The organism is Corallococcus sicarius (genome assembly GCF_003611735.1).
Classification (GTDB): domain Bacteria; phylum Myxococcota; class Myxococcia; order Myxococcales; family Myxococcaceae; genus Corallococcus; species Corallococcus sicarius.
In genome coordinates, this window is the sequence record NZ_RAWG01000038.1 from 1 (window position 1) to 45,965 (window position 45,965).

Consider the following 45,965-nt stretch of genomic DNA (forward strand, 5'->3'; position numbering starts at 1 on the left):
GCCGAGGCCCCTCCGCCCCCGCCGCAGAAGGTGGCGCCGGAGGTCTTCGACAACGCCCTCAAGGCCTACTTCGACGGCAAGCCGCGCGACGCCGCGGGCCCGCTGTACGCGTGGCTCCAGGCGACGCCGCGCACGGACGACAACTACGCGTGGGGGCAGTACTTCCTCGCGAAGAGCCTCATCGACCTGGGGCTCACGCACGCGGGCGCCACGTACCTGGCGCGCATCGCGCGCGAGCGCACCAACCCCAACGTGCTGCCGCGCGCGCTGGACGCGCTGAAGGACCTGACGGACCGGCCGCACGACGAGGTGATGATCGACGAGCAGGTGTTCGGCGCGCTCGACCTGGGCTTCCTCCCGGAGGAGACGGGCGCGTACGCGCACTACCAGCAGGGGCTGGTGGACCTGCGCGTGGGCAACGAGCGCTGGGCGGGCACGCACTTCTCCAAGCTGCCGGAGACGAGCGCCGAGGCCAGCCGCGCGAAGTTCGCCCTGCTCGTCACCCGCCTCAAGCAGGTGAAGGATCCGCCGGATGAGATGGTGAAGGACTTCCTCACCCTGTCCGAGGACGAGAAGCTCACGCGCGAGTCGCGCAACGAGGCCGCGCTCGCCGTGGCCCGCCTGCGCTACGAGCGCAAGGACTACCCGGGCGCGCTGGACGCGTACGGCAAGGTGAAGCTGCCGGACCTGGACCCCGGCCGCGCGAGCCTCTACCTGGAAGAGGCGTGGACCCGCTACAAGCTGGGCGAACTGAGGGCGTCGCTGGGCATCCTCACCACGCTGGACGCGCCGTCCTTCCGCGACGAGTTCCTGCCGGACAAGTACCTGCTGCGCGCGCTCATCTTCCGCGACCTGTGCCACTACCTGCCCGCCAAGCGCGCCGCGAAGGAGCTGACGCGAAGGTACGCGGACTCGCTGGAGTCCGTGCGCAGCCGCGAGGACCTGAGCCAGGACGTGCGCCTGCGCCGCGCCGCCAACGCGCACGGCGGCACCAAGCGCGCCTCCCGGTTCGTGTCCCTGCTGGACCTGGAGGGTGAGCGCCTGGGCCGCTACGCCGGCAGCTTCGGCGACCGGCTCTTCGGGCACCTGACGCGGCTGTATGACCTGTCCCACGCGGAGGCCGTGCGGGTGTACGACGCGCGGCTCGCGGAGGCCGTGCGCCAGGAGGCGGACACGCTGCTGCGCGCCGCCGAACAGGTGCGCCTGATGGAGTACGAGGTCGGGCTCAAGCTGTACGAGCGCGTGAAGAAGGGCGCCCAGGTCGTGGCCGCCGAGGAAGAGGAAATGCTGTCCCCCGCGCAGGTCGCCTTCCGCTTCGACAACGAATACTGGAACGACGAGCTCAAGTCCTACCGGGTCCGCATCGAGAGCCGTTGCATCGAGGAAACCCCATGACCGGCCCGTTCACCGGCCTCATCACCGCCGCGATGCTCGCGGCCGCTGCTCCTGGCGCCGCCGGCCGCGCCGGGCCCAACCTCAACCCCATCGTCTCCAAGGCGAAGGAGCGCGACGAGCTCATCACCAAGCTCAAGCGCGACATCTTCAAGGTGGACCGCGCCATCGGCGAGACGGAGCGGCTCATCTCCAAGAGCCGCAACGCGCCGTACCTGCCGGACTTGCAGTTCCGGCTGGCGGAGCTCTTCGTGGAGAAGAGCCGCTACGTCTACTACCTCCAGGCCGAACAGCGGCCGGAGGGCGCGTCGGGCGCCATCGTCTCCCCGGAGACGCGCCTGATGAAGCAGAAGGCGGTGCAGATGTACTACCGCCTCTTGCGCGAGTACCCGGACTTCAAGGACGGCGATCAGGTGACGTTCTACCTGGCGCACGAGCAGCGCGAACTGGGCCAGTTCGACGAGATGCTCAAGACGCTGGGGGACCTGACGCGCAAGTACCCCAACAGCCCGCTGCGGCTGGAAGCCGAGCAGATTCTCGGTGACCACTTCTTCGACAAGGCGGACCTCGTCGAGGCGGAGAAGCACTACCAGGCCATCCTGGAGCTGCCGCCCTCGCCGGTGCACGACCTGGCCCGCTACAAGATGGGCTGGATCCGCGTGAACCAGGCCAAGCACGCGGAGGCCGTCACGTTCTTCGAGGCGGCGGCCGCCAGCGCGCCCCTGCCCGGCGTGGACGTGAAGAAGGCGCTCAACGTCAAGCGCGAGGCGCTGCTGGACCTCGTGTACAGCTACACCGAGGCCAAGCCCCCCAAGGGCGCGCTCAACTACTTCGAGAAGCTCAGCGACAGCCGCGCCACGTACTCGCTCGCGCTGGACAAGCTGAGCAACCGCTACTTCATCAAGCAGCAGTACGAGTGGGCCATCCCCGCGCTGCGCAAGCTGATGGAAGTGCAGCCGGACCCGGAGATGGACCTGGAGCGCGGTCAGAAGCTGTACGACTCGCTCAAGGCCTCCAAGGGCAAGGTGATGCCGGAGCCGGATGACATCCGCTTCCTCGTGCGCGCCGCCGTGCAGAGCAAGACGGATCCGGAGCTTGGGGACACGGACCGCAAGAAGCAGCTGGCGGAGCTGGAGGAGATGGCGCGCGACCTGTCCACCCAGGTGCACCTGGCCGCGCAGAAGAGCGACCAGCGCGACCTGTACGTGAAGGCCGCGCAGGCCTACCGCGAGTACCTGGGGCTGTTCCGGCCCGAGCAGTACGTGCGGCCCATCATGAAGAACCGCGCGGACGCCCTCTTCGCGGCGAAGGAGTTCCCGGACGCCGCGCGCCAGTTCGAGGAGCTGGCCCGCTACGAGGACAAGGCGAAGGACAACAAGGCGGTGGACGCGGCGATGTACGGCGCGCTCCTGGCGCACTTCTCCACGCTCAAGCCGGAGGAGGCCCTCAAGCGCAACGCCTTCGAGGTCGCCGACGCGCGGCAGGCGCTGAAGCTGCTGGGCGCAAGCTACGTGTCGCGCTACCCGCAGAGCCCGCACGTGCTGGACGTGAAGTTCAACATCGCGCGCGCCTACTACGAGGACGGCGACTACCCGAAGGCATCGGAGCTGTTCACCGCGTTCGCGCTGGCGCACCCGGCGTACAAGGACGCGCCGGTGGCCGGCAACCTGGCCCTGGACAGCCTGCGGCAGGTGAACGACTTCAAGAAGCTGGACGAGACGGGCCGCAAGTTCCTCGCGTCCTCGCTGCCGGCCAACTTCCGCGGGGAGGTGCAGAAGATCCTCACCCAGAGCAAGGCGGAGGCGCTGGATGAGATGGCCCTGCGGAGCGCGCAGGAGACGGGCGACGTCATCGAAGGCCTGATGAAGGTCGCGGACGAGAACAAGAACACCGACATCGGCGAGAAGGCGCTCTACGGCGCGTTCACCGCGGCGCGCGAGAAGCGCGACCTGCCCCGCGAGCGCGAGCTGGGCACGAAGCTGGTGCAGTCCTACCCGAAGAGCCAGTACCTGTCGGACGTGCTCCTGACGCTGGGGCGGCACTCGGCGGAAGCGGCGGCCTTCAACGAGGCGGCCAGCTGGTTTGAACAGGTGGGCCAGAAGCTGGGCGGCGACCTGGCGGCGGTGGACGGCTGGATGGCCGGCGCGCGGCTGCGGCTCGCGCTGGGCGAGTACAAGGAAGCGTCCCGCAACCTGGAGACGGCGGCGGAGGCGGCCGGGGCTCGCAAGGGCGAGGTGCTGGCGCTGCTCGCCGAGACGCGCCTGAAGCAGAAGGACTACGCGCGGGCGAAGACGACGGCGGAGACCGCGCTGCGGCTGGACAAGAACAACGTGGCGGCCGCCGCGGTGCTCGCGGAGGTGCAGGCGACGACGGCGCCCACGGCCAACGCGGACGCGCTCATCGCCACCCTCACCGCCGCGGTGCAGGGCCCCAACGGCCAGTCGGAAGAGGCGGCCAAGGGGCTGTGGTACCTGGGAGAGATCCTCTACCGCGGCTACAAGGACCTGCCCGCCGACAAGGTGGAGGAGAAGGTCGCCGCGCTCCAGTCCATGGAGGGCGTGTACACGCAGGCCGCGTCGCTCGGGTATCCGGAGTGGGCGGTGGCGTCGCTGTGGAAGATTGCCCTGGCGTACGGCCACATCGCGGACGTGGTGGACCAGACGCCGGTTCCGGGCGGGCTGTCCGCCGCGGAGACGAAGCAGTTCCAGGACGCGGTGAAGCAGCAGGTGGGACCGCTCAAGGCCCGCTCGGATGACGCCTTCAAGGCGTGCCTGTCCCGCGCGGAGTCGCTGGAGGTCTTCAACGCGGCGGTGCTGGGCTGCCGCAACCGCACGGACGTGGCCGCGCTGCCGGTGCCGCAGCCGGCCGCGCCCACGCAGCCCACGGCGTTGGACGAGCTGCGCAAGAAGGCGGAGAAGGTGCTGTCCGCCGAGGCGCTGGAGGCGCTGGGCATGGGCCTGCTGGACGCGCGTCAGTACGGCATGGCGCAGCTCACCTTCGGCCGCGTGACGGAGCTGCAGGACACGCGCGCCTCCGCGCACGCCGCGCTGGGCTGGGCCATGCTCAACCTGGGCGACGCGATGGGCGCCCGGGCGGCCTACGCCAAGGCGCTGGAGGCGGACCCCACCTACGACAAGGCCCGCCTCAACCTGGCCGCGCTGCGCTGCCGCTTCGGCGACACGGACGGCGCGCGTCGCGAGCTGGCCGTGCTCAAGGACATGGGCACGCTCAACGGCCCGGACGTGGACTCGGGCTGGAAGGCGTGCAAGTGAGCGCGCGCCTTCGCTTCATCGCTCCAGCGATTGTCGCGCTCGCCACCGCGTGTGGTGGCGAGGGCGGCGCGCTGGAGGGCAGCGTGACGCCGCTGCTGGACCTGAAATACCAGCGGGCCGACGCGCAGCTGGCGGAGGGCACGCTGGCGGTGAGCTTCATCAACGTGCAGGGCACCGGGCAGAACGTGGTGCTGAAGGTGAGCGCGCGCGTGACGGACATGCTTCCGGACGCGGAGTACACGGGCTCGCTGGACATCGACCTGGCCCAGGCGCTGGAGGATGGCTCGCAGCGGGGCAGCGTGGACCGCAGCGTGCTGGACGAACCCGTGCGCCCCTTCCCGCTCCTGCAGCGGGGAAACCTCTTCGTGAAGTCCCTTCCGAAAACCACCGGTGACCGCGTGTCGGGCGAGTTCAACGTGACCTTCGTCAACGGCACCGACGTCTACTCCGGCCGCACCATCTTCGGCCGCTTCGAGGCGACCGCTCCATGAAGCGCACCCTGCTGCTCAGCCTGACCCTCCTGGCCTCCGCCTGTGGCCCGCGCTACGGCATGCGCGTGCCGGACTCGCTGGTGAAGAAGCTGCCGTACGAGACCCGCATCGAGCTGCTGGAGGCGGAGAACGACCTGGCGCTCGCCATCGACCGGGTGGACGAGACGGACAACGAGGTCAACCGCGCGCGGGAGAACATCCGCCGGGCGAAGTCCCGCCAGGAGGCCGCCGAGGACGAGGAGGACCGCGCCCCGGACGCGTCGTCGCGCGAGGTGGCGCAGCTGGCCATCGCGGAGTCCGAGGCCCGCGTGGAGTACCTGCGCGCGCACCAGCGCCTCAACGTGGGCCTGCGCGACGTGGAGAAGCTGTCGTTGCGCTGCGCCTTCTCGAAGTTCGAGCTGGCGCGGCTGACCGCGGCGCGCAAGGCCAAGGTCGAGGGCAGTGAGCGCCTGGACCCCAAGGACTACGAGGAGCAGGTGTCCGAGTGCGAGGCGGCGGTCAAGGAAGAGCGTGCCGAGCTCGCCGAGGACACGAAGGAAGCGCAGACCGCCAAGGAGGCGTGGGAGGCGAAGAAGGCCGCCCTCGCCAAGAAGACCTTCGACGCGCGCGCCAGCCCGTACGTGGAGAACCTGTGATGACGAAAGCCGGCGTCCTCCTCCTCCAGTTGCTCGCTGCCCAGGCCCCTGCTCCGTCCGCTCCGGAGACCCCTCCGGCGGACAAGCCGGCCGTGGTCGCCCCGCGCGCGGACAAGCTGCCCGACGACCCGGACGCGCTCTACAAGCTGGGCACGGCCTTCCTGTCGCAGAACCAGCCGCGCCGCGCGGTGGCGCCGCTGACGAAGCTCGTGGGCCTGACTCCGGACGGCGTGCCGGCGAAGGTGGCCCTGGCGCGCGCGCTGCGGCTGTCGGGTGACGTGGACAAGGCGAAGGCCGTGCTGGACGCGGCGCTGGCGGGCTTCCCGGAGGAGGCCACGCTGCGCTCGGAGCGCGGCCTGCTGGCGCGCATCCAGGACGACACGGACGAGGCCATCACCCAGTACTCGGTGGCGACGGAGCTGGCGCCCAAGGACGCGGAGCTGCGCTTCAACCTGGGCGAGGTGCTCCAGCGCGCGAACCGCACGGAGGACGCCATCGAGGCGTACCGCGAGGCGCTGAAGCTGGACGGCGCGCTGCACGTGGCGCGGGTGAACCTGGGCAAGGCGCTGGCGGAGAAGGGGCTCAACGCGGAGGCCAAGGAGACGCTGCGCGAGGCGCTGCGCCAGAAGGACGGCGACGCGGAGGCGCACTACAACCTGGGCGTCATCCTGATGCGGGAGAACGACGCCGCGGGCGCGTTCGCGGAGTACCAGGCCGCCATCAAGGCGGACCCGAAGCACGCGCGCGCGCAGAACAACCTGGGCGTGGTGCTGGACGGCCAGGGCAACGCGCGCAAGGCGGCGGAGGCCTTCAGCCGCGCCATCGCGTTGGATCCGAAGTACGCGGAGGCGCACTTCAACCTGGGGCTCGTGTGCTTCGAGCTGGGGGAGAACTCCCGCGCGACGCGTGCCTTCGAGAAGGCGCTGATGCTGGAGCCCCGTCGCGCGAGCGGCCCGTACACGCAGCTGGGCCAGCTGTACCTCGCGCAGGGCAAGAAGACGCAGGCGGTGGCCGCGTTCCAGAAGGCCATCGAGAAGAGCGCCGACGACGGCAAGAAGACGACGGAGGCGTACCAGGGGCTCGCGCGCGCGTACCTGGGGTTGGGCAAGGTGGACGAGGCGGTGGCCACGCTGAAGACGGCGGTGGAGACCTTCCCGGACGAGCCCGGCACCCGCGCGGGCTACGGCGACGCGCTCAAGGCCAAGGGCGACCTGGACGGCGCCATCGCGCAGTACACGGTGGGCCTGAAGCTCCAGCCCACGACGGAGAACCGGCTGGTGCTCGCGGAGGCGTACGCGAAGAAGCACGTGGGCGCGCAGGCGAAGCCGCTCTACGAGGCGGTGCTGGCGGAGGATCCGAACCACCGCGGGGCGAAGCTGGGCCTGGCGGACCTGCTGCTGGCCATGGGCGACTACGCGGCGGCGGAGAAGCTGCTGACGCCCGCGGCGGGCGAGGAGCAGGACACGGGCGCGCTGGCGCGGCTGGGCATCCTGCACTCGCGGCGCGGCCGGCCGGACCTGGCGGTGCCGGAGCTGGAGGCGGTGGTGGCGAAGGACCCCGCGCAGCTGGAGGCCCGCGCGGAGCTGGGCTTTCTGTACCTGCGCGGCGGTGACGAGTCCAAGGCGGTGCAGGTGCTGAGCGACCTGCTGGCCGTGGAGCCGCGCAACTCGCTGGGCCTCCTGTACCTGGGCCACACGCTGTACCGGCAGGGCAAGGCGAAGGAGGCGGAGAAGTCCTTCCGGGGTGCGTCGCAGGTGGACCCCATCGCCGGAGAGCCGCACTTCGCGCTGGCGCAGCTGCTGGAGTCCACGGGCCGCAAGGACGAGGCGAAGAAGGAATACGAGGCTGCGGTGCGCCTGCAGCCGGACCACGCGGACGCGAAGACGGCGCTCCAGAAGCTCGTCGCCGCTGGCGGCACGCCTTGAGGGTGGGCATGCGGAACACTTCGATGCGCGCGGGGCTGACGGCGGTGCTGATGCTGGGCCCGCTGACGGCGACGGGGGTGGTGAGCCAGAAGCTGCGCTACCGCTTCGAGGCGGTGTCCAACCCGGTGACCACCGTGGTGGACGACAGCGGCAAGGGCCACACGGGCACCGCGCAGGGCAGCAACGGCGGCACCGTCGTCATCGAGACGCCGGGCTACGAGGGCCAGGGCGTGCGCTTCCCCGCGGTCTGCGTGGGGACGACGTGTCCCAAGGCGGCCATCACCGCGGCGGACTCCGCGGCGCTCAACCCGGGCACGGCGCTGTTCTCCTTCGGGGCGCGCGTGCGCGTCACGCTCGCGGAGCTGAGCGCGGACCACGGCTCCAACCTGGTGCAGAAGGGGCTCTCCACCACGCCGCAGTGGAAGCTGCAGCTCGATGACGCGGTGACGGGCAAGCCCAGCTGCGTGGTGCGCACCACGGGCGGCGCGAGCGCCGTCATCGTCAAGTCGTCGGTGGGCATCGCGGACGGCACCTGGCACAAGGTGACGTGTCAGCGCACCAGCACCACGCTGACCATCCTCATCGACAACGTGGCCCGGGGCAGCGCGGTGCTCGCCAGCACCTACGACATCAACCCGGCGGGCCAGCCCCTCACCATCGGGGCCAAGAGCGTGGGCAGCAACAACGACCAGTTCCACGGCGCCCTCGACGACGTGTACTTCAACCTGGACTGAGTCGCGGCCTCACTCGCGGGGCCGCATGAAGCCTTCGGGCAGCTGCGGGCCCGTGGGCGCGGGAGGCGTTGCTTCCGCGACTTCGCGGCCGAAGCGGTAGCGGGCCTCCGCGTGGACGCCGAAGGACTCGCCTTCGGCGCTCGCCAGCAGCACCAGGTCCTCGTCGGGGCGCGTGCCTTCCGGAAGGTGCAGCGTCCAGGGGACCTCCTGGGTGTCTCCCTCCAGCACGATGGGCGACGTGGGCCCTTCCTGGAGCTGCGTGCGGGACGGCACGCGCAGGGAGACCTCGATGGGCGCGGTGAAGCCGGGGCTTCGCTCCAGCCGCGCGATGAGCCGCACGGTGTCCCCGCGCGACTCCACCACCCGCCAGGAGACGTGCAGGGGCGCGGGGACGCGGGCGGTGGTGGTGAGCACCGTCGGCGGTGGCATCGCGTCGTCGTCCGCTTCCTGCGTGTCCTCTGGCGCGGCCTGCGTGAGCACCGCGTGGGTGGCGACAGGGACGGGGCCGTTCGGCTTCACCGTGAGGGCCTGGGGCTTCGGGCCTTCGGCGCGTGACGGCGCGTTCCGAGACGTCTGCGTGGGAGCGGCCACCGTCACCGGTTGCGCCGAAGCATGCGGCGTCTGGACCGTGCGAAGGGGCACCTCCTCGGACTGCGGTGGCAGCTCCGACTCACGGGGCAGCTTCTTGCGCCGCGCCCGGTCCACGCCGGACGCCATGCTGGCCGACAGCGCGCCCACGAGGGCCAGCGCGAGCACGGCCCCGGCCATCCTCCTTCGCAGCTTCGAGCTCTCCGGCGACATGAGCCCAGGCACGCGGATCCGAAGCTTCAAGCGTGGCAGCTTCATGGGCACAGGGGCTCGTGGCTGGGGTACGGGAACGCGGTGGCGGGCTCGGTGGCCGCGTCCACCCGGGCGCGGGGGAAGCCCTGGCACACCAGCGCGTCCAGGAAGTCCGCGAGGCACGGTGACGGCTTGCCCGTGTCCACCACGTCCTTGAGCGCGCCCTTCTCATCCCGGCTCCAGGTGTGCCGGGTGTAGCCGCGCGCCCAGGGGGCCCGGTTCATCGCGGACGAGGAGAGCGCGTCGTAGAGGGGCTGGCTCGACGGGGTGCTGGTGGCGGTGCGGTAGAGGATTGCGGCGACCTCGTTCTCATCCATGTGCTGGAGCAGGCCGTCCTCCGCGTGGGGCCGCGCCCAGGCGCTCACCGACGAGGCGCGCGCGGACAGGTCCACCCAGAACATCGTCCCGCCCTGCCGGTCGTAGTAGCGCGGGCTGCGCCGGGCATCGGTGCTGAACCACGTGGCCCAGCCTTCGCTCCATGCCTGGCCCGGGAAGGTGGGCACGCCCACGTAATGCGTGCCGCCTTCGTCGGGGGAGGTGCCCCGACTGGCCATCACCCAGTGCCCCAGCTCGTGCATCACCATCGCATCCGACCACCACGCCGCATCCGAGTCCCCGGGCAGCCACACCTGCGAGTCCCACTTGCGGCCCACCGCCGTCACCGGCCAGCGCGCGAAGCACGCACCGCAGGACCACGTCGTCCCGAAGCCCAGCCACGCCACCACGGGCAAGCCGTCCCGCCCACCGTAGCGCTCGCGCATCCGGCGCCACGCCGTGCCCAGCGAGTCGAACACCGCCGCCGCGCCGGAGCCCTCGGCTTCGGTGAGGGTGAACGCCGGTTGCTCCCGCACCTCGCGCGTCGAGTGCGCCCAGCTCCAGATGCGCGCCCCTTCGCCCGGCACCGTGGCCACCCGCTGTTCCCCCGGGAGGCCGGGATCCGCCACCGCGTAGGCCACCGCGCCGTCGCGCCCCTGCCCCGCCGCGTACACGACGATGCGGTCGTCCTCGCGCAGGTTCGCGGGCACCTTCAACGTGAAGCGGCCGCCGCTGTCCGTCACCTGCGAGTCCAGCGGCGTGTTGCCCTGGAAGGAGACGATGAGGAAACCTCGCGCCGGGATGAGGCCCACCTCCGGTGTCCACCCCCGGAACCCGGCGTCCGGGAAGCGGCGGGCGTAGCGCACCGTGCCGCTCACCGTGGGCCCTGGCGCGCCGCAGAAGCCCCGGCCCGGCGCGGGCTCACAGCCGGACTCGCAGGCGCGCGCGAGCCACTGGCCGTTCGTGCACACCTCCCACGACCGGGCCTCCGTACACCGGGAGGAACCGTCCACACACGCCGCGCCCGCGACGCAGGCGACCTCCGGGGTCTCCACACAGGCCGAGTCCACGCCGCAGTCCTCGCGGTGCACGACGCCGCCTTCACAGCGCTCCAGCACGCGGGGCCCCAGGCACCGTCCCTGCGCGGGGAGCTGGTCACACGTCAGCGCGGGCCGCAGCGCCTCCTCGGGCAGCGTGGAGACACAGGCCGCGCAGGCCGCGCCTTCACAGTCGGGCGCGCAGGGCGTCAGCTCCTCGCCCGAGTCGCATCCCAGGCCCAGGAGGACCATGCAGAACAGCGCCCAGGTCCGCCACCGCGCCGATGCTCCGCGTCCCACCAGGAGGAGACCTCTTTCGTGCCGGCGCCTTCGCCGGGGCTGAATGCGCGAAGAAGACAACACGCGCTCCACCCGGGCAGGCAGAGGCGGGCGGACGACGGCCCCCCTGCCCGCCCGCTCATCCCTCCGCGCGGGCCAGGAACGCGGCCAGCAGGGCCTGTCGCTCCGCTTCGCCCAGCACCCCGTCCAGCGCGGGGAACAGGTACGTCTCCTCGCGCAGCGAGTGGTGGTGCTCCAGGTGCTTGAACGTGCCCTCCATGTCGAACACGCGCAGCACCGCGCGGCGGTAGTCCGGCGCGGCGGGGTCCAGGGCGTCCACCGCGTCCTGACACTTCGCCAGCAGCTCGCGCATGCGCTGGTGCTCGCCGGTGAAGAGCTCCGGCGCGGCGCCGCGGATCCGTCCGGCGCGGGGCAGCTCCGGCAGCAGCAGCGCCTCCTCCGCCTCCAGGTGCCGCGTGAGCGCCTCGCGGTAGCGCGTCAGCCGCTCGCGGGCGACGGGCAGGTCCAGGCCCATCAGCGCCTCCTGGTGCTGGAGGAACAGCTCCTCCAGGTCGCGGTGGAGCGCGCCAAGGCTGACGAAGTCGGAGGGCACGGACATCGCGGCGACGCGCCTTCAGTGCACCTTGTCGTCGCGGGCACCCGCCTCGCGGACCACGCGGGGACGCGGTGTCACCATGCGGGCGACGCCGGAGAAGAGCTGCTCCTCCGTGTAGACCTTGCGCACGCGGCGGCGCGCCATGCGCGGGTCGTACGCCGGGCCCGGCCGCTCCAGCCATTGCAGCACGCGCACCTCGCCGGAGTGGGCCAGGGCGGAGAGCAGCGCCTTCGGGCACAGCTTCAGATAGCGCCGCACGAGCGGCCGCAGCCGGCGCCCGAAGTCCTCCCCCAGCTTCGCGTGGCGGCGGCCCGCGTGCAGGGTGCCGTCAAAGCGCAGCGAGATGTGGAAGAGCTCGTGCATCAGCGTCTCCAGCCGCGCCTTCGCGGTGGAGCCCCGGAAGAAGAGCGGCCGCAAGGTGATGCAGTACAGGATGCGCCGGTCCTGGATGCGCACCACCGGCTTGCGCCGGCCCGCCTTGTCGATGCTCTTGCCGCCCTTGAAGCACAGGGGCTTCACCGTGCCGCGCGAGGCGCGCCGGGCCTCGCCCGCGACCACCAGGATGCGACTGGCCTTCACGTGGCTGAACTCGGGCATGCGCGCGGCGATGTCCCGGATGAGGGAGCGCACGGTCCGGTTGAAGTTGGGACGTCGAGGGGCCACGGTTGGTGGACAGTCTAGCGGAAAACCCCTTGGGGCCAGCCCCCGACCTCCCCAGAATGTCCGCCGTGAATCGCTCGACCGTCCTGGCCTCCCTGGTGTCCGTGCTGTTCGCCCTCGTCTCCGGGTGTGCCTCTACCCCGGCCCGCTCCGGCGGCACTCCTGCCCTCACGGCGCAGGAGACGTCGGTGGTGTCCCAGGGACTCACCGATGCCACGGTGCGCTACACCGGCCAGGTGACGGGCACTTCCAACGGCGTGGTGGAGCGCGCCGACTACGAGCTGGTCGCCGACGGGCAGGTGCTGCGCAAGGGCTCGCAGAAGCTGGGCGTGCCGTTCGCGCCGGGCACGCCCGCCGACTTCTCCTTCGAGGAGAAGTCCGCCTACGTGAAGGGCCCCGACGACCTGGCGCGCCTGAGCGCCCAGGGCGGCACGGTGCTCATCGCGCTGCGCGGCACGCTGGTGGTGCGCTCGGGCGACACCGAGGAGACGCTGCCCTTCGCCGCGAGCCGCGCGGTGCGCGTGCCCCGGATGCCGGAGGTCGTCGTGGAGGAGCTGGACGGCGCGCGCTACTCGCCCGAGGAGGTGCAGATCAACCTGCGCCTGGGCGTGCGCAACCCGAACCCGTTCCCGCTGCGGCTCGACTCGCTGAGCTACCAGGTGGCGGTGGCGGACCGGCCGCTGGCGGAGGGCACGGTCGGACAGTCGGACACGGTGGATGCGTCCGCGACGGGCGTGTACCCGGTGGAGGTGTCGGTGACGGAGCAGACGTGGGGACCGGGCGTCAAGGCGCTCATCGCCAAGGGCGTGCTCCCCTACAGCGTGAAGGGGGAGGTGAAGGGCCCCATGCTGCAGCTGCCCTACACGCTGAAGGGTGACGTGAAGCTCAACGTGTCCCGCTAGACTGGGGCGCGACAGTGCCCATCTACCTGTTGAGCGATGACGAGCCGGAGCTGTTCCCGCCTCCGGCCAAGGCGGACAAGAGCGGCCTGCTGGCGGTGGGCGGCGACCTGCGCCCGGAGCGGCTGGTGGCGGCCTACTCGCAGGGCATCTTCCCCTGGTACAGCGAGGGGCAGCCCATCCTCTGGCACTCGCCGGACCCGCGCTTCGTGCTGGAGCCCGCGAAGGTCCACGTGGGCCGCTCGCTGCGCAAGGTGATGAACCGGGGCACGTACACCGTGCGCTACGACACCGTGTTCGCGAAGGTCATCGACGCGTGCTCGCGCGTGCACCGGCCGGGGCAGGACGGCACGTGGATTACCGACGCCATGAAGCAGGCGTACGTGACGCTGCACGAGCTGGGGCTCGCCCACTCGGTGGAGGCGTGGCAGGACGGCGTGCTGGTGGGCGGGCTGTACGGCGTGTCGCTGGGCGCGGCGTACTTCGGGGAGAGCATGTTCGCGCTCGCGCCGGACGCGTCGAAGGTGGCGTTCGCCACGGCGGTGGAGCGCTTCCGGGGCTGGGGCTTCCAGCTCATCGACTGCCAGGTGGAGACGGAGCACCTGGAGCGCTTTGGCGCGGAGCCGTGGCCTCGCAAGCGGTTCCTGGCGGCGCTCAAGGAGGCGCTGAAGGAGCCCACGCGGCAGGGGCCGTGGACGGAAACGGAAGCCGGAGCGACGTAGACTGCCCGGATGGATGTCCATTACACCTGGATTGGCCCCCCTCCGACGGACCGCAGCCGGGACATCGACGAGCCCAAGCGGCTGGCGGCGCGCGTGGGAACGGGCGTGAAGATCTACTTCTGGTGTCTCGACGCGCAGGTCGCGACGTACGAGCGGGACTTCGCCGCGCATGCGAATGTCACCGTGCGGGGCATGCAGGCGTTCCTGGCGAGGGCAGGAGGCCGGGCCTACCGCTGGTACTACTGGTACCAGGAGTCCGACGACTGGGCGGTCGCGGCAATGACAGACATCCTGAACTGGGGCCTGGCCCTGGCGACGCCTCCCTCGTACCGGGCCTTCGTGAAGGACGCCTGGTCGCTCTTCCTCATGTACACGTGGGGCGGCTACGTGTTGGACGCGGGCGTGGGGCCGCACGGCGGCGGCGCGTTCGCGCTCCCGGAGCCCAAGGCGTTCATGAGCCCGTCGCTGACCGAGGACGACGCGCTGTCGATGCGCCGCTTCAAGTTGTCGCGGCTCACGGGGTGGCAGGCGCAGGGGGACGTGACGCTCAACAACAACCTCGCGGACGCCGTCTGCGAAGCGATGAACTACGGCGCCGCCGACGAAGGGGACACGGAGACGTGTCCCCAGATTGAGGTCTGGATGCTGGCGAGCCCCCGGTATTCGAAGGGGGCCTGGGCGGCCCTGCGGCAGTACTGCGTCGCCTGGAAGGAGATGCAGCAGAACAACACCCTGGTGAGCGCCAGCGCGCCCCAGGTGTTCCGCTACCTCATCGCCGGCTCCGTCTACAACGGCCTGTCTCATGGCCAGAACGGCGCCGCGCCGCGCGGCTCCCTGTGGTTCTGTCAGAACGGGCAGAACGGCACGGTGGAAGTACCGACCCTGAAGCTGCGCAAGACGTACCACGGGTCCAGCGCGCACTGAGCGGGCCGGATGGAGGCAACCGCTTGATGGGCGCGCCTACCCCTGAGACGGCCTGTTGCGGAGACAAACCCAACTCTTGCGTGGCTGCCCCTGCACAAACGCAATGGGCGCCAAATGCTCATCAAAAATCTGGAGCATGCCGTAAGAATTCCACAAGAAGCGTCCCTGCTTCGCATCCGCGAACATCACGACCTTCAGCACAAACAGGTCTTCAGAGCGCTGAACAGCCTCGACCTGGAAGTCAGCTTGGGACATCGCCCGCCCGAGCCGCGCAAGGTCGTCAGCAGAGACGAGCTTCACCGGCCCAGCGGTCTTGAGCTCCCACTCTTCAATCCAGGTTCCGTCCGCTTGGGCCCTGGCCTGGGGGAAGACCACTTTCACGATATCCGCAAAAGCCTTCGAATAGTCATCGACCATCATTCAGTCCTGGAAGCTCACGTCACTTCACGATCCGCAACCGCGTGCGAAACCGATACAGCGAGGACCCGGGCAGTGGCTCAATGAGCCCTCGGTTCAGGAGCCTCTTGAGCGCTTCTTTAACTTCCTCGGGTGAGCGCTCTCCGCCCGATGAGGCGTTGTCCCTGGAGAACTCGTGGAGTCGCCAGGCGTCAAAGCCACTCATCTTCCCATCCGGCGTGAAGTCAAAGTCCACACTGGACTCTCCATCCGAGAACCGGCATCCAATTCCATGGAACGCGAATTCCAGACCGTCCGACGTAGTGCCCACTCTCGGTATTTCCTTGCTCCGCCGTCCGGACAGCAAATCTTCCTGCCCCATGGCACGGCATAAGCGCTCCGAGAAGGCGCGTACGCAACCCAGGTACTGCTCAATCAGATCTACAACCCATTCGCTGTCCTGCATGCCCACACCTCAGCAATTCACTTCCCGACTTGCAACGCGGAGACTGAATCGCTCCAGGCTCATGCCATTCAGCGATGATAGTCCTCGCGAAACTGGAACTCGTACATGAATACGATTTGAACGTCTTTGTCCGTAAAGACGAACCCCTCACCTTCGGCGCGGACACAGGGGCTTTCGGCAACCCACACCGTTGGCATCCGGATGTCCGAGCACCCAAGAAGAACCAGATACGCGGGTCGCTCGCCCTGAACATTCCATTCAATTGCCAGCCTGCTGTGCGTGGAACTGTAATCCCAAAGGCGACCCATCCCACCTCGACACCTTGCCAACCTATCATTCAGCTCAATGATTTCCATCCTGCACACCCTTTCTCTCTACAAACCAGGAGGCGCAACAACAACGCCGCCGGGCCCATAGAAAATGGTCTTCCGTAGGAGCGTCGAGTCATTCAAAATCTGATCAAGCTCCCAGTTCGTCACATTATGTTCGGCAAACGAAGGATCTTTCGCGAATCGCCCAAACCTTTCAAGATCGAACTGGTCCAGGTTGAAATGAATCCGTCGCGCATCATGCATATAGCCCGTCAACGTCTCCTGAAGCCTCTCCATGCTACCTGGCCACCAAGACCCTTGAAGCTGACCATACGTCCTGGCCTCCACATGACTTGCAAATCGATTAAGCAGCAGGGGACTTCCAGTCTTCCCATGCGTTGCCACTCCAAGAGCCAAATCAAACTCTTTTGCCAGACCAGCCCCGTCAGTCAAGCTTCCGGCGACGGCGACTACCGCCACCATGGCAATGGTTCCATTGAAACCCAGGCCTCTGTAGTTTCCCTGAGACCAAGCATCTGTCGCATTGGAGAAGGCGTTCCAGGTGCTGAATACAGGAACCACTGAATCTATCGAGCCCATCCCTGCGCCCAGAATTCCACCATGGGCGTAGCCCGACATCCCACCCTCGACTGGCGTGAGCAGTGTCTGCATTCCGGCGTACATCGATGGATAGGATGCGGACAGCGCTCGGTCACCCAAAGACCTGTTGGCCTCATGCTCCCAGGCGGAACTTGCCATCTTGGAGACGGCGTCACTGGCCCCATCTCCTACCGCATCCATCTTGTGCGCAGTGCCGTTCCAATCGGAGACACCCGTGAAGGTTTCGGCGACCGCGTGGACCGCACTGACGGCCATGTCGGCCACCCAGGTGACAATCCTCGCCCCAGGGTTGGTCAGATCCAGCCCCACTCCACCCCCTGAACCGCATTCACCGTAACATCCGGTGAGGCCTTCGGCGGTGAAGCCTGAGGGGTCCGTCATGGACAGGGGATTGTTGAAGACATAGCTGTAACGGTTGTATCCCTGGCTGGAGAACGGCGCGGAAACGAACGGGTCCGCCGACAGGAAGCGGCCAGCGCGCGGGTCGTAGAGCCGTCCTCCCATATTCACCAACGCGAACTCCGCGTCGTCTTCATGGCCCGTGAAGCCCCTACGGATGGAGCCCGTCGTCGGCAGCACCCGCTGCGTCGGATTGGAGGGGTTCGCCTGCGCGCCGAAGGGCTGATACTTCCGTTGCCGGAACACGCCTCCCGCCTGATTCGAGATGGTTTCAACCGAACCCAGGTGATCGCCGTGGAGATAGAGGGTCTCGATGTCGAAACCACCACTCCCCGCGGTCCACTGCACCTGAGCCACCGGCCCGTTCGCGCCGGGAATCCGGAAGGCATGCGAGACAACTCCCGCCGTCTGCCTCTTTTCGTAGAGCCCCGATACGTAGAGCGTGGAGTCCCCGTTATTGCGCAGCTTCGAGACCCGCTGCTGGAAGGCGTCGTAATTGAAATCCAGCTGCCCTGCCTGCGCTGACTCAAGGACCTTGGGCAGGCTGAACGACGTGTACGTCACCTGGCGGTAATCCCCGTTGGGCGCCGCCCAGGAGAGCTGATTGCCAGCGTCGTCATACCCGAACACCTCTCCGCCCAGCCCGGTCATCGCATTGGGCCCCGCCCCTGCCTCGCCGTACCGGTAGTCCTGCTGCTCGGTGAACGCGTCCGCTCCCTGTTGGACCACACTGCGATGCAGCAGATTACCGACGCTGTCGTACGCGAAGTCCGTCGTCGAGGTGTTGCAGGCCGTCTTGACGTCCCACTTCGTCAACCGGTTCAGCGTATCGTAGGAGAAGCCCTCCATGACGTTGCCCAGCAAGTCATTCCGCAGGCGGAGTTGGCCCCCCGCATGCCAGGCATAGGCGTTGCGTTGGAGCACGCCCTGGCCGCCCTGCGTCTCAATGAACCGGAGCTGGCCCTGATTGTCGTAACGGCGCAGGGACGAAACTCCGTTGCCGAAGAGCTCTCGCGTCAGTTGTCCCGCGGCGTTGCTCTCCAGGGCGCGCCAGTAGGGCTGCCCCGTGACGGTGTCGCGGATCCCGCTGAACCGCCCGTTGTGACTGTTGTACTCCAGGGTCATTCCCAGACGCAGTTGGGAATCGACCTGCGGGTAGATGAGCGAAGCCATGCGTCCGTAGGCGTCGTAGCCCCTGTCGATCCGGTACGTGCTGGCCCCCCCATCCACGCTCGTGGTTTCCCACAGTGAACGGCCCAGGGCGTCGTAGCCGTACGTCAGCACCACGTCCGCCGGGCTCGAGACAGCGGAAGGACCGGCCCTGCTCCAGGCCAGGGCTCCCACGCCGAACGGAGCGGTGTCCCATTCGAAGCGAGAGACGCCCTCCGGCGTATGCACCGACACGGGCCGTCCCAGGAAGTCACGCACGAAGGTGGTGACGTTCCCCAGGGAGTCGGTCTGTTCGCGGACGGCGCCCAGTGCATCGTAGCGGGTCTCGGAGGCACCTGCCTCCGGCGTCACGAGCAGCGTGCGGCGCCCGAGGACATCGTAGTTCATCGTGGTGAGGTTGCCATTGGCATCCACCACGGAATCCAGCACCCCGAAGGGGCCGTAGCCCAGGCGTGTGATGACGGCACCCTGGGGGTTGCCCACCGTCTTGAAGTCCTGGCTTTCCACCACCTGCCCACGGGCGTTGACCAGGAGCCGCCGCTCCGTCGCGCCACTCCGCTGCCGGACGTTGCGCCCTTCGTACGTGCGCACCGCCTTGATGAAGCCCCCGGCCTCCTGCTGGAGCAGCCGTCCTGCCTTGTCATAGGAGAAGACGGTGAACGAGGGCGTTTCCCAGGCGGAATAGGGGAAGGACTGCCGCCACAGACGCCCCAACGCGTCGTACTCCCGGGACACATGGCTCCAACTTCCGTCCGAAGCCCTCTCGCGCTCCTCGACGAGGCGCTCGAAGCCATCCAGGAGGCTGACGTGTTCCCCGCCTCCGTCCTGCTTCACGGTGACGGTCGTCCGGGACTGCTCCTTTCCGTAACTCACCGTCTTGTGCGCCGTGGACGCGACCGCCTGGCTTCCCACCCGGTACGGAGCGCTCTGCCTCCTCAGACGGCCCAACCCGTCGTAGCGCCATTCCTCGCGCACGCCATTGGCGTCCTGCTGGATGGCCAGCACGCCCAGGCCCGGGTGATACAGCCGCTCCATGCGGTGTGACGGAGCCGAGAGGTCGTCGGCCAGGAAGGTCTGGTCCACGACCGGGAAGATGCGTTCCGCAGGGTCGTACTCGCGAAGCGAGAAGGACTTGACGATGCCCTGACGGATCCGCTGCTTCTGGGACGTCACCTGTCCTGTCGCATCCCGTGCCACCGTCGTCGCCAGCCAGACGTCGGTGCCCGCCGTCCCCGTCGCATCCGGCTCGACGACGACCTTGTGCAGCAGGTTGGAGTACGGACACTGCTCCGTCTCCTCCTCCTGGTACTCATCCTGCGTGCAGTAGCTAAAGCGCACGGTGCGCGAGGCAAAGCCTCCCGCAGGGTGCTGCGCATCTTCGGGAATGTGGTCCGTTTCGGTCCTGGACATCGGCATGCCCAGCGTCCAGTTGGGCGTGTAGTTCGAGTAGCTCACCCCCACCCAATGGCGGCCGGGGTTCATGTCCTGGGCATCGTTCGCCACGAGCGTTTCTTCGCTCACGATGTTGGCGTAGGCATCACAGTCCCGGTGGGTGACGACGTCTCGGAACTGACCTTGCTGGCTGTCGGACTCGGAGGAGAACCCGAGGATCGGGCACAGGAACTTCGTCCGGTTTTCGGGCCCGTTCCGCAGCTCCCATTTCCGGGTGGCCTGCCGCGAAAGGGTCACACTGGCGGACGCGGGAATCGAGGACGTCTCCAGGTATGGCAGACGTGCCCAGGGATAGAGCGACCCGGCCTGCCGGGTGTTGTCCATCCGCACCGTGGATGTCTGCTGGGTGGTCGCGTCGTAGGTGGTCCTGGAGGCGAACCCCAACCAGCCCTGGCCTCGGAGCGCGTACCGGCTGTCCACGTAGCTGAAACTCGCGAAGCGGGTTCCCCCCCGGCCATCCGGGGCCTGCAGACTTCCGACCACTGGGAGCGCGGACGAACCACAGTATTGGGGATAGGTGCATGCTCCCGGCGTATAGAGGGAGGTGCCGTAACGGAAGTCCGTCAAAGCCTTGTAACCCACCGTCGTCCGATTGCCATTGGCATCCACCACGACCTTCATCAAGTCGGGTCGGACGTTCTGGCGGCGGTAGATTTGAAGTGAGAACTCGTTGAGGTTTCCCGTGGGCTCCGCCTGCACCAGGTCCGTCAGGCCATCGCCGTCGACATCCAACAGGCGCGACAGGCGGTAGCCAAAGCCCGTTCCCGGCTGCGACTGGGGCTGGAGGGAGCCGCCACTGCCCGTGCTGATTCCCGTGGGGATGGTTGTCAGGGGCCGGGGCACGAAGCCACTGCCTGTCGACTCGAGGACCGTCACCTTCGAGCGGCTCACGGAGTTTGGATAGACCCCGTCATTGAACGCGTCCATCAACAGGAGGTCCTGCTTGCCGTCCATGTTGAAGTCGAGGATGCGGACCCCGTTGTCAATGTAGCGCCCTTCGTTGACCTGGGCAGGGCTGGGCATCGCGCCCAACGGAATGTCGAGGTGCACGGGCGGCAGGTAGCCCACGCCTGTGTTCAGCGAGAGCAGGAGATCCCGGGGCGTGCGCACGCCGCCGATCTTCGCCTCCTTCGCCATGCTCACAACGTCCTGGAGGCCATCGCCGTTGACGTCCAGGAACCACCGCTGCAGGTGGTGATAGGGGCCCTGGGGCCGCTGGATGGAGTCCCAGGGCAGGGCCGACAGGGTGGCGCTCGTCTGCGCCGGACACGACGTCCCCGTGGGGCCACCGGGACACGGCATCGGGGCGACCTCTACCGCCGAATAGAACTGCTCGAAGCCGTCCACCGTCGTGGTGGCAGCAGGCTGCCGCAACAACACATCGACAGCGCCATCCCCGTCCATGTCCGTCGCATAGCCGGCGGGCGCCGCGGTCCGCGCGAAGTCCCCTCCGATGCGGGTGGGCGCCGCGAAGGTCACCCCGGCATCGCTGGTGGTATTGAGGCGGTAGCTCCAGTTCGCGACGCTCGCGGACGCGATCGGCTGACGCGAGCGCAGCAGGTCCGGCCTGCCATCACCGTCCAGGTCCGCGACGTGCATGATGGGGGCCGGCACGTCCTGCACGGAGTCGTAGCAGAGGTCGTAGAGCTCCTCGCCGCTGTTCCACTTCGCTTCGAAGCCATACCCCGTGGAGCGGTAGAGCTGGTAGTGCCCGTCACAGGGAGCCGTGGGATGAGCGGAGTTCACCCGGTTCAAGCCGATGATGTCGGTCTTCCCATCCATGTCCATGTCGACGGTGATCAGCTCATCCAGCGAATCCCCCACCACGGCCCTGGGGAGATTGTTGGCGGCCTGCGCGGGGCCAAAGCCCAGCCCGGTCGAGAGCCGGTACCTCCAGACGGGAGGCAGACGCACGCCATTGCTCATCACGCCGGTGTACCGGTAGAGGATGTCGTCCCGGCCGTCGCCGTTGATGTCCAGCGTCTGGAGCGTCCAGAAGTCGAGGCCCAGATAGTCAGCGCTCTGGAGGGGATCATTCGGGTAGACGACCCCGTTGGCGGCCACGTCCGTGATCCCCGTGTTGATCTTCTCGTAGTTGTTGTCGGGGTTCGGCTCGAGGCCCTTCTCCCACTCAAACTGGAGCGGGCTGCGGCAGACGTCCTTTCCATCGCACTCCTCGATGGTGGCCAGCAGGCTGCGCTTCGAAACGCTGTTGTTCTGATAGGTGAAGCGGTACTCGCGGAGCCGCTCGATGACCGCGCCCTGCGAGTCCACAGGAGCCACCATGGAGATATGGGTCAACCGCTGGGACGACTTCAGCTTCAAGCCCGCAACGTAGTGGACATCCGCGTCCGGCCGGCTTTCGTAATGGAAGGTGACGCGTCGGAGCGGCTGGAGTTGGGGAACAGTCGTCGAGCCCGTGTATTCGATGGCGGACGGCACCTGCTCGACGGCGGAGTCGCTCTCCGTGCGGGTGTAGCGCACCTGCATGAAGTTGCCGCTGCGATCCTCGACCTTCGAGACGGACCAGGCGTACCGGACGCGAGGCGCCCCGGTGTACGTCGCTGAAACCCATGACGGGGGAACAGCCGAGACGATCACCCGAGGGCCCTCCACCACGGAGCCTTCCGCGGTCCCACCGTAACCACCGTAGGTGAGGATCCGCCCGTCGCGGGTGCGGACCTCGAACTGCTTCGGGCTGTGTGCGTCCGCGTCGGTGACCGTCACCTGGGAGAAGGTGTCGATCTCCGTGCGGTACCGCGCGCCGATGGCGCCCGCGGTTCCGGTGATGAGCACCAGCCGCGCACCGTCCAGGCAGAGGTCATCCGCCTGGTTGAACTGAAGGGACAGGCGCTTCCCCGCCCCGTCTAGAGAGGGATTGCAGCGGGTGATGCGAGAGAAGCCGCTCACGGACCAGCCCATGCCCAGCAGGCCGTTGCCGCCACGGCTGTTGTAGGACAGCGTCGGCGACGGTTGGATGCCCGCCCGCCCTGGAGGAACCCACAGGGGCAGGGCGTAGGCCGCGGCGCCATCCGAGGAGACATCCAGACGGCCCAGGGTCAGTCCCGTGGCGACGCCGTTCACGGTCTCCGTGGGCAGGACCGTCGACGCGGGCAACGTCAGGCTTGTTTCTCCAGTCAGACGGGCCGAAGCCGCGGACATCGCCCGCGTGCCTTCCTCCGCGGGAATGGGACCACAACTTCCCATCAACTGGACGACGTAGAACGCAAGAACGAACGTGGCGAGGAACTGCTTCGAATGACGCGGCTCTGACTTCCTGAACTCAGTTCCCATTACAGCCCCCCGTCCGTTGAACGAAACCCACCTGGATTGCTCTTGCAAATGCCGAACTTGCACGTCGACCCAGACGTGCATGTTCCGCAATCCGCCAGCCCTCCACACGAATTGCGGACACTGCCGCACTCTCGATCCCCGCAGGCCTCATAGAGCGGGAGCGGCGTGCACCCACAGACGTAGGGGGTTCCTCCTCCACCACAACTCTTGGGACTCGTGCAGGCGGTGCCACAGGTATAGACCCCGCCACACCCGTTGCTGACCGTGCCGCAGCTCTTCCCTGCGCAGGCCGTGGCCTGGGGAATGGCGGTGCAACCACAGACATTCGCGGTTCCTCCACCGCCGCAGGTCTGCGGCGACGTACAACTTCCGCACGTGTAGGTCCCTCCGCAGCCATTGGGCACCGCGCCGCAGTTCTTCCCATTGCAGGCCACGTCCCAGGAGACTGGCGTGCAGCCACACACGTTGGGCGCACCGCCGCCACCACACGTCTGGGGACTGGCGCAGGTTTCCGGGCCACAGGCGTGGAAACCTGCACAGCCATCCGAAACCGTTCCACAATTCCTACCCGCACAGGCGGCGTCCCTGGAGACATAAGCGCAGGTTGCGCAGACGTTCGCCACGCCCCCTCCTCCACAGACCTGTCCCCCCTGGCAAGAGCCACACTCCAGGGTCCGCCCACAGAAGTCCGAAATGCTTCCGCAGTTCTTCCCCAACGAGGCGCAGGTCGCGGGGCAGCAGGAGCTGCTGCTCAGACCACACACCTCACCTTCCCAACCCTGCCCCCCTTCGTCGACCCGACCGTCACAATCGTCATCCAGGCCATTGCAGGCCTCCTGGACATTCGGATTGCCGTCTCCAGTTCCGTTCCGGTCGTCATCGCAGTCATTGCAGGACATTTCACGTGACGCCACCGGGGGCTGGCAGGGTCCGAACGCACCGTTTGGCAGACAGGCCAGGGTCCCACCTGCTCCGCAGGTGCTACAAGCCTTGCGGCTATCTGGTCCCAGGACGCACACGGCACCGGAAGCCGAACACGCCATGACTCCCGAGCACCCATTGGGCATTGTGCAAGGCGCGCCGGTGAGCCCTTCGTCCGCCTGACCATTGCCGTTGTCGTCACAACCGTTACAGAGTTCGCTTCGATAGGCCGTACAGGACTGCGGATTGACCGTGAAGTCCGTGCAGGTCCTGTATCCAGTGCGGCCACAGACATTGCAGGTCGAGCTCGACACACCCGTGGGCTCGCACTCTCCCAATGTGGTCCCGACGCAGGACGCGACGCCCCCGCAGGCGCCCTGCGAGCAGGTATGGGGAGTGGTATCACCCGCGCTGCACGGAGCGGCGGCGGCTGGGGTTCCCCCCGCCAGCACGACCGCGACGAACAACGCAAGCAAGACGAGCGCGGCCTCGCGGCACGCGCGGAACAGCTCAGACAGCACCATGAACACTCCCCTGACCAGCGCGCGGCTGGGCACACCCCTGACAGGGGTTGTGCGAAGCACTTCGGAATCCTTCGTGCGTCCGCCTGGGGGAGCTTTGGGCTTCAAGCGGACACAGCAAGAACGGCCCGCCCGCTTTTTATTGAGCAGTTCGTGCGAATCAGGTGCTTTTCCCAGCAAAAAGCCCCTGGCTGCCGGAGTCCGGCGTCCAGGGGCCCGTGGCTGGCCCTACCCGTGGGAGCCGCGCGTTACTTCTTGCAGGGCGACAGGCTGCGCTTCGCGTGGATGAGGTCCTCTTCCGTGGGGCTTCCGTAGCGCACGGCCTTCGGCGGGGCCTTCAGCTTCTGGTAGTCGTACGCGTAGAACACACCCATCTGCCGGCTCAGGATGTAGCGCAGGCCGTTGAAGTCCCAGAGGCCTCCGAAGAGCACGCCTCCCGGCTTCAGCTCCTGCAGCGCGGTGCTCTCCGGCGCCCTCACGAACAACTTCGACAGGTCCTCCGTCGCCCAGTTGCACGGGTTGCTGCCGTTGCGGTGCAGATAGGACACCGTCAAATCAAACGCGCCCGCGCTGTCCTCGCCCGTGACGCCGAAGTACTCCCACAGCCGCGAGCACTCCGGCGCCGAGCAGTCCTGCGGCGGGATGTGCTCCGCGTAGTCCGGAGGAATGCCGTCCGTCTCCTTGCCCGTCTGCTGGCGGTTGGGCCGGCGCAGCCTGCACCCCGTGGGCTCTTCCTTCTGCCGCAGCACCAGCGGCGTCCCCGACAGGCGCCCCGGCGGCAGCAGCTCGCAGTCCGTCTGCAGCTCCGCCATCAGGTACGTCTGCCGGTCCTCGTCCGTGCCCATCCGCACCGCCCACCACGTGATGGGCGTCGCCTTGCACGCCTTCGCGTCCGCCTTGCCGAACACCCAGAGCGGCACCTTCAAGTCGGGCGCCCCCAGCTTGCGCGCCATCTCCGCCGGCACCGGCTTCACGCCGGAACGGCTGCGCGCCCCCGCCTGGAAGAACTTGTCCTTCCCGGGCGGGATGATGGCCTGGTGCACCAGCCAGCCCAGCCGCTCGATGCCCACCAGGCCCATGGGCGTCACCGGCAGGAACTCCGGCTTCACCGGGCAGCCCCGGTCCGGATCCGGCATGTCCACCACCACCGCGTCGCCGTTGTCCTCATCCACCTGCGCCCGCGCGGCCTCGGGCCACGCCGTCAGCGCCAACACCAGCGCGAACCCCGCGCGCATCACTCCACCGGTCATCGTCGGACCTCCAGCTGAAGTCATACCGCAAGCGGACCCCGCGCGGAGCACGTCCAAGGGCACGTCCGCGGGACAGGCCTCAGCGCTGCTTCTTGCCCGGCACCGCGGGCTTCGCCTTGCCCTTCACCGGCCGAGTCCCCGCATCCGGCGTCCCCGCGTCCGGCGCCGGCACGTCCGACACCGTCGCGTCCTGGGCGGCCCGGTCCTCGGGCGACATCTCCGGCTTCGCAGGCGCCTCCACCTCCGTGCGGTCCTCCAGCGGCACGCGCCCCACCGCGCGGCGGAACAGCTCCCAGAGCGCCTTGCGGTGCCCGGCCCGGTCCGTCTTGCCCGACAGCACCAGCCCCGCGCCGCTGTAGCGCACCGACAGCCCCGGCGGCATCCCCGCCGCGAAGTCCTCCAGCTGCGCCTGGAGCTGGGTGACGTCGAACGTCACGTCCAGCTCCCGCGCCTGGAACGCCTGCGTGCGCAGCAGGTCGTGCAGCGACTTGCGACAGGCCGTCGTCCCCACCGTGACCGTCAGCGAACGCTCCACGCCCTGCGTCGCCTTCAGGCCCGGACACGCCTTCGTCGCCGCCGCGAGCAGGGGCTCCGTGTTCTGCAATTCGATGGGCCCCACCATGATGCGCCACACGGCGAAGCGCCCTTCCGCGTAGAGCAGCAGGTCCGTCACGCCGGCCCCCTGGGGCCCGGGCGTCAGCAGCAGCTCGCCGCTCCCCGGCAGCGCCTCCGCCGACACCACGGACGGATCCGCCACCTCCACCCAGTCCACGGCGGTCAGCTTGACGAAGCGCTCCTTGCCCGGCTCCAGCGTGAGCGCCTGGTCCACGGGCCAGCAGAGCGCCTCCGTGGGCGCCAGCAGGCCCAGCAGGCCGCCAATGACGTACATCCGACGTCCCCGCATGATGCCTCCCGTCACGGTGGTATGGCCCTCTAGCACGGGATAAGAACGACGCCCTATGCCTACCTGGACCCTCTGGGTCGCCTGCCTGGCCCTTGGCTTCATGAGGTCCCTGGTCGCCGCCGCGGAGTCCGCGCTCTACGGAACCTCGGACCTGCGCGCCCAGGAGCTCGCGGAGGAGAGCAAGACCACCGCCGCCCGCCGCGTGCTCCGTCACAAGACGCACCGTGAAGCCACCGCCACCGCCCTGCGCCTGGGCATGGTGCTCAGCGGCTTCCTCGCCGCCGCCATTGGCGCCTTCGTGCCCCCGCGCATGCTGGACTTCAGCCGCTACGGCGAGGCCGCGTGGGTGCCCGTCGCCACCGTGTGCGCGGGCGCCCTCTTCGTGGGCGTGCTCGCCACCCTGATGGAAGTCACGATGCGCGGGCTCGCCAACGGCAACCCGGAGCGCTGGGCCCTCAGGCTCGCGTTCCTCGTGTCCGTGCTGGTGCTGGTGCTCTACCCGCCCATGCGCATCATGCTGGGCCTGCTCAACCTGGGCGCCCGCACCTTCGGCCGCACCCTGCGCTTCGAGCCGCCGCCCCCGCCCCTGGAGGAGCTGGAGAAGCTGCTCGCCGCGCAGGCCGCCCGCAACGAGGTGGACAAGAGCGCCCCGCAGCTCATCCGCTCCATCTTCGAGCTGTCCGACAAGCGCTGCCGCGACGTGATGGTCAACCGCACGGACGTCATCTCCGTGGACGTCACCACGCCGCCGGATGAAGTGCTGCGCATCCTCGCGGAGGAGAACCACTCGCGCATCCCGGTGTTCCACGACGACGTGGACCACATCGTCGGCGTGCTGCACGCGCGCGACCTCATCCCGCTGCTCCAGCACCCGGAGCTCATCGTCCTGCAGGACGTCATCCGCCCCGCCCACTTCGTGCCGTGGATGAAGCCCGTGGGCGACCTGCTGCGGGACATGCAGAAGCGGAAGATCCACATGGCCATGGTCGTCGACGAGTACGGCGGCTTCATGGGCGTCGTCACCCTGGAGGACATCCTCCGCGAAATCGTGGGCGACATCGGCGACGAGTTCGAGGTGGAGGAGAAGCTCGTCGAGAAGATGGCCGACGGCAGCTCGCTCGTGGACGCCGCCATGGAGGTGGATCAGTTCACGAAGGTCTTCGGCTTCCCCCTGCCGGAAGGCGACTTCGACACGCTGGGCGGCTACCTGTCCTCGCTCGCGGGCCACCTGCCCGACGTGGGCGAGCGCTTCACCTACAACGGCTGGCAGTTCGTCGTGGCCACCAAGGAAGGGGCCCGCATCGACCGCGTGCGGATGATGCGCATCAAGAGCATCGTGCCCGGCCTCCCGGACGGCACGCCCCGCGACGGCACCGCGCCGAAGGAGGACGCGCAGGGCACTCCGCGCCGCGCCGACTCCGAGTCACACGCGGACTCCGGCTCCGCCCCGTCCTCCGAAGCAAAGCGCTGAGGCGCTGAAGGACGCGAGGGCCCTTCACGGAGCCGGGGAGGACTCCGCCGCGCCCGGCATCCACGGGACCTCCAGCGAGCGGGCGTCCCGGAAGGGCGCCCGCCGCTCGGAACCGCCGAAGCGCAGCACCACGCCGCCCTCCACCCGCACCGCGTGCGACGTGGGCTCCGGCCGCGCCGCCGAGCGGGCCACCGCCAGCGGGAAGCGGATCTCCAGGGGGATTTCACGCTGTCCATCCAGCGGCTCGCCCAGCACCTGCTCGCCCGTGGCCAGCCGCCGCCCATCCACCCGCAGGTCGAAGTCCACGCGGGTGACCGTGGCCGCGTCGGAGGACGGGTTGCGCACCTTGAGCGTCAGCGTGAGCGCCCCGGTGCCGTCGCGCGTGAAGGCCAGGTCCACCGCCTCCACCCGCACCGCCCCGTCGTAGGCGCGCGGCTGGAAGGGCACCACGCCCAGGCAGCCTGAACCGGCTCCGAGCAGGGCCCACCCCAGCGCGAGCCCCAGCACCGCCCGGCGCGAGCGCATCAGCCGCCCAGCAGAGGCTGCAGCGCCTCCACCGTGAGGGGCCAGCCCGCGCGGCGCGCCAGCACCTCCAGCGCCTTGATGAACTCCGCCGCGGACTGGAAGCGGCGGGCCCGGTCCGCGAACAGCGCCTTGCGCGCCACCTGCGCCGCGTAGTGCGGCAGGTCCGGCGACACCGTGGAGAGCAGCGGCACGCGCGCGTCGCGCACCTGGTGCATGAGCTGCGCTTCGTTCTCCCCGGTGAAGAGGCGACGGCCGCCCCACAGCTCCCAGAGCATCACGCCCACCGCGTACAGGTCCGTGCGCGCGTCCACCGCCTGCCCCAGCACCTGCTCCGGGCTCATGTACGGCAGCGTGCCGCGCAGCGCGCCGGAGTCGCCGCGCATCATCCCCTCCACCTCGGCCACGCCGAAGTCGGTGAGCTTCACGTCGCCCTGGATGCCCAGCAGCACGTTGGCGGGGTTCACGTCGCGGTGGACGATGGTGGCGCCGTTCTCCCCCACCTTGGCGCGGTGGATGTAGTCCAGCGCCTTGAGCACGCACCACGCGATGTAGCAGGCGGACTCGGGCGGCATCGCGGCGCCGGCCTTGATGAGCAGCTCCTGCATGTAGCCCAGCGTCCGGCCACTCACGAGCTCCTGCACCATCAGGTAGTCGGGGCCGGCGCGGAACAGCCGGAACGTCCGCACGATGTACGCGCTTCGCAGGCGCACCGTCAGCTTCGCCTCGTCGACGAAGGCCTTCACATACGCGGGGTCGTTGCGGAAGGACGGGTGCAGCCGCTTGATGACGACTTCCTCGGGCTCTCCCGGGGAGCGCTGCGTCGTCTCACGGGCACGCGCTTGATACACCTCGGCCATGCCACCGACCGCCAACCGGCCGACCACCTCATAGCCACCCAGGTCCGGAGCTTCCGCCACGACTGCAAGACTATCGCGGTTCTGGGAGCCGCCCCACTATTCCGTCAGCAGGGAGGCGAAGAGGGCCTCGTACTTCCGGGCGGACGCCGCCCAGGAGAAATCCTTCCCCATCCCCCGCCCCCGGAAGTCGTTCAGGCGCACGGGATCCGCGTACAGGGACATGGCCCGGCGGATGGCGGCCAGGAGCGCGGTGCGGTGGAAGGACTCGAAGAGGATGCCGTTGCCGTCCAGCCCCCCCTCCACCGTGTCCACCAGCCCGCCCGTGGCCCGGACGATGGGCACCGTGCCGTAGCGCAGTGAATACATCTGGTTCAGGCCGCAGGGCTCGTAGCGGCTGGGCATCAGGAAGAAGTCCGACCCCGCCTCCACCAGGTGCGACAGCGCCGGGTCGAACCCGATGTGCACCCCCACCTGCTTCGGGTAGCGGGCCTGCAGCGCGCGCAGCCCCTCCTCCAGGCCGGGGTCGCCGTTGCCCACCGCGACGAAGCGCAGGTCCGCCTGGAGCGCGGAGGGCATCGTCTCCAGCAGCAGGTCCACGCCCTTCTGCCACGCCAGCCGGCTGACGATGCCGAACACCGGCGCGCCGTCGTCCGGGGGCAGCCCGAAGCGCTCCAGCAGGGCGCGCTTGCAGACCGCCTTGCCGCCGAGGTCGTCCGGGCCGTAGTGCTCCGGCAGGTAGGAGTCCGTGCGCGGGTTCCACTCGTGCGCGTCGATGCCGTTGAGGATGCCGGTGAGCGCGTGCGAGCGGCGGCGCAGCAGCCCGTCCAGCCCGTAGCCCTGCTCCGCGGTCTGGATTTCGCGCGCGTACGTGGGCGACACGGTGGTGAGCGCCTCGGAGAAGACGAGCCCGGACTTGAGGAAGTTCACCTGGTCGTAGAACTCCACGCCCTCCGGGGTGAAGAGGTCCCAGGGCAGCCCCAGGTCGGCCATGGTCCCCTTGGGGAACTGCCCCTGGTACGCGAGGTTGTGGATGGTGAAGACGCACTTCGCGCGCCCGAGCGGCGTGCCCTGGAAGCCCCGGCGCAGCGCCACCGGCACCAGCCCCGTCTGCCAGTCATGCAGGTGGATGATGTCCGGGAAGAAGCGCAGCCGCTGCGCGGCCTGGAGCGCGCCCACGCACAGGTAGGCGTAGCGGCGGGGGTTGTCCGCGAACTCACCGCCCCCGTCGCCGTAGAGCCCCTTGCGGCCCCCGAAGAAGACCTCGTTCTCCAGGAACCAGACCTCCAGCCGTTCGGAGAGGCGCGCGGACAGGACGGGGCCGCCCGTCTCACCGAAGGGGAAGCGCAGCACCAGCGACTGTCCGGTGGGCTCCAGGTGTCCGGTGTTGCGCACATCCTGGTAGCGGGGCGTGACGATCTTCACGTCGTGCCCCAGCGCGGCGAGCGCCGTGGGCAGGGCCCCCGCGACGTCTCCCAGTCCCCCCGTCTTCGAGAAGGGGGTGACCTCCGAGGCGATGAAGAGAATCTTCATGAACGCACCATTGCGAGTCCAGACCGGGAGTCAACCGCGAACGTGCGCGCCGGGGCGGGGTTTCCTATGGTGCGGCGCGTGATGATCCCGCCCGACCCCATCCAGCGCTTCGCCGACGTCTTCGCCCAGGCAAAACAGGTCATCCCCGTGGACCCCAACGCCATGGTGGTGGCGACGGTGGACGACGCGGGCCGCCCGAGCTCCCGGGTGGTGCTGCTCAAGGACTTCGATGCGCGGGGCTTCGTCTTCTTCACCAACTTCCACAGCCGCAAGGGGCGCCAGCTCACCGCGCACCCCGTGGCCGCGCTGTGCTTCCACTGGGTGCCGCTGGAGCAGCAGGTGCGCATCGAAGGTCGGGTGGAGGTGGTGTCGGACGCGGAGGCGGACGCGTACTTCCAGAGCCGGCCGCGCGGCAGCCAGATTGGCGCGTGGGCCAGCCTCCAGAGCGAGGAGCTGCCGACGCGCGAGCTGCTGGACGCGCGCGTGGCGGAGGTGGAGGCGCGCTTCCAGGGTCGGCCGGTGGAGCGGCCTCCGCACTGGAGCGGCTTCCGCGTGGTGCCGGACCGCATCGAGTTCTGGCACGGCCGCCCCAGCCGCCTGCACGAGCGCAACCTGTACCTGCGCGAGGGCGACGGCTGGAAGACGCAGCTGCTGTTTCCCTGAAGGCTCCGGGCTCCGAACTCCGAACTCCGAGCCTTGGGGCCTCAGGGCACGCGGTGCTCGCGGAAGGTGACGCGCAGCGTGTACGTGCCCGCGGGCGCCTCCACCCGCACGAAGTCCCGCGCATGCGGCGTCTCCAGCGTGAGCGTCGCGCTGGTCGCCTGGCGCTCCCAGGCCACCAGCGCCAGGTCGTCCACCACCGTCACGCCCTGCCCCGTCTTCGGGGACGCGGTGTGGAGCGTGAGGTTGAGGGCCCAGGGCGCGTTCCAGAGGTTGGGCCGGGGCGGATCCGCCGGGAAGCGCAGGTCCTCGGACACCTGCTTCCAGTCGAAGGTGCCGCCGTCGTGGCGCAGCAGCGTCTGCTCCCCGAAGAGTGAATAGGACTCCACGGGCAGGTACTGCACGCCCACGGAGAACGCGCCGCCGCCCTGCCCCTTGAGCCACGCCACCGCCGTGAGGTCGCGGTGGGGCGGCCCCTCCGCGAAGCCCGGCGGCCGGAAGCGGTTGACCAGCGGCACGGCGCCCTTGCGCTGGCAGAGGGCCGCGGCGCCCCGGCGCGGACCGTCCTGGCACACGAAGCCCGCGCCGTACTCCAGGCCCCAGCGCGGCGCCTCGTTGACGTCGTCGTCCACGTCGTGGTCCTCGAAGTCGCCGTGCAGCAGCACGTCGCGCCCGGCCTTCAGCTTCACGCCGGCGAGCGTCCCCTCGCCAGCGAGCCGAGCCACCGCGACGGACTCACCTCCGCGGCGCAGGGCCCGCAGGTCCACCGTGGCGCGGCCGTTGACGTCCACCGTCACCGGCACGTCCACGGTGCGCTCGCTCACCGCCGCGTGCGCGCCCGCGGGCAGCACCTCGCCCCACGAGGGCTGCGGCACCAGCTCCACGCCGCCCTCGCGGGACAGCTCCGCCAGGTTGCGCAGGAAGGACTCCGCGAGGTCGCCCGCGATGGGCCGGGGGCGGTAGTCCTCGATGTACACCGGCAGGGCGCGGGCGCGGTCCACGCGCGCCCCTGTCGCCTCCACCTCCGCGAGCAGGCCCACCATCGTCTCCAGGCGGTCCTGGTCGAAGGCGAGGTTGCCCAGCGACTGCGCCATCAGCACGCCCTTGTGGCGCGCGAAGCCCTGCGGGATGTGCGGGTGGTGCGCGATGACGAGCCCCGCCCCAGCGTCGATGAGGTCGCGCATCCGCTGCGCGGTGGGGGTGGAGGGCCGCACGCTGTACTCGACGCCCGTGTGCAGCACCGCCACCGGCACCCGGCCCTGCGCACGCTCCGCGCCGAGCAGCGCGGAGGCCCGCGCCATGTCCCGCGCGTCCGCCGCGCCGCCCTGGTTGGGCCCCGCGACGTACTGCTGTTCATGCGCGCTGCCGGTGATGGAGCACATGGACACCAGGCTGTAGCCGGAGCCCGCCAGCGACACGCGCGCGGGGACGAAGGCCTCCACCTCGTCGCGGCCCGCGCCGCTGAAGGCCATGCCCGTCGCGGCCACGTGCGCGAGCGTGTCGTTGAGCCCCGGCGCCAGGTAGTCGTAGACGTGGTTGTTGCCCAGGCTCACGTAGTCCACGCCCAGCCACGGCAGCGCGGGCAGCGAGCCCGGCAGCGTGAAGAACGCGTACGCCTTCTCGTCGTGGGGCGTGGTGGGCGAGTCCGTCACCGGCGTCTCCAGGTTCACGGCGCGGAAGTCCGCCGCCTGGAAGTACGGCCGCACGTGGGTGAACACCGCCTTCGTGCCCGGCAGCGGATCCGACACGCGGATGAGCGCCGCGGGGTCGTCCGGAGGCATCTGGTTGCGGGGCGTGGTGTCGTCGGGGTCCAGGAAGCGCCGGCCCAGCGACACGTCGCCTCCGAAGAGCATCCGCACGCCGTCCTTCGGGGACAGCCGCACCGGGGGCAGCGTCACGCGCGTCTCCGACAGGCCGCGGCGCAGCTCCACCGCCACCACGGCCGGACGGAAGCCCTCCGCGTCCACCTGGAGCAGCCGGTTGTGCCGGGGCAGCGCGGGGAAGCGGAACCGGCCGTCCGCGCCCGTGCGCGCCTCGGCGGTCCCGACCCGCACCACCGTGTTGGCGACCGGGGTGCCCGCAGCGGACACCAGCGTGCCCTCCAGCGCGATGCCGGTGCACGCATAGGTGCGCCGGGCCTTGCGTTCGGCTTCGGACACCGCCGCGTCGGCAGCGGGCTCCGGCGCGCAGGCCGTCAGCACGGGGGGCGGCTCCTCCTCCGGCGGCGGCTCCTCGTCGGGCGTCTCGTCGTCGGGCGGAGGCGGGTCGACCGGGGGCGGCCAGGTGTCCGGGGTTTCGTCGGGCGGAGTCGTCACCGGCGGGGACTCTTCGCCCGGCGGTGTCACGGCCCCCGGCTCATTCGACGGCGTGGAAGCTCCGGGACTGCACGCCACAAAACAGGCCGCCACCCACGCCACCGGCAGATACCGCCGCCCCATTCCGTCCCCCTGAGCCGCCTCGACCGTCGCCCACGTCCTGCGACGAGATGGGGACGAAAGCGGGCGGACGCCAGGGAGGGCCTCGCACCGCGGGGCTGCCTGCCTGCCTCCAGGCGACGCCAGGCTCCGCCAGGCTCCGCCAGGCTCCGGTGTCCTGCGGGGCGCGTTCACCCCCGGACACCGCGCGCGGACGAACGGACTACCAGGGGACTTCCGTGCCCTCGTAGTCGAAGAAGCGGCCGGAGTGCTCCAGCGAGAGCCCGTCGATGACACGCAGCATCCCGCTCACCGAGTCGCGCGGGGGCAGCGGCGCATCCGCCCCGCCCATGTCCGTCCGCACCCAACCGGGATGCAGCAGCACGAACGCCAGCCCGTCGCGGCGCAGGTCGTTGGCCATGGAACGCACGCCCATGTTCAGCGCGGCCTTGGACATGCGGTAGGCGTACGCGCCCCCTTCCGTGTTGCTGGAGAGCGACCCCATGCGCGACGTGACGTGCGCCACCTTGCGGCCCAGGCCATGCCGCAGCGCGGGCAGCAGCGCGGAGGTGATGCGCAGCGGCCCGAGCGCGTTCACCGCGAACGTGCGCTCCAGGTCCGCGTAGTCCAGTTCGTGCAGCCCCACCCACTGGCCCTGCACGCCCGCGTTGTTGATGAGCACGTCCACCGGCTCGCGGCAGATGTTCGCCGCGAACGCCTTGACGCTGTCCGCCTGGGTGACGTCCAGGGGGTGGATCCGCAGCCGGTTGCCCGACTCATGCAACAGCGGCTCCAGCCGACGCGCCATCTCCGGGGCACGCACCCCGGCGTCCACCGTCTCTCCGCGTCGCAGCAACTGCTGCACGAACTCGAAACCGATGCCGCGGCTGGCACCCGTGATCACGTAGCGCATGCTGGTATTAACGCGCGGTCCGCCGCTCCTTGGCAAAGCCACCCCTTCGCACTAAGGCCGCCCAGGGGTGCTCACCCCAGGACACCGTACGGAGAGAACGTCATGACGGTCGCGGTCATCGGGGGGGGGATTTCAGGTCTTGTCCTGGCTCACAGGTTGCGTTCCAGAGGGGCGGAGGCCGTCGTGCTGGAGTCGGCGGCCCACGTGGGCGGCAATGTGCGGACCCACACCCTGGGCGGATACATCCTGGAATCAGGACCCAACAGTTTCCTGGACCGGGAGCCCACGACGCGTGAACTGGCGGCGGCCCTGGGGGTGGAGGCGCGCATCCGTCCGGCGGATGCGGCGGCAAAAAACCGCTACATCTTCACTCGGGGTGCGCTCAGGGCGGTGCCGTCCTCACCGCCCGCGTTCCTCACGTCCGACATCCTTCCCCTCTCCGCGCGGCTGCGCGTGCTGGGGGAGTTGTTCAGTTCCCGGGGTCCTGCCGGGGTGGACGAATCGCTGGCCCAGCTGGGGCGGCGCCACCTGGGGCCGGAAGCCACCACGGTGCTGTTGGACGCGGTGCAGACGGGCATCTACGCGGGCGACCCGGAGAAGCTCAGCGCGGAGGCCACCTTCCCGCAGCTCGTGAAGATGGAGCGCGACCACCGCAGCCTCATCCTGGGCGCCATCCGCTCCCAGCGCGCGGCGCGCAAGGCCACGGCTTCGCAAGGGGACTCGAAGTCGAAGCTCACCGGGCTCTTGAGCACCTTCGACGGCGGCCTGGGCGTGCTGGTGGACGCGCTGGCGCTGTCGCTGGGGGATGCCGTGCACACCGACGCGAAGGTGGAGGGGCTCACGCCCCAGGCCTCCGGTTGGAAGGTGCGGGTGCGCGAGCGCGGCCGGACGGTGGAGCTGCTCGCCTCCCACGTGGTGCTGGCGGTGCCGTCGCACGTGGCGGCGGGGCTCTTGCGGCCCCTGGATGAACCCCTGGCGGGGAAGCTGGAGGGCATCCCCTACGCGCCCATCGCCGTGGTGCACCTGGGCTTCGCGCCGGGGGCGACGCCGAAGCCGGACGGGTTCGGGTTCCTGGTGCCGGCGGTGGAGCACAAGGCGGTGCTGGGCACCATCCACGTCTCCACCACCTTCCCCTTCCGCGTGGAGGGCGGGCGGGTGCTGCTCACGTGCCTGATGGGCGGCGCGCGGCGGCCGGACGTCGTCGCGCGGGACGAGGACGCGCTGGTGGCGCTGGCGCGCGAGGAGCTGAAGGCGATGACGGGACTCACCGCGACGCCGGAGCTGACGCGGGTGGTGCGCTGGCCGCGCGGCATCCCGCAGTACACCGTGGGCCACCTGGAGCGCCTGGCCTCCCTGGACGCGGGCCTGAAGCGCTGGCCCGGCCTGCACCTCACCGGCAACGCGTACCGGGGCGTGGGCGTCAATGACTGCATCCGGGACGCGACGCGGCTCGGGGACGCGCTGGCGTAGCGGCGGAGGGACGGCCGGGGGCTTGGGCGCGACCGCTCACCCCCGCTTCGCGACGGCCGGGCCCACCCCTCCCCGGAGGGCCCCTGGGGCGGTGACACAGTGCGTGGGCATGTTTCACGGACACCGGAGGAACCCCCCATGTTCTCACTGCGTTCGCCGCTCCTGTTCGTGCTTGCCCTCCTCTTCTTCCCCGCGCTCCTCGCCGGGACGCTCGTCCTGGACCTGGTCCCGGCCCCCGTCCCCCGGCGTTAGCAGGCCAGACGGTGTAGCCTTCCGCTGGAGCATGTCGGAGACGTCGGAAGGGTCCATCGTTCGCGCCACGTTGCGCGCCCTCGTCGCGCCCCTGCGGCTGGGCCCCATCGTGCTGGTGTCGCTGCCGCTGCTCGCGGCCCAGGTGCGCTGGAGCGTGGATCCAAACGCGCTGTGGCTGGGCGTCCTCCTGTGCCTCTTGTGCGTCGCCGTCGCGCCCGTGTCGTACCGGGTGCTGTTCCCCGAAGGGCTGGACCTGAGCCACGGCGGCATCCGCCTGCTGCTCTACGGGGCGGTGGGCACCGGCGTGGTGCTGTCCGTGGGCTACGCGCTGCCGCGCCTCACCGACATGCAGCCCACCTTCCTGTCGGAGCGGTACAATCTGGCCGTCTGCGGCGGGCTGTTCCTGGTGGCCGGCTGGGGCCTGGGACGGGACATCGGCTTCGAGGAGACGCTGGCCCGCGAGCGTGCGCGCGCCACCCGCTTCGCCTGGGAGGCGGAGCAGGCGCAGCTGCTCGCCATCCGCAGCCACCTGGATCCGCACTTCCTCTTCAACACGCTCAACGCCATCGCGGAGTGGTGCCGCGAGGACGGCGCCGTCGCCGAGGCCGCCGTGCTGCGCCTGTCCACGATGCTCCGCTCGGTGCTCGCGGGCGTGCGCAGCGTCACCTGGCCGCTGTCGCAGGAGCTGGAGCTGATGCGCACGCTGTTCGACCTGCACCTGTTGCGCGACCCGGACCTCTTCCAACTGCGCATGACGGTGGCGGACGGGCTGGGGGACGTGCCGGTGCCGCCGCTGCTGCTGCTGCCGCTCGCGGAGAACGCGGTGAAGCACGGGCCGGCCTCCGGGCACCGGGGCCCGCTGCTGGTGGAGGTGGGCGTCACGCGCGACGGGGCGGTGGAGGTGTCCATCGACAACCCGGGCGCGTCCCGGGGCCCCCGCGAGGGCAGCGTGGGTCTGCCCACCGTGGAGCGGCGCCTGGCGCTCGCCTATGCCGGGCGCGCGTTGCTGTCGCTCGCGAGCGCGGACGGGCGCACCCGTGTCACCGTCACCCTGCCCCGCCAGGGCCCCCAACCCGGAGTCCTCACGTGAGAGAGCCCCTGCGCGTCCTCATCGCCGATGACGAACTGCTGGCCCGGAAGCGCCTGTCCCGCCTGCTGGCCGCGCTGCCGGACGTGAGCGTCTGCGGCGAGGCGGTGGACGGGGACGCGGTGCTCGCCGCGGTGCGGGCGGGCGGCGTGGACGTGGTGCTGCTGGACATCCACATGCCGGGCCTGAGCGGCCTGGACGCCATGGGCCTGCTGCCCGCGGGCGGCCCGCACGTCATCTTCTGCACCGCCCACGCGGAGCACGCGGTGACCGCCTTCGAGCACGGCGCGGTGGACTACGTCCTCAAGCCCGTGGAGGCCGCCCGGCTGCAGAAGGCCCTGGAGCGCGTCCGGGCCCGGCAGCCGGCGTCACCTGTGCCCGCGAAGGCGAAGGCGCTCCCCGTGCCTCCGCCCGCGTCCCCGGAGCGGGAGCGGGAGCGGCCCGCCTTCGCGCGGCTGCCCATCCCCACGCGGCAGGGGCTGGTGCTGGTGTCGCCGGACGCCATCTCCCACGCGTCGCTGGAGGACGAGCTCGTCACGGTGTTCACCGCCCAGGGCGACTTCCTCACCGACTTCACCCTCAACGAGCTGGCGGACAAGCTGCCCGCCGAACACTTCCACCGGGTGCACCGGCGCGCGCTGCTCAACCTGTCGCACGTGACGCGGCTGGAGCCGCTGGAGACGGGCGGCTACCTGGCGCGCACGGCGCGGGGGCACTCGGTGGAGGTGAGCCGCCAGTCCGCGCGCGACCTGCGCCGCCTGCTGGGGCTGCGCAAGGGCGCGGAGGACGAGGGCCCCTAGTTCCAGACGAAGAGCTGGTGCACCTGCCCGGCGTCGTCGCCCAGCGTGTCCGCCAGGGCCTTGCGCGCGGGCGGGGGCAGCTCCACGCCGCCCCGGGCGCAGCGGGCCGCCTCCTCGCGGGTGAGCGCGGGCGCCTTGCAGAAGGAGGCCTGCCAGCGCGCCAGGAGCGTCTGGGAGAAGGTCTTCTCGTAGCCCTGCAGCTCCCTGTCCAGCCACCCGTCCTTGCTGGGCTGGGAGAACGTCTGCGGCTTCACGTCGGCGGGGGGGAAGGTGATGTTGTGCTCGTAGCCGGAGGCGGACAGGGAGTTCTCCGCCTTCACGGCCAGGGGCGCGTGCTGCTCCTGGAGGACGGCCTGGGCCACCACCGCGAAGTGGTACTCCACGCCCCGGCGCAGCGCGCGGTACGCGAAGGAGCGCGGCACGTCGCGGTACTTCGTCACCTCCACCGTCGTCTTGTACTCCACCGTCTTCTTCTGGGTGACGAGGCGCTTCTTCATCTCCCCCTTGTCCACGTAGGACTCCTCCACCGTGTACGGCACCTCCGCCGTCGCGGTGCGGTCCTCGTGCGCGGTGTACGGCACCTGCTCCGTCCACGATGCCGCCAGGTCCACCGGCTGGCTGGTGCGCGACTCGCTCAGGGTCCCCTGCACGGTGAGCGGCGGGCGGCGCGGGGAGCCCTCCCCGTACCAGGGCGAGGACTCGAACGCGCCCGCCAGCCGCGACAACAGGTATTGGACGACGTCGTTGCTGATGCCCTCCAGGGACACCTGGAACATGGGGACGCCCAGCGCCTCCGGGAACAGCGGCGCTAGGGGCGCGACCTGGCGGTAGTGCCGGCAGTAGCGCGACACCAGCTCCGCCCAGTGCGCGCTGCCGTCCGACGGCTCCTGCTTCAGCCGGGCGCACGTCGCCGCGCCACCCTGCTGCACGGCCTCCTCCACGTCGCGACGGATGGGCGCCATCTCCGCGTACGCGAGCAGCGCGCGCTTGCGGTTCAGGTGCGCCTCCGCCGTCAGCGCGTGGCCCCGCTTCGCCTGTTCATTGATGAGCTGGCGCAGGTGCTGGTGCGTGCCGGCCATCTCCTCCAGGAGCGAGCTCTCCATGCCGCCGTCCAGCTTGGAGCTCCACTTCTTCCGGTAGGTGAGGAACTGCTCCAGGTTCAGCTCCGCGTCCTCGTCCCGCCCCTCCACGCGGGCCTGGCGCGCCTGGGTGAGCAGCTGCGACAGGCCACGCCAGCGCAGGTCCTCCAGCGAGGAGCGCAGCGACGGGTCGTTGGGCGAGTCCTCGACGACCTTCACGTACAGCTCGGCGGCTTCGACGAAGCGGCCCTTCTCCGCCAGGTCATTGGCCTTGCCCCGGAGGGACGAGCACGCGGTCACCGCGCTCACGCAGACGAGCAGCGGCACGAGGAGGAACTTCCGGCGCGCGCCGGAGAGGGACGACGGGGAGGTGGAGGCAATCACGGACGGCATCCTTCAGCGCGTGGCGCGGGCCCGCTGGCAGACGACCCGGCGGGCCTCCATATTCACAGCCACGCCCGCGTCCCGACAAGGCCCCCCGGCTTACATCAGGCTCAAGACGACTCCACGGGCCACGTGTGCACGGGCAGCCCCGACTCCGAATGGTGGAGGTAGCGCTCCAGCAGGGCCGCCAGCGCGTCCGGCCTCGGCATGTGGGCCTCCAGCCTCGCCAGCACCTCCCGCTGCCAGCGCGCCCCGGTGCGCCGCAGGGCCACGCGCTGCGCGATGATGTCCAGCATCGCGTCCGCCTCGGCGGCGTCCACCCCGTGCTCCGTCAGGCCGCGCCGCGCGATGGGCAAGAGCTGCTTCACCAGCTCCACCACCGGCACCGGGCGGGGGCTGGGCGCCACCTCCGCCGGCCACAGCATCACCGCGTCCAGCCCCCGCTTCGCCGCCTGCTTGAAGTTGCGCCGCGCCTGCCAGAAGGGCAGCGCCGGCAGGAGCGCGTCCACCCGCTCCGCGAGCCCCAGCGTCAGCCCCAGCAGGAACGCCCCGTTGGCCACCATGTCCACCACCGTCGGGCCCGCGGGCAGCGCGCGGAACTCGATGCGCACGTGGCCGTCCCCGTGCGGATCATAGATGGCCCGGTTCCAGCACCAGACCGTGCCCTGGTGCAGCCGCAGCTCCTCCAGCGCCGGCACGCCCCCGGCCGCGACGATGTCCAGGGGAGCGTCCTCCTTGCCCAGCACGGGCAGGAGCGGCGGGTAGAGGGCCACGGCCTCCGCGAACAGCTCGTGGACCCCCTCGCGCACCCAGCCGTGGCCGAACGTCACGCGCGGGTGCAGGTGGGCCGCCTCGTCGCCGCTCTCGCTGCGGTCGTCGGTGGCCTGCTGGAAGAGCGCCACGCGCGTCTCCTCCCACAGCCGCTTGCCCAGGAACAAGGGCGAGTTGCCCGCCGCCGCCAGCACCGGCGCCGTGGCGAGCTGCGCGGCGTTGTACACGCGCGCGAAGTCCTCCGGCGCCACGCGCAGGTGGAACTGGAGCGACGTGTTCGCCCCCTCCAGCGTCACGTCATCCCAGGTGAGGTTGAGCGTGTCGTCGCCCGCGATGGCCACCTGGAACGGCCCGTCGCGCCGCTTGCGGATGGCGGCGTTCAGCGCCCGGTAGCGGGCCTGCTGGGTGAGGGCCCCCTTGCCCAGGTCCGCCTGCCGCAGCGTGGGCAGGATGCCGATGGACGCCACGCGCGCGCCCTCCAGCGCCGCCGCGCGCTGGAGTTCCTTCAGCACGTCCTCCAGCTCCGCCCGCAGCCCGGTGAACGGCCGCCCCGCGAGCAGCGAGGGCCGCACGTTCGCCTCCATGTTGAAGCGGTTGAGCTCCAGCGTCACCCGGTCGTCCTGCGTCCGCGCCAACACCTGCTGGTTCACCGGCAGCGGGTGGCCCGCGCCGTCCACCAGGTACACCTCCAGCTCCGCGCCCATCGTCGTGGGCCCCACGCCGAAGCCGGGGCGCTTCAGCAGCTCTCGCAGCGCCTCCAGGCTCTCCGCGAGCCGCTGCACGAACCGCTCGTGCTCCTCTGGCGTGAACTCCTCCTGCTGGATGGCAAGACCCATAGGCCCTCCACGATTGGCACGACGCACCGCGCTGGCACGGCAGGTGTCACCCGCTGGACGCCGTGGCCCCGCGAAAACCGTCCGCCCCGGGTCCCCTCGCTCCCCTGGTCGCCCTGCGGGCTTGCGGCCCCCGGTGCGCGGCGCCGGGGTGTGTTATCTCGACCCGGTCATGTCGGACGCCACCGCCCTGCTCAACCTGTATGACCTGCCGCGCCCCGCGCTCGACGCGCGCCTGGGCGACTGGGGCTTCAGCCCCCAGTACCGCGAGCGCGTGTGGACGGGGTTGTACCGGGACGGGGTGACGGCGCTCGGCGATGTGGCGGGCCTGCGGCCGGACCTCCAGGCCGTGCTCCAGGAGCGCGCGCAGCTGGGAGCGCTCGCCACGCACCACGAGAGCTTCAGCAGCGACGGGCTCACGCACAAGCTGCTCCTGCGGCTGCACGACGGGCAGACCATCGAGACGGTGCTGATGCGCTTCAAGGGCCGCGCCACCGTGTGCGTGAGCACGCAGGCCGGGTGCGCCATGGGCTGCGTCTTCTGCGCCACCGGACAGATGGGGCTGTCGCGCCACCTCACGCCGGGAGAAGTCGTGGGCCAGGTGCTCCACGTCACGCGCCTCTTGCGCGAGCGCGGAGAGGCGCTGCGCAACATCGTGCTGATGGGCATGGGCGAGCCCCTGCACAACTACGAGCACACGATGGCCGCGGTGGACATCCTCGTGGACCCGAAGGGGCTCGCGCTGGCGCCGCGCTTCATCACGCTGTCCACCGTGGGCGTGGTGCCCGGCATCATCCGGCTCGCGGACGAGGCGCGCCCGGTGCAGCTCGCGGTGAGCCTCCACGGCGCCACCGACGCGGAGCGCGCCGCGCTGGTGCCCGCGGGCCGGCGCTGGCCGCTCAACGAGTTGATGGACGCGTGCCGCTACTACGTGGCGAAGCGCCGGCGGCGCATCTTCTTCGAGTGGACGTTGATTTCCGGCCGCAACGACACCGCCGAACACGCGCACCACCTGGGCGCGCTGCTGCACGGGATGGACGCGCACGTGAACGTCATCCCACTCAATCCCACGGTGGGCTACGACGGCGGGCCCAGCGTGCCCGACGCGGTGCGCGCGTTCCAGGGCGTGCTCACGTCCCACGGGGTCCCCAGCACGGTGCGTCAGCGACGCGGCATCGACATTGACGCAGGCTGCGGCCAGCTCAAGGCCACCGTGGAGCGCAAGCCCCGCCGCACGCTTCCCGTTGCGTCCTGAGCAGCTGCTGAACAGCTCCCGAGCGACTCCCGAGCAACTCCCGAGCGACAACGGGGTCGTCCGGAACACCCGACCCGCGCACCTGACCTGTCGTGTCACCCCCATCCGCTAGGGTGCGCCCGCCCACGCGTGCACCATGGCGTGTGGGTCCGTCGCGCATTTCCACAGGCCCTTGCATGGCACTGGCTCGTGGGCACATTCTTGGCGACGGCTTCCACGCAACCCAACGGCTTTCCCGGAGGAGGTGGGCAATGCTTTCCATCCAGGAGCACGGCACGGTGGAAGAGGCGAGCAGCAACCTGCTCGACTTCATCCTCATCCCCGACAACTGGCTCGAGCAGGCGGCCCCGCAGCCCGAGGGCTCCTCCGCGTGGCCGGCGTCGGACATGCAGTACCAGCGGCGCGTGGGTTCCCTGCGCATCTGCGCGTCGGTGGACGTCGCCCCGACGTTGGACGTGACGCTCCACATCGCGTTCCGCGCACCGGGGCTGACCCCCATCAAGGCGGCGGATCACCTGGAGAGCTTCCTCAAGCAGCGTCTGCCGCTGACGCCCAACAGCGAGTGGCAGGTGGAGGTGGATGATCGCCGGTGGATCCACTTCTCGCGCCGCTACGCGGGCACGCACCTGCTGGCCTGACGTCTCCCAGGCTCGGAGCCCGGCCGCGCGCGAGGCCTACAGCGAAAGCTGGTAGTGCCGCAGCGGCTGGGCCACGTTCTTCACGGGGGTCTCCGTGAGGGGTCCGAACTGGAGCTTGCGCACGAAGGGCTCCTGCGACGTGCGCAGCGCCTCGTGCACGCTCTGCATCACCAGCGTCTCGCGGAAGCCCGCCAGGGACTGGAGGCGCGCGGCCTGGTTCATCCCGCTGGAGAAGGCGGTGTAGTTGCGGTTGGGGCCGAAGAGGCCGCAGTTCGCGGTGGCCAGGTTCACGCCCACCGCCACGCCCAGCCCGGGCAGCTTCACCCGCTGGCACAACGCCGCCACCTCCTCGCGCGCGCCCAGCTCCGCCGTGAAGGCCTGGATGTCGCACGCGGCGCGCACCGCGGCCTCCGCGCGGCGCACGCGGTCCGTCTGGAAGAAGGGCGGACCGAAGAGGCCGATGACGCAGTCCCCCACCATCTTGTCGAACACGCCGCCGTGCGCCCAGATGCAGTCCACGGCGCGCGCGCTCCACTCGTCCACGAAGCGGCCGATGCTGCGCGGGCTGTCGAAGCCCTCTTCGCAGATGCGCGTGAAGCCGTTGATGTCCGCGAACAGGATGCCCACCTCCTGCTCCTGCGCGCGCAGGTGCCGCGCGTAGTCCGGGTCCTCCAGGAGCGCGTCGATGGCGCCCGTGGGGAAGAACTGCGACAGGTGGATGCGCTCGCGGTTGTAGTCCAGCAGGCGCTGGCTCAGCGTGGAGGCCAGCACGCGGATGAGGTCCATCGCGTAGGCGGAGAAGCCCTCGTTGCTCCAGACGACGATCTTCCCCAGGGGCTCGCTGCGCGCCGCCGCGGAGATGAGCACCGCCTCCGTGGTGCGCCCGTCGAACAGCCGCTTGAGCACGCCCGCGTCGCCGTGCAAGAGCCGCGTGCCGTGCTGTTGCAGCAGCGCCTCCAGCGTGGAGCTGGGCTGCTCTCCGCTCTCGTACTCCAGCTGACCGTGGCGGTAGGTGCGGTAGTGCAGCACGTGCGGCTGCACGGCGTCGCGGTACAGCAGGAGGAAGCCCGGCAGCCGCACCCGCTGCGCCAGCGTGCGCACCGCCTGGTCCATGCCCGCCTCGAAGACAGGGTTGGCCAGGTGTTCGTTGCACTGGAGGATGAGCTGGTGCTTCTCCGACGCGGTGTGGACCAGCATCAGCACCGTGTCCAGCTCCTCCGCCACCACGTCCAGCGCGCGCAGCCGCCGGGCCGTGGTCTCCGCGTCGCCGGGGACGCCCGGATAGAGCAGCCCCAGCGTGCCCACCGGCGAACCCGCCACGTCCAGCGTCTGGGTGACGAGCGTGTCCTCGCCATGGACGCGCATGCCCGTGGCGCCCGCGAGGAGCGCGCCGGGGAAGATGCCGCCCCACTCCCCCTCGCACCAGGTCTGCTCCACCAGCTCCTCGTCGCGCGTGGTGAGCGCGATGGCGCGCGCGCCGGTGTGCTTCAGCAGCGTGGGGAAGCAGCGCCGGAAGCACTGGGCCAGCGTCTCGCGCTCCCGGAGGCTCTCCTCCAGGAGGTCGTCCGCCACGCGCCCCAGCTGGCGCAGGAAGCGGTACTCCTCCAGGGACAACTCAGCGGGTGGGGCGGTGGGCGCGGGGGTCATGTCCGCCCCTTCTACCGCCGTGCGGTGGCCCTGTCAGGTGGCCCCGGCGACGGAGCCGGGTGCGTGCTTCGTGCCGCCCACCACCACACCGCCCTCCACCTCGATGAGCCAGTAGCCCTCCTTGCCCGCCTGGGTGGAGGAGCCCGCGCCGAACAGGTGGGGCCGGTCCGCGGTGGCCGGGTGGTGGTAGCGCTGGTGGATGTGGCCATGCAGCACCGCGAAGCGCGGGCCCGGCAGCAGCTTCAGGAGGGCGTCCGCGTCCCGCAGGCCGTGGTGCCAGCCGTCCGCGTGGTCCGCGAAGGTGCGGGGCGCGTGGTGCACGACGACCAGGATGGCGCGGCCGTCCAGGCGGGGGTCCGCCACCAGGGCCGCCAGGCCTTCGAGCTGCGCGGGCCCGATGGTGCCGTAGGACAGCCCCGGTGAGGGCAGCGACCGCGCCGAGCACAGCCCCACCACCGCGGCGCCCTCCCCCACGAGCCGCACGAAGGGAAACGCCCCCTCGCGGCGGTGTTCGGGCAGGTCGCTCTCCAGGAGCCCACCGAAGTGCTGGGCGAAGCGGCCGCTCGCATGGCTGCCGGGGGTGAACACGTCGTGGTTGCCGGGGATGACGGTGCAGCGCGCGGGGGACGAGGCCAGCGGGCCCAGGGCGGCGCGGGCGGCGCGGAACTCGCCTTCGAGCGCGTAGGCGGTGAGGTCGCCGGAGAGGATGAAGTGATCCACGCCGTGCGTCTGCGCGTCGCGGGCGATGGCGGACAGCGTGTGCTGCGCGTTCCGGTAGGCCTTCGCCCGGCCCCCGGCCGTCAACTCGACGAGGGCCACCCAGCGGCGCCAGCCCAGCTTGCGAAGAGGGAGGGCGAAGTAGTCCTCCGTGATGTGGACGTCGGAGCAGTGCAGGAAGCGCATGGAGGGGGTCACCCCAGGGGAACGGAGGCC

The 45,965-nt window shown here is 70.1% G+C and carries 34 protein-coding genes; 16 read left to right on the top strand and 18 right to left on the bottom strand.

Annotated elements, in window-relative coordinates; genetic code table 11:
• From D7X12_RS08340 to D7X12_RS08365, 6 genes are all read left to right on the top strand, one after another.
• Positions 1-1,395: hypothetical protein (locus D7X12_RS08340; protein WP_120624734.1), on the top strand; the 1,395-nt coding region annotated here is incomplete at its 5' end.
• Complete coding sequence (locus D7X12_RS08345; RefSeq protein WP_120624735.1) at positions 1,392-4,664, top strand: tetratricopeptide repeat protein; 3,273 nt, start codon at positions 1,392-1,394, stop codon at positions 4,662-4,664. The genes D7X12_RS08340 and D7X12_RS08345, both read left to right, overlap by 4 nt.
• Positions 4,661-5,155, top strand: coding sequence for a hypothetical protein (locus D7X12_RS08350; protein ID WP_244224433.1), 495 nt, complete (start codon positions 4,661-4,663; stop codon positions 5,153-5,155). Before D7X12_RS08345 ends, D7X12_RS08350 begins: the two co-directional genes overlap by 4 nt.
• A complete protein-coding gene (locus D7X12_RS08355) occupies positions 5,152-5,790 on the top strand; it encodes a hypothetical protein (RefSeq protein ID WP_120624736.1) in 639 nt (212 codons plus the stop codon). The genes D7X12_RS08350 and D7X12_RS08355 overlap by 4 nt, the downstream gene beginning before the upstream one ends.
• Positions 5,790-7,715, top strand: a complete 1,926-nt coding sequence (locus D7X12_RS08360; RefSeq protein ID WP_120624737.1) for a tetratricopeptide repeat protein — start codon at positions 5,790-5,792, stop codon at positions 7,713-7,715. Before D7X12_RS08355 ends, D7X12_RS08360 begins: the two co-directional genes overlap by 1 nt.
• 8 nt (positions 7,716-7,723) lie before the next feature.
• Positions 7,724-8,449 (top strand): laminin G domain-containing protein, encoded by a 726-nt coding sequence (locus tag D7X12_RS08365; RefSeq protein WP_120624738.1) that lies wholly within the window; start codon positions 7,724-7,726, stop codon positions 8,447-8,449.
• Between the two features lie 9 nt (positions 8,450-8,458).
• On the opposite strand, the gene D7X12_RS08370 is transcribed toward D7X12_RS08365, so the two are convergent.
• From D7X12_RS08370 to D7X12_RS08385, 4 genes are all read right to left on the bottom strand, one after another.
• Positions 8,459-9,295 carry a hypothetical protein gene (locus D7X12_RS08370; protein WP_147443579.1) on the bottom strand — a complete coding sequence of 279 codons (837 nt, stop codon included), beginning with the start codon at positions 9,293-9,295 and terminating at the stop codon, positions 8,459-8,461.
• Positions 9,292-10,941, bottom strand: a complete 1,650-nt coding sequence (locus tag D7X12_RS08375; protein ID WP_244224434.1) for a hypothetical protein — start codon at positions 10,939-10,941, stop codon at positions 9,292-9,294. The genes D7X12_RS08370 and D7X12_RS08375 overlap by 4 nt, the downstream gene beginning before the upstream one ends.
• A gap of 118 nt (positions 10,942-11,059) precedes the next feature.
• Positions 11,060-11,539 carry a hemerythrin domain-containing protein gene (locus D7X12_RS08380; protein WP_120624741.1) on the bottom strand — a complete coding sequence of 160 codons (480 nt, stop codon included), beginning with the start codon at positions 11,537-11,539 and terminating at the stop codon, positions 11,060-11,062.
• Between the two features lie 15 nt (positions 11,540-11,554).
• On the bottom strand, positions 11,555-12,199 hold the full coding sequence (locus D7X12_RS08385; protein ID WP_120624742.1) for a hypothetical protein: 645 nt from the start codon (positions 12,197-12,199) through the stop codon (positions 11,555-11,557).
• 56 nt (positions 12,200-12,255) lie between these two features.
• Between D7X12_RS08385 and D7X12_RS08390 the strand changes: the two genes are divergently transcribed.
• From D7X12_RS08390 to D7X12_RS08400, 3 genes are read left to right on the top strand one after another with little or no spacing between them, the layout of a single operon-like run.
• The gene (locus tag D7X12_RS08390) at positions 12,256-13,098 is read left to right on the top strand and encodes an LEA/WHy family protein (protein WP_120624743.1); all 843 of its coding nucleotides are present in this window, start codon (positions 12,256-12,258) and stop codon (positions 13,096-13,098) included.
• A gap of 14 nt (positions 13,099-13,112) precedes the next feature.
• Positions 13,113-13,817, top strand: coding sequence for a leucyl/phenylalanyl-tRNA--protein transferase (aat, locus tag D7X12_RS08395; RefSeq protein ID WP_120624744.1), 705 nt, complete (start codon positions 13,113-13,115; stop codon positions 13,815-13,817).
• A gap of 9 nt (positions 13,818-13,826) precedes the next feature.
• On the top strand, positions 13,827-14,741 hold the full coding sequence (locus D7X12_RS08400) for a hypothetical protein (protein WP_120624745.1): 915 nt from the start codon (positions 13,827-13,829) through the stop codon (positions 14,739-14,741).
• Positions 14,742-14,777: 36 nt separating this feature from the next.
• On the opposite strand, the gene D7X12_RS08405 is transcribed toward D7X12_RS08400, so the two are convergent.
• The 5 genes from D7X12_RS08405 to D7X12_RS08430 form a co-directional block, all read right to left on the bottom strand.
• The gene (locus D7X12_RS08405) at positions 14,778-15,161 is read right to left on the bottom strand and encodes a hypothetical protein (protein WP_120624746.1); all 384 of its coding nucleotides are present in this window, start codon (positions 15,159-15,161) and stop codon (positions 14,778-14,780) included.
• Between the two features lie 19 nt (positions 15,162-15,180).
• Positions 15,181-15,603 carry a DUF6896 domain-containing protein gene (locus tag D7X12_RS08410; protein WP_120624747.1) on the bottom strand — a complete coding sequence of 141 codons (423 nt, stop codon included), beginning with the start codon at positions 15,601-15,603 and terminating at the stop codon, positions 15,181-15,183.
• Positions 15,604-15,977: 374 nt separating this feature from the next.
• A complete protein-coding gene (locus D7X12_RS08420; protein WP_120624749.1) occupies positions 15,978-22,931 on the bottom strand; it encodes an RHS repeat-associated core domain-containing protein in 6,954 nt (2,317 codons plus the stop codon).
• A gap of 1,609 nt (positions 22,932-24,540) precedes the next feature.
• A complete protein-coding gene (locus tag D7X12_RS08425; RefSeq protein ID WP_120624750.1) occupies positions 24,541-25,542 on the bottom strand; it encodes a hypothetical protein in 1,002 nt (333 codons plus the stop codon).
• A gap of 79 nt (positions 25,543-25,621) precedes the next feature.
• Complete coding sequence (locus tag D7X12_RS08430; RefSeq protein ID WP_120624769.1) at positions 25,622-26,446, bottom strand: Ig-like domain-containing protein; 825 nt, start codon at positions 26,444-26,446, stop codon at positions 25,622-25,624.
• A gap of 55 nt (positions 26,447-26,501) precedes the next feature.
• Between D7X12_RS08430 and D7X12_RS08435 the strand changes: the two genes are divergently transcribed.
• Complete coding sequence (locus D7X12_RS08435; RefSeq protein WP_120624751.1) at positions 26,502-27,917, top strand: hemolysin family protein; 1,416 nt, start codon at positions 26,502-26,504, stop codon at positions 27,915-27,917.
• 24 nt (positions 27,918-27,941) lie between these two features.
• Here the strand turns inward: D7X12_RS08435 and D7X12_RS08440 are convergent, their stop codons facing one another.
• Genes D7X12_RS08440 through glgA form a run of 3 tightly spaced genes read right to left on the bottom strand, consistent with a single transcriptional unit; the run spans position 27,942 to position 30,829 of the window.
• Positions 27,942-28,442, bottom strand: a complete 501-nt coding sequence (locus tag D7X12_RS08440) for an LEA type 2 family protein (RefSeq protein WP_120624752.1) — start codon at positions 28,440-28,442, stop codon at positions 27,942-27,944.
• Positions 28,442-29,359 (bottom strand): serine/threonine protein kinase, encoded by a 918-nt coding sequence (locus tag D7X12_RS08445; protein ID WP_120624753.1) that lies wholly within the window; start codon positions 29,357-29,359, stop codon positions 28,442-28,444. Before D7X12_RS08445 ends, D7X12_RS08440 begins: the two co-directional genes overlap by 1 nt.
• Positions 29,360-29,395: 36 nt before the next feature.
• Complete coding sequence (gene glgA / locus D7X12_RS08450) at positions 29,396-30,829, bottom strand: glycogen synthase GlgA (protein ID WP_120624754.1); 1,434 nt, start codon at positions 30,827-30,829, stop codon at positions 29,396-29,398.
• Between the two features lie 66 nt (positions 30,830-30,895).
• Here glgA and pdxH point away from each other — a divergent pair, with 66 nt between their 5' ends.
• Complete coding sequence (pdxH, locus tag D7X12_RS08455; RefSeq protein ID WP_120624755.1) at positions 30,896-31,492, top strand: pyridoxamine 5'-phosphate oxidase; 597 nt, start codon at positions 30,896-30,898, stop codon at positions 31,490-31,492.
• Between the two features lie 41 nt (positions 31,493-31,533).
• Here pdxH and D7X12_RS08460 read toward each other — a convergent pair whose 3' ends face one another.
• Together D7X12_RS08460 and D7X12_RS08470 are read right to left on the bottom strand one after the other, a co-directional pair.
• Positions 31,534-33,804, bottom strand: a complete 2,271-nt coding sequence (locus D7X12_RS08460) for a CapA family protein (RefSeq protein WP_158620005.1) — start codon at positions 33,802-33,804, stop codon at positions 31,534-31,536.
• A gap of 322 nt (positions 33,805-34,126) precedes the next feature.
• Positions 34,127-34,816 carry an SDR family oxidoreductase gene (locus D7X12_RS08470; protein ID WP_120624758.1) on the bottom strand — a complete coding sequence of 230 codons (690 nt, stop codon included), beginning with the start codon at positions 34,814-34,816 and terminating at the stop codon, positions 34,127-34,129.
• A gap of 102 nt (positions 34,817-34,918) precedes the next feature.
• Between D7X12_RS08470 and hemG the strand changes: the two genes are divergently transcribed.
• The 3 genes from hemG (at position 34,919) to D7X12_RS08485 (ending at position 38,425) form a co-directional block, all read left to right on the top strand.
• Positions 34,919-36,286: a protoporphyrinogen oxidase gene (hemG, locus tag D7X12_RS08475; RefSeq protein WP_120624759.1), complete on the top strand. Its 1,368-nt coding sequence runs from the start codon at positions 34,919-34,921 to the stop codon at positions 36,284-36,286.
• 283 nt (positions 36,287-36,569) lie between these two features.
• Positions 36,570-37,628 carry a sensor histidine kinase gene (locus D7X12_RS08480; protein ID WP_120624760.1) on the top strand — a complete coding sequence of 353 codons (1,059 nt, stop codon included), beginning with the start codon at positions 36,570-36,572 and terminating at the stop codon, positions 37,626-37,628.
• The gene (locus D7X12_RS08485; RefSeq protein WP_120624761.1) at positions 37,625-38,425 is read left to right on the top strand and encodes a LytR/AlgR family response regulator transcription factor; all 801 of its coding nucleotides are present in this window, start codon (positions 37,625-37,627) and stop codon (positions 38,423-38,425) included. Before D7X12_RS08480 ends, D7X12_RS08485 begins: the two co-directional genes overlap by 4 nt.
• On the opposite strand, the gene D7X12_RS08490 is transcribed toward D7X12_RS08485, so the two are convergent.
• Positions 38,422-39,888 carry a hypothetical protein gene (locus D7X12_RS08490; protein ID WP_147443581.1) on the bottom strand — a complete coding sequence of 489 codons (1,467 nt, stop codon included), beginning with the start codon at positions 39,886-39,888 and terminating at the stop codon, positions 38,422-38,424. The genes D7X12_RS08485 and D7X12_RS08490 overlap by 4 nt on opposite strands.
• Positions 39,889-39,998: 110 nt before the next feature.
• On the bottom strand, positions 39,999-41,495 hold the full coding sequence (locus D7X12_RS08495) for a glutamate-cysteine ligase family protein (protein ID WP_120624763.1): 1,497 nt from the start codon (positions 41,493-41,495) through the stop codon (positions 39,999-40,001).
• A gap of 169 nt (positions 41,496-41,664) precedes the next feature.
• On the opposite strand from D7X12_RS08495, the gene rlmN reads away from it, so the two are divergent.
• Positions 41,665-42,747, top strand: coding sequence for a dual-specificity RNA methyltransferase RlmN (rlmN, locus tag D7X12_RS08500; RefSeq protein WP_120624764.1), 1,083 nt, complete (start codon positions 41,665-41,667; stop codon positions 42,745-42,747).
• A gap of 251 nt (positions 42,748-42,998) precedes the next feature.
• Positions 42,999-43,385: a hypothetical protein gene (locus D7X12_RS08505; RefSeq protein WP_120624765.1), complete on the top strand. Its 387-nt coding sequence runs from the start codon at positions 42,999-43,001 to the stop codon at positions 43,383-43,385.
• 36 nt (positions 43,386-43,421) lie between these two features.
• Here the strand turns inward: D7X12_RS08505 and D7X12_RS08510 are convergent, their stop codons facing one another.
• Together D7X12_RS08510 and D7X12_RS08515 are read right to left on the bottom strand one after the other, a co-directional pair.
• Positions 43,422-45,032 (bottom strand): adenylate/guanylate cyclase domain-containing protein, encoded by a 1,611-nt coding sequence (locus D7X12_RS08510; RefSeq protein ID WP_120624766.1) that lies wholly within the window; start codon positions 45,030-45,032, stop codon positions 43,422-43,424.
• Between the two features lie 33 nt (positions 45,033-45,065).
• Positions 45,066-45,935: a metallophosphoesterase family protein gene (locus D7X12_RS08515; protein WP_120624767.1), complete on the bottom strand. Its 870-nt coding sequence runs from the start codon at positions 45,933-45,935 to the stop codon at positions 45,066-45,068.
• Positions 45,936-45,965: the final 30 nt, after the last annotated feature.

Coding starts and splice junctions, on each gene's coding strand:
- D7X12_RS08390 (WP_120624743.1), top strand. CDS start 12,256: ATGTCCGCCGTGAATCGCTCGACCGTCCTGGCCTCCCTGGTGTCCGTG.
- D7X12_RS08510 (WP_120624766.1), bottom strand. CDS start 45,032: ATGACCCCCGCGCCCACCGCCCCACCCGCTGAGTTGTCCCTGGAGGAG.
- D7X12_RS08505 (WP_120624765.1), top strand. CDS start 42,999: ATGCTTTCCATCCAGGAGCACGGCACGGTGGAAGAGGCGAGCAGCAAC.
- D7X12_RS08410 (WP_120624747.1), bottom strand. CDS start 15,603: ATGCAGGACAGCGAATGGGTTGTAGATCTGATTGAGCAGTACCTGGGT.
- D7X12_RS08480 (WP_120624760.1), top strand. CDS start 36,570: ATGTCGGAGACGTCGGAAGGGTCCATCGTTCGCGCCACGTTGCGCGCC.
- rlmN (WP_120624764.1), top strand. CDS start 41,665: ATGTCGGACGCCACCGCCCTGCTCAACCTGTATGACCTGCCGCGCCCC.
- pdxH (WP_120624755.1), top strand. CDS start 30,896: ATGGTGCGGCGCGTGATGATCCCGCCCGACCCCATCCAGCGCTTCGCC.
- D7X12_RS08405 (WP_120624746.1), bottom strand. CDS start 15,161: ATGATGGTCGATGACTATTCGAAGGCTTTTGCGGATATCGTGAAAGTG.
- hemG (WP_120624759.1), top strand. CDS start 34,919: ATGACGGTCGCGGTCATCGGGGGGGGGATTTCAGGTCTTGTCCTGGCT.
- D7X12_RS08420 (WP_120624749.1), bottom strand. CDS start 22,931: ATGCACGTCTGGGTCGACGTGCAAGTTCGGCATTTGCAAGAGCAATCC.
- D7X12_RS08430 (WP_120624769.1), bottom strand. CDS start 26,446: ATGCGGGGACGTCGGATGTACGTCATTGGCGGCCTGCTGGGCCTGCTG.
- D7X12_RS08495 (WP_120624763.1), bottom strand. CDS start 41,495: ATGGGTCTTGCCATCCAGCAGGAGGAGTTCACGCCAGAGGAGCACGAG.
- D7X12_RS08400 (WP_120624745.1), top strand. CDS start 13,827: ATGGATGTCCATTACACCTGGATTGGCCCCCCTCCGACGGACCGCAGC.
- D7X12_RS08515 (WP_120624767.1), bottom strand. CDS start 45,935: ATGCGCTTCCTGCACTGCTCCGACGTCCACATCACGGAGGACTACTTC.
- D7X12_RS08380 (WP_120624741.1), bottom strand. CDS start 11,539: ATGTCCGTGCCCTCCGACTTCGTCAGCCTTGGCGCGCTCCACCGCGAC.
- glgA (WP_120624754.1), bottom strand. CDS start 30,829: ATGAAGATTCTCTTCATCGCCTCGGAGGTCACCCCCTTCTCGAAGACG.
- D7X12_RS08425 (WP_120624750.1), bottom strand. CDS start 25,542: ATGACCGGTGGAGTGATGCGCGCGGGGTTCGCGCTGGTGTTGGCGCTG.
- D7X12_RS08365 (WP_120624738.1), top strand. CDS start 7,724: ATGCGGAACACTTCGATGCGCGCGGGGCTGACGGCGGTGCTGATGCTG.
- D7X12_RS08370 (WP_147443579.1), bottom strand. CDS start 9,295: ATGAAGCTGCCACGCTTGAAGCTTCGGATCCGCGTGCCTGGGCTCATG.
- D7X12_RS08470 (WP_120624758.1), bottom strand. CDS start 34,816: ATGCGCTACGTGATCACGGGTGCCAGCCGCGGCATCGGTTTCGAGTTC.
- D7X12_RS08435 (WP_120624751.1), top strand. CDS start 26,502: ATGCCTACCTGGACCCTCTGGGTCGCCTGCCTGGCCCTTGGCTTCATG.
- D7X12_RS08440 (WP_120624752.1), bottom strand. CDS start 28,442: ATGCGCTCGCGCCGGGCGGTGCTGGGGCTCGCGCTGGGGTGGGCCCTG.
- D7X12_RS08345 (WP_120624735.1), top strand. CDS start 1,392: ATGACCGGCCCGTTCACCGGCCTCATCACCGCCGCGATGCTCGCGGCC.
- D7X12_RS08355 (WP_120624736.1), top strand. CDS start 5,152: ATGAAGCGCACCCTGCTGCTCAGCCTGACCCTCCTGGCCTCCGCCTGT.
- D7X12_RS08360 (WP_120624737.1), top strand. CDS start 5,790: ATGACGAAAGCCGGCGTCCTCCTCCTCCAGTTGCTCGCTGCCCAGGCC.